This window comes from Streptomyces sp. NPDC096310, from assembly GCF_044763125.1.
Classification (GTDB): Bacteria; Actinomycetota; Actinomycetes; order Streptomycetales; family Streptomycetaceae; genus Streptomyces.
Genome location: NZ_JBIWFO010000021.1, coordinates 1 through 56167, shown reverse-complemented (window position 1 = coordinate 56167; position 56167 = coordinate 1). Strand labels below are relative to the sequence as shown.

The 56167-nt window shown below is 71.5% G+C and carries 48 protein-coding genes, 6 tRNA genes, 1 pseudogene and 1 riboswitch (1 of these 56 cut by a window edge); of the genes and pseudogenes, 27 read left to right on the top strand and 28 right to left on the bottom strand.

Features of this window, described 5'->3' with window-relative positions:
• A protein-coding gene (gene purM / locus ACIQ7D_RS29355) for a phosphoribosylformylglycinamidine cyclo-ligase (RefSeq protein ID WP_403942610.1) crosses the window boundary here: on the top strand, window positions 1-125 show its 3' portion. 946 nt of this gene lie to the left of the window's left edge; only the last 125 of its 1071 coding nucleotides appear in the window; its start codon lies off the left edge, out of view; its stop codon occupies window positions 123-125.
• Window positions 126-310: 185 nt separating this feature from the next.
• Here the strand turns inward: purM and ACIQ7D_RS29350 are convergent, their stop codons facing one another.
• Complete coding sequence (locus tag ACIQ7D_RS29350; RefSeq protein WP_403942607.1) at window positions 311-577, bottom strand: DUF3073 domain-containing protein; 267 nt, start codon at window positions 575-577, stop codon at window positions 311-313.
• A 155-nt stretch (window positions 578-732) separates the two neighbouring features.
• Here ACIQ7D_RS29350 and ACIQ7D_RS29345 point away from each other — a divergent pair, with 155 nt between their 5' ends.
• Complete coding sequence (locus ACIQ7D_RS29345; protein WP_403942605.1) at window positions 733-873, top strand: hypothetical protein; 141 nt, start codon at window positions 733-735, stop codon at window positions 871-873.
• A 25-nt stretch (window positions 874-898) separates the two neighbouring features.
• Here the strand turns inward: ACIQ7D_RS29345 and ACIQ7D_RS29340 are convergent, their stop codons facing one another.
• Window positions 899-1990, bottom strand: coding sequence for a Leu/Phe/Val dehydrogenase (locus ACIQ7D_RS29340; protein WP_403942602.1), 1092 nt, complete (start codon window positions 1988-1990; stop codon window positions 899-901).
• Window positions 1991-2151: 161 nt separating this feature from the next.
• Between ACIQ7D_RS29340 and ACIQ7D_RS29335 the strand changes: the two genes are divergently transcribed.
• Together ACIQ7D_RS29335 and bldC are read left to right on the top strand one after the other, a co-directional pair.
• Window positions 2152-3012: a hypothetical protein gene (locus tag ACIQ7D_RS29335; RefSeq protein ID WP_403942600.1), complete on the top strand. Its 861-nt coding sequence runs from the start codon at window positions 2152-2154 to the stop codon at window positions 3010-3012.
• Window positions 3013-3530: 518 nt separating this feature from the next.
• Window positions 3531-3737, top strand: coding sequence for a developmental transcriptional regulator BldC (bldC, locus tag ACIQ7D_RS29330; RefSeq protein ID WP_003949541.1), 207 nt, complete (start codon window positions 3531-3533; stop codon window positions 3735-3737).
• Between the two features lie 488 nt (window positions 3738-4225).
• Here bldC and ACIQ7D_RS29325 read toward each other — a convergent pair whose 3' ends face one another.
• The 8 genes from ACIQ7D_RS29325 to ACIQ7D_RS29290 all read right to left on the bottom strand — a co-directional run bounded on the left by ACIQ7D_RS29325 (window position 4226) and on the right by ACIQ7D_RS29290 (window position 11717).
• Complete coding sequence (locus tag ACIQ7D_RS29325; protein WP_403942597.1) at window positions 4226-4477, bottom strand: DUF6274 family protein; 252 nt, start codon at window positions 4475-4477, stop codon at window positions 4226-4228.
• A 294-nt stretch (window positions 4478-4771) separates the two neighbouring features.
• Window positions 4772-4846 (bottom strand) — tRNA-Asp (locus tag ACIQ7D_RS29320).
• A gap of 90 nt (window positions 4847-4936) precedes the next feature.
• A complete protein-coding gene (hrpA, locus tag ACIQ7D_RS29315) occupies window positions 4937-8926 on the bottom strand; it encodes an ATP-dependent RNA helicase HrpA (RefSeq protein ID WP_403942595.1) in 3990 nt (1329 codons plus the stop codon).
• Between the two features lie 178 nt (window positions 8927-9104).
• Window positions 9105-9181 (bottom strand) — tRNA-Phe (locus ACIQ7D_RS29310).
• A 21-nt stretch (window positions 9182-9202) separates the two neighbouring features.
• A tRNA-Asp gene (locus tag ACIQ7D_RS29305) sits at window positions 9203-9277 on the bottom strand.
• A 39-nt stretch (window positions 9278-9316) separates the two neighbouring features.
• Window positions 9317-9389: transfer RNA gene (locus tag ACIQ7D_RS29300), tRNA-Glu, on the bottom strand.
• Between the two features lie 125 nt (window positions 9390-9514).
• The gene (locus ACIQ7D_RS29295) at window positions 9515-11173 is read right to left on the bottom strand and encodes a metallophosphoesterase (protein ID WP_403942593.1); all 1659 of its coding nucleotides are present in this window, start codon (window positions 11171-11173) and stop codon (window positions 9515-9517) included.
• A 193-nt stretch (window positions 11174-11366) separates the two neighbouring features.
• Window positions 11367-11717 carry a metallopeptidase family protein gene (locus ACIQ7D_RS29290; RefSeq protein WP_329827578.1) on the bottom strand — a complete coding sequence of 117 codons (351 nt, stop codon included), beginning with the start codon at window positions 11715-11717 and terminating at the stop codon, window positions 11367-11369.
• A 153-nt stretch (window positions 11718-11870) separates the two neighbouring features.
• Between ACIQ7D_RS29290 and ACIQ7D_RS29285 the strand changes: the two genes are divergently transcribed.
• From ACIQ7D_RS29285 to ACIQ7D_RS29275, 3 genes are all read left to right on the top strand, one after another.
• A complete protein-coding gene (locus ACIQ7D_RS29285; RefSeq protein WP_403942591.1) occupies window positions 11871-12518 on the top strand; it encodes a hypothetical protein in 648 nt (215 codons plus the stop codon).
• Between the two features lie 231 nt (window positions 12519-12749).
• A complete protein-coding gene (locus ACIQ7D_RS29280; RefSeq protein ID WP_403942589.1) occupies window positions 12750-14972 on the top strand; it encodes a DEAD/DEAH box helicase in 2223 nt (740 codons plus the stop codon).
• Window positions 14973-15155: 183 nt separating this feature from the next.
• Window positions 15156-15231, top strand: a tRNA-Lys gene (locus ACIQ7D_RS29275).
• A 260-nt stretch (window positions 15232-15491) separates the two neighbouring features.
• Here ACIQ7D_RS29275 and ACIQ7D_RS29270 read toward each other — a convergent pair.
• Both ACIQ7D_RS29270 and ACIQ7D_RS29265 read right to left on the bottom strand, forming a co-directional pair.
• Window positions 15492-15665, bottom strand: coding sequence for a hypothetical protein (locus tag ACIQ7D_RS29270; protein ID WP_403942587.1), 174 nt, complete (start codon window positions 15663-15665; stop codon window positions 15492-15494).
• Window positions 15666-16366: 701 nt separating this feature from the next.
• The gene (locus tag ACIQ7D_RS29265) at window positions 16367-17119 is read right to left on the bottom strand and encodes an SDR family NAD(P)-dependent oxidoreductase (protein ID WP_403942584.1); all 753 of its coding nucleotides are present in this window, start codon (window positions 17117-17119) and stop codon (window positions 16367-16369) included.
• Window positions 17120-17239: 120 nt separating this feature from the next.
• On the opposite strand from ACIQ7D_RS29265, the gene ACIQ7D_RS29260 reads away from it, so the two are divergent.
• The 3 genes from ACIQ7D_RS29260 (at window position 17240) to ACIQ7D_RS29250 (ending at window position 19591) form a co-directional block, all read left to right on the top strand.
• Window positions 17240-18196, top strand: coding sequence for an AraC family transcriptional regulator (locus ACIQ7D_RS29260; protein WP_403942582.1), 957 nt, complete (start codon window positions 17240-17242; stop codon window positions 18194-18196).
• A gap of 135 nt (window positions 18197-18331) precedes the next feature.
• Entirely contained in the window at window positions 18332-18853 is a 522-nt protein-coding gene (locus tag ACIQ7D_RS29255) for a recombinase family protein (RefSeq protein ID WP_403942759.1), read from the top strand.
• A gap of 210 nt (window positions 18854-19063) precedes the next feature.
• Entirely contained in the window at window positions 19064-19591 is a 528-nt protein-coding gene (locus ACIQ7D_RS29250) for a GNAT family N-acetyltransferase (RefSeq protein WP_403942580.1), read from the top strand.
• Between the two features lie 115 nt (window positions 19592-19706).
• Here ACIQ7D_RS29250 and ACIQ7D_RS29245 read toward each other — a convergent pair.
• The 4 genes and pseudogenes from ACIQ7D_RS29245 to ACIQ7D_RS29230 form a co-directional block, all read right to left on the bottom strand.
• Window positions 19707-20135, bottom strand: a pseudogene (locus tag ACIQ7D_RS29245) (response regulator); the annotation flags it as partial.
• Complete coding sequence (locus ACIQ7D_RS29240) at window positions 20132-21343, bottom strand: sensor histidine kinase (RefSeq protein ID WP_403942578.1); 1212 nt, start codon at window positions 21341-21343, stop codon at window positions 20132-20134. The pseudogene ACIQ7D_RS29245 and the gene ACIQ7D_RS29240, both read right to left, overlap by 4 nt.
• 71 nt (window positions 21344-21414) lie before the next feature.
• Window positions 21415-22227 (bottom strand): ABC transporter permease, encoded by an 813-nt coding sequence (locus ACIQ7D_RS29235; RefSeq protein ID WP_403942575.1) that lies wholly within the window; start codon window positions 22225-22227, stop codon window positions 21415-21417.
• Window positions 22224-23150, bottom strand: a complete 927-nt coding sequence (locus ACIQ7D_RS29230) for an ABC transporter ATP-binding protein (RefSeq protein WP_403942573.1) — start codon at window positions 23148-23150, stop codon at window positions 22224-22226. Before ACIQ7D_RS29230 ends, ACIQ7D_RS29235 begins: the two co-directional genes overlap by 4 nt.
• A gap of 168 nt (window positions 23151-23318) precedes the next feature.
• Here ACIQ7D_RS29230 and ACIQ7D_RS29225 point away from each other — a divergent pair, with 168 nt between their 5' ends.
• Window positions 23319-23633 carry a hypothetical protein gene (locus ACIQ7D_RS29225; RefSeq protein WP_403942571.1) on the top strand — a complete coding sequence of 105 codons (315 nt, stop codon included), beginning with the start codon at window positions 23319-23321 and terminating at the stop codon, window positions 23631-23633.
• A gap of 16 nt (window positions 23634-23649) precedes the next feature.
• Here the strand turns inward: ACIQ7D_RS29225 and ACIQ7D_RS29220 are convergent, their stop codons facing one another.
• Complete coding sequence (locus ACIQ7D_RS29220) at window positions 23650-24552, bottom strand: serine hydrolase (protein ID WP_403942568.1); 903 nt, start codon at window positions 24550-24552, stop codon at window positions 23650-23652.
• Window positions 24542-25522 carry a LysR family transcriptional regulator gene (locus ACIQ7D_RS29215; protein WP_403942566.1) on the bottom strand — a complete coding sequence of 327 codons (981 nt, stop codon included), beginning with the start codon at window positions 25520-25522 and terminating at the stop codon, window positions 24542-24544. The genes ACIQ7D_RS29220 and ACIQ7D_RS29215 overlap by 11 nt, the downstream gene beginning before the upstream one ends.
• Window positions 25523-25666: 144 nt before the next feature.
• On the opposite strand from ACIQ7D_RS29215, the gene bla reads away from it, so the two are divergent.
• The 3 genes from bla to ACIQ7D_RS29200 all read left to right on the top strand — a co-directional run bounded on the left by bla (window position 25667) and on the right by ACIQ7D_RS29200 (window position 29096).
• Window positions 25667-26641, top strand: coding sequence for a class A beta-lactamase (bla, locus tag ACIQ7D_RS29210; protein ID WP_403942564.1), 975 nt, complete (start codon window positions 25667-25669; stop codon window positions 26639-26641).
• A gap of 661 nt (window positions 26642-27302) precedes the next feature.
• Complete coding sequence (locus ACIQ7D_RS29205; RefSeq protein WP_403942562.1) at window positions 27303-28802, top strand: aspartate aminotransferase family protein; 1500 nt, start codon at window positions 27303-27305, stop codon at window positions 28800-28802.
• A gap of 78 nt (window positions 28803-28880) precedes the next feature.
• The gene (locus tag ACIQ7D_RS29200) at window positions 28881-29096 is read left to right on the top strand and encodes a hypothetical protein (RefSeq protein ID WP_385001784.1); all 216 of its coding nucleotides are present in this window, start codon (window positions 28881-28883) and stop codon (window positions 29094-29096) included.
• A gap of 54 nt (window positions 29097-29150) precedes the next feature.
• Here ACIQ7D_RS29200 and ACIQ7D_RS29195 read toward each other — a convergent pair whose 3' ends face one another.
• Window positions 29151-29792 (bottom strand): HAD family hydrolase, encoded by a 642-nt coding sequence (locus ACIQ7D_RS29195; protein ID WP_403942559.1) that lies wholly within the window; start codon window positions 29790-29792, stop codon window positions 29151-29153.
• Window positions 29793-29854: 62 nt separating this feature from the next.
• Between ACIQ7D_RS29195 and ACIQ7D_RS29190 the strand changes: the two genes are divergently transcribed.
• The 6 genes from ACIQ7D_RS29190 (at window position 29855) to ACIQ7D_RS29165 (ending at window position 35090) form a co-directional block, all read left to right on the top strand.
• Window positions 29855-30055 carry a hypothetical protein gene (locus tag ACIQ7D_RS29190; RefSeq protein ID WP_403942557.1) on the top strand — a complete coding sequence of 67 codons (201 nt, stop codon included), beginning with the start codon at window positions 29855-29857 and terminating at the stop codon, window positions 30053-30055.
• A gap of 96 nt (window positions 30056-30151) precedes the next feature.
• Window positions 30152-30225: transfer RNA gene (locus tag ACIQ7D_RS29185), tRNA-Met, on the top strand.
• Window positions 30226-30384: 159 nt separating this feature from the next.
• On the top strand, window positions 30385-31131 hold the full coding sequence (locus ACIQ7D_RS29180; protein WP_403942555.1) for a MerR family transcriptional regulator: 747 nt from the start codon (window positions 30385-30387) through the stop codon (window positions 31129-31131).
• A 269-nt stretch (window positions 31132-31400) separates the two neighbouring features.
• On the top strand, window positions 31401-32597 hold the full coding sequence (locus ACIQ7D_RS29175) for a PP2C family protein-serine/threonine phosphatase (protein ID WP_403942757.1): 1197 nt from the start codon (window positions 31401-31403) through the stop codon (window positions 32595-32597).
• Window positions 32598-32857: 260 nt separating this feature from the next.
• A riboswitch (cyclic di-AMP (ydaO/yuaA leader) is annotated at window positions 32858-33012 on the top strand.
• A gap of 11 nt (window positions 33013-33023) precedes the next feature.
• A complete protein-coding gene (locus ACIQ7D_RS29170) occupies window positions 33024-34073 on the top strand; it encodes a M23 family metallopeptidase (protein ID WP_403942553.1) in 1050 nt (349 codons plus the stop codon).
• A gap of 72 nt (window positions 34074-34145) precedes the next feature.
• Window positions 34146-35090, top strand: coding sequence for an aldo/keto reductase (locus ACIQ7D_RS29165; RefSeq protein WP_403942550.1), 945 nt, complete (start codon window positions 34146-34148; stop codon window positions 35088-35090).
• A gap of 24 nt (window positions 35091-35114) precedes the next feature.
• On the opposite strand, the gene ACIQ7D_RS29160 is transcribed toward ACIQ7D_RS29165, so the two are convergent.
• From ACIQ7D_RS29160 to ACIQ7D_RS29145, 4 genes are all read right to left on the bottom strand, one after another.
• Window positions 35115-36458: a PrsW family intramembrane metalloprotease gene (locus tag ACIQ7D_RS29160; protein ID WP_403942547.1), complete on the bottom strand. Its 1344-nt coding sequence runs from the start codon at window positions 36456-36458 to the stop codon at window positions 35115-35117.
• Between the two features lie 58 nt (window positions 36459-36516).
• Window positions 36517-37287, bottom strand: coding sequence for a tRNA (guanosine(46)-N7)-methyltransferase TrmB (gene trmB, locus ACIQ7D_RS29155; protein WP_403942755.1), 771 nt, complete (start codon window positions 37285-37287; stop codon window positions 36517-36519).
• 180 nt (window positions 37288-37467) lie between these two features.
• On the bottom strand, window positions 37468-38685 hold the full coding sequence (lhgO, locus tag ACIQ7D_RS29150) for an L-2-hydroxyglutarate oxidase (RefSeq protein WP_403942545.1): 1218 nt from the start codon (window positions 38683-38685) through the stop codon (window positions 37468-37470).
• A gap of 119 nt (window positions 38686-38804) precedes the next feature.
• Window positions 38805-40307, bottom strand: coding sequence for a sporulation protein (locus ACIQ7D_RS29145; RefSeq protein ID WP_403942542.1), 1503 nt, complete (start codon window positions 40305-40307; stop codon window positions 38805-38807).
• Between the two features lie 696 nt (window positions 40308-41003).
• Between ACIQ7D_RS29145 and ACIQ7D_RS29140 the strand changes: the two genes are divergently transcribed.
• The 4 genes from ACIQ7D_RS29140 to ACIQ7D_RS29125 all read left to right on the top strand — a co-directional run bounded on the left by ACIQ7D_RS29140 (window position 41004) and on the right by ACIQ7D_RS29125 (window position 44785).
• Window positions 41004-43115, top strand: coding sequence for an asparagine synthase-related protein (locus ACIQ7D_RS29140; RefSeq protein ID WP_403942540.1), 2112 nt, complete (start codon window positions 41004-41006; stop codon window positions 43113-43115).
• Between the two features lie 97 nt (window positions 43116-43212).
• Window positions 43213-43575, top strand: a complete 363-nt coding sequence (locus tag ACIQ7D_RS29135; protein ID WP_403942538.1) for a Scr1 family TA system antitoxin-like transcriptional regulator — start codon at window positions 43213-43215, stop codon at window positions 43573-43575.
• On the top strand, window positions 43488-44195 hold the full coding sequence (locus ACIQ7D_RS29130) for a hypothetical protein (protein ID WP_403942773.1): 708 nt from the start codon (window positions 43488-43490) through the stop codon (window positions 44193-44195). The genes ACIQ7D_RS29135 and ACIQ7D_RS29130 overlap by 88 nt, the downstream gene beginning before the upstream one ends.
• A 164-nt stretch (window positions 44196-44359) precedes the next feature.
• Window positions 44360-44785: a DUF6086 family protein gene (locus tag ACIQ7D_RS29125; protein ID WP_403942535.1), complete on the top strand. Its 426-nt coding sequence runs from the start codon at window positions 44360-44362 to the stop codon at window positions 44783-44785.
• 157 nt (window positions 44786-44942) lie between these two features.
• On the opposite strand, the gene ACIQ7D_RS29120 is transcribed toward ACIQ7D_RS29125, so the two are convergent.
• The 4 genes from ACIQ7D_RS29120 to ACIQ7D_RS29105 all read right to left on the bottom strand — a co-directional run bounded on the left by ACIQ7D_RS29120 (window position 44943) and on the right by ACIQ7D_RS29105 (window position 49904).
• Window positions 44943-45746: a hypothetical protein gene (locus ACIQ7D_RS29120; RefSeq protein WP_403942533.1), complete on the bottom strand. Its 804-nt coding sequence runs from the start codon at window positions 45744-45746 to the stop codon at window positions 44943-44945.
• Between the two features lie 12 nt (window positions 45747-45758).
• The gene (locus tag ACIQ7D_RS29115) at window positions 45759-46292 is read right to left on the bottom strand and encodes an RNA polymerase sigma factor (RefSeq protein WP_403942530.1); all 534 of its coding nucleotides are present in this window, start codon (window positions 46290-46292) and stop codon (window positions 45759-45761) included.
• A 307-nt stretch (window positions 46293-46599) separates the two neighbouring features.
• A complete protein-coding gene (locus tag ACIQ7D_RS29110; RefSeq protein ID WP_403942528.1) occupies window positions 46600-48819 on the bottom strand; it encodes a sigma-70 family RNA polymerase sigma factor in 2220 nt (739 codons plus the stop codon).
• Window positions 48820-49076: 257 nt separating this feature from the next.
• The gene (locus ACIQ7D_RS29105) at window positions 49077-49904 is read right to left on the bottom strand and encodes a TetR/AcrR family transcriptional regulator (protein WP_403942526.1); all 828 of its coding nucleotides are present in this window, start codon (window positions 49902-49904) and stop codon (window positions 49077-49079) included.
• A gap of 460 nt (window positions 49905-50364) precedes the next feature.
• Here ACIQ7D_RS29105 and ACIQ7D_RS29100 point away from each other — a divergent pair, with 460 nt between their 5' ends.
• Complete coding sequence (locus tag ACIQ7D_RS29100) at window positions 50365-51759, top strand: NAD(P)/FAD-dependent oxidoreductase (RefSeq protein WP_403942753.1); 1395 nt, start codon at window positions 50365-50367, stop codon at window positions 51757-51759.
• 268 nt (window positions 51760-52027) lie between these two features.
• Window positions 52028-53713 (top strand): SpoIIE family protein phosphatase, encoded by a 1686-nt coding sequence (locus tag ACIQ7D_RS29095; RefSeq protein ID WP_403942523.1) that lies wholly within the window; start codon window positions 52028-52030, stop codon window positions 53711-53713.
• On the opposite strand, the gene ACIQ7D_RS29090 is transcribed toward ACIQ7D_RS29095, so the two are convergent.
• On the bottom strand, window positions 53654-55000 hold the full coding sequence (locus tag ACIQ7D_RS29090; RefSeq protein ID WP_403942520.1) for an MFS transporter: 1347 nt from the start codon (window positions 54998-55000) through the stop codon (window positions 53654-53656). The two genes, ACIQ7D_RS29095 and ACIQ7D_RS29090, sit on opposite strands and share 60 nt — an antisense overlap.
• 147 nt (window positions 55001-55147) lie before the next feature.
• On the opposite strand from ACIQ7D_RS29090, the gene ACIQ7D_RS29085 reads away from it, so the two are divergent.
• A complete protein-coding gene (locus ACIQ7D_RS29085; protein ID WP_403942518.1) occupies window positions 55148-55714 on the top strand; it encodes a MarR family winged helix-turn-helix transcriptional regulator in 567 nt (188 codons plus the stop codon).
• The last annotated feature ends 453 nt before the right edge of the window (window positions 55715-56167 follow it).

Below are 56167 nucleotides of genomic sequence, written 5' to 3'. Positions count from 1 at the left end.
AGTCGGCCGACGCCGCGCTCACCACGCTCGCGGACCGCGGGGTGGACGCCTGGATCGCCGGAGAGATCACCGAGCGGGCGGACCACTCCACCGGAGCGGCGCTGACCGGCGACTACGCGGGCTGACGCGCCGGCCCGTGCCGGATCCGGGGGTCACCCGGCCGGCACGGGAGGGACGCGGACAGCACGGACCCGGTGACCGTACTCACTCGGTGACAGTCCCGGGTGACAGCACAGAACCCGGTCCAGGGCCGCGGGCCCCGGACCGGGCCGGATGCTGATGACGAGCTGACGCTCGGGATGTACGGACGTCAAGCGCCGCGGCGCCGCGCCGAGGGCCCGGACTCGTCGTCCTCGTCCTTGTCGTCCTTGTACGGGTCCGCGTTGTAGCGGTCCGCGTACTGTGCGTACGGGTCATCTTCCTCTTCGTCGTCCTCGAACGGCTCGCCGTTCGGCGGTTGACTTGAAGGCGATGCGCCCAGCTCGTTGGCCAGACGCGACAGGTCTGTCCCGCCGCTGTTGTACTTCAGCTGGCGGGCGACCTTCGTCTGCTTGGCCTTGGCCCGGCCGCGCCCCATGGCTCGACCCCCTCGGTGACGGGGCTCGACGGCCCCAGAGTCTTGACACGCGTTCATGAATCCGAACGAGCTCTCCGCGGAGAGGCCCGTCCGTAGGGCTTCAACGGTACCTGCTTCCGGGGCCATACGGTACGCCGCCCGCATGACGCGCCCCGGTGCGGGGTCGGCGAGACGCCCCGTCCTCGCTGGTCAGCAGCGATTTCAACCTCTTCTGGAGTGGCGACCCGCCGACCCGCGTGAGTCTGGTCTCCCCGTCCGCCGCCGCCCGCTCCCCGGACCGGATCGATCACCCCTGAACATTCAGGGGTGATCGGGCGACCCTCACCAACGACGTGCTTCGGCCATCCTGTGCTCGGCGATCCGGTCGGCCGCCGCAGCCGGCGGAACCCCGTCCTCCTTCGCACGTGCGAAGATCGAAAGAGTCGTGTCGAAGATCTTCGCTGCCTTCGCGCGGCACCGCTCGAAGTCGAATCCGTGCAGCTCGTCCGCGACCTGGATGACCCCGCCCGAGTTCACCACGTAGTCGGGCGCGTACAGGATTCTCCGGTCGGCGAGGTCCTTCTCGACGCCCGGGTGGGCGAGCTGGTTGTTGGCCGCCCCGCAGACCACCGTCGCGGTGAGCGCGGCCACGGAGGCGTCGTCCAGCGCGCCACCGAGCGCGCACGGGGCGTAGATGTCCAGGCCCTCGGTGCGGATCAGGGCCTCCGTGTCGGCCACGGCGGTGACCTGCGGGTGTGTGTCCGTCACCCGCCGTACGGATGCCTCCCGTACATCCGTGATCACGACCTCGGCGCCGTCCTGGAGCAGATGTTCCACCAGGTGGTGCCCCACCTTCCCGACGCCCGCGATCCCGACCGTGCGCCCGCGCAGCGAGGGGTCGCCCCACCGGTGCTGGGCGCTCGCCCGCATGCCCTGGAAGACCCCGAAGGCGGTGAGCACGGACGAGTCGCCGGCGCCGCCGTTCTCGGGGGAGCGCCCGGTGGTCCAGGCACAGGTGCGGGCCACGACGTCCATGTCCGCCACGTACGTACCGACGTCGCAGGCGGTGACGTACCGGCCGCCGAGCGAGGCCACGAACCGGCCGTAGGCCAGCAGCAGCGCCTCCGTCTTGATCTGCTCGGGGTCCCCGATGATCACGGCCTTGCCGCCGCCGTGGTCGAGTCCGGCGAGGGCGTTCTTGTAGGACATGCCCCGGGAGAGGTTCAGCGCGTCGGCGACGGCCTCCTCCTCGGACGCGTACGGATGGAAGCGGGTGCCGCCGAGGGCCGGGCCCAGGGCGGTCGAGTGGATCGCGATGACGGCCTTGAGGCCGCTGGCGCGGTCCTGGCAGAGCACGACCTGCTCATGGCCGCCCTGCTCCGAGCGGAAGAGGGTGTGCAGTACGTCGGTGTGCGCGCCGGAAACATCGGTCACGGTGGTGACTCCCCAGTAAGAAACGGCGTTGGCCGGCCCCTCCGATGGGTGGTGGAGCGACCGGTCGGGCAAGCAAGAGGGTAAGTCCTCGACAGGCGTGGATCAGCCGCAGTGCTGAGGATCACCCCCTCGGGGGTGACGGGCATGGGACGATGCGGCCCATGCCGGCGGTGTCTTCTGTCCCTGTCCCTTACGCGTCCTACCTGCGGGTGTACGAGCCGCTGGGGGCCTTTCCCGAACCGGAGAGGAGCCACTGGGCGCGTTACGCCAAGCGGGACCGTGTCCCCTGCGCCCAGGACGAGTTGCGGCGCTCCCTCGCGGACCTCCTGCCCACCCCTCCGGTGCCGGTTCCGGTGCACGAGAGCGGGGACGCGTTCGTCACCGAGGTCGACGGTGTGGTGTGCGTCTGTCCCTGGCGGACGCGGCTGCGCGGCTGGTTGGCGCTGGAGGAGCTGACGGAGACGCTGCCCGCGCCCCTGCTGGACGCGGTGCTGCCCCCGGTGGTGCGATTTCAGGCCACCTCGGACTACGAGCACTGGCGGGAGCGGAATCCGGACGCGCGGCCGTGGATCAGGACGGCGCTCTGGCAGGTCCCGCCGGGCTGGTTCGCGCTCTTCTCCGACGAGGAGCGGCTGTACGAGAAGGAGGGCCCCGCGGGCGAGGAGGGCGGCGAGGGGGCGCCCGTACTGCGCTACCGGACCCCGATGGTGCAGGCGAGGCGGCGGCTGGCGCGCGCGTTGAAGACGCTGCGGGAGACGCTGGACGACGGTCCGATGGTCGAGGGCCTGATCGAGGTGGGGCGGTGGCTGGAGGAGTTCCACCCGCGTTCACTGGTCGAACTGGACTACGGCGGCCTCGTCCATGTGATCTCCCGGGAGCAGTTGGCCGACGACCGCTCGGCCGCCGACGTGGCGGCGGCGGTCGCGGCGCTCAGGGACGGCGACGGCGAGGCGGCGGGAACGGCGTACGGCCGGCTCATGGAGCGCTGGCGCGCGGTACGGGAACGGCGGCACGCGAGCTGAGCCGCCCGAACGGTCGCCACGGTCATGGGAAGACCGTTGAACGGACTTGACCGGACCTTGAAACGGGCATCGGGGCAGAGGTCCCGATCCGGGCCTTTGCCCTCAAGGGTGACGGACCGCACTAACGGGGCTCTTGCGCCCATCACCCCTCCTCGTGCCAAAATAGGACAAGGAGTCCGGGGAGGGCTCCATCCGTCCAAGTGTGGGCGGAATGCTCGGCATTGCACTCTATGTAGGGGGGCCAGTGACTCCTGATCATTCTGTGACTGATCGTATCTGTGACGTGACTGTCCGCTATGGCATGGTCCATCGGCTTCCGCCGCTGATGAACACCTCAGAGGGCAATTCCATCGGTTTGGCCTACGTGGCTGGACGGATGGTGTAGTTGTAGTGCCGAGGACAAGCCGTTCGTCCTATAACCGACTCGGCCCGCGTCCGCCATTTCGGGCAACGCGGGTCAAGGTGCAGAATTTAGAGGAAAGAACCGAGATGGTTCGGTTCTCCCGAGGAGGCCGCTCATGACCGCTCGCACCCCTGATGCCGAGCCGCTGCTGACCCCGGCTGAGGTTGCCACGATGTTCCGTGTGGACCCGAAGACGGTCACACGCTGGGCAAAGGCCGGCAAGCTCACGTCCATCCGCACGCTCGGTGGGCATCGCCGGTATCGCGAGGCAGAGGTCCGCGCACTGCTTGCGGGTATTCCGCAGCAGCGCAGCGAGGCCTGAACACCCCAGTAAGGCTCATTTAGGGCTCAAACCGACCAGGGCACAGCCGGGTCCCCCATATCCGGTCGTCCCGACTCATGGCTCCACACGACGGGCACCTGCCCCAACAGGTCCCATGCCCACGCAAGACGGGTAAGTCGTCGATCGCGCCGGACTCCGCCGAGTCCGGCGCGATTTTTCTGTGCGCGGACCGTGTGGAACGAGTGGTTCCGGGGAGGGCGGGGAACGGGTGGGTGAGGGCTCCGAGGAGGAGTGCAATTGCACATATTAAATTGGTGTCCTGTAGGAAGGGTGTAAGTCCTGCTCTGTGCAGGAAGTTCTCACGTGACTCCCGTCACACCTCTCTGCTCGGCCGACGGGGTGTGAGCCGCTCGCCGGGTACGTGTCAGATCATGGTCGGCGCCTCCGGGATACGCACACCGCCACGCGGGGCGACGCGGAACGAGGCGGGACGGGCCGTCGGCCGGTGGCTGAACGGCAGTCAAACGTCAGCTCGCGCGAGGGGGTTGGTCCGCCGGTAACTTCTCCACGAGAAACCCGGCGCCCCGGAGGGCCGGGTCGAGCGCCGCCGCGGACTCGTTCACGAGCCGCTGGAGACGGTGGCAGACCGGGCAGTACCCGGTGGCGTGCGGGCGCCCCGAAGCGGCTGCCAGATGGGCGCGCAGCAGCGCACCCGTCTCGTGTTTCGTCTGCCTGGTGGGCCTGGCCCGGTCGGCCGGCCTCGCTGTCGATGCGGTCACGCACACCACCCCCGGTGCGGCCCCGGGATGCGACGGACAAGGGGCCTCCTGTTTAGGTACCCCCGGGCCGCGAACCCCGTCAAGGCGCATCGCCCCGGGCCCGGCGGATTTGGGCACGCCATTACTGCGGCGTTACCGCCGCGTCGACGGGCCTTGCCGTATGCAATGGAGTCGGACGTCCGGGCACCGGGGGGCCATGTACAGCGAGAAGGCCCGCGTCCGGGGGCGAGGCGGCCTCGCGTACGTACGCGAGAAGGCCCGCGTCCGTTTCCGGATGCGGGCCTTCTTCAACTGCGGTCCTGACGGGATTTGAACCCGCGGCCTCCACCTTGACAGGGTGGCGAGCACTCCAAACTGCTCCACAGGACCAGGTTTCGCGGCCCCGTAGTGGCGGCTGCGAAACGAGACTCTACAGCAGCTCGGAGGGTGCGGTCGAACTGGATGAGCGAGGCCCCCGCGTCACGGGGCCGCCGCGTCGATCGCCTTCACGATCCGCTTGTCCGAGACCGGCTGTGCCGTGCCCAGCGCGTGCGCGAAGTAGCTCACCCGCAGCTCCTCGATCATCCAGCGGATGTCCAGGACCTCGCGCGGCACCGGCCGCCCCCGCGGAAGCTGTTCGAGCAGCCACGCGTACTCGTCCTGCATCTCGTGGACCTTCTCCATGCGCGTCGTGTCGCGCTGGACGGCCGTGGGCATCTGCTGGAGCCTGCGGTCCACCGCCACCAGGTAGCGCATCAGGTCCGCCAGCCTGCGCAGCCCGGTGCGGGTGACGAAGCCGGCCGGTACGAGGGCCGCGAGCTGGTCCCTGACGTCCTGGACGTTCTTGACCAGCACCAGACTGTTCGTGGCCTTCAGGCGGCGCTCACAGGCCTGCCAGGCGGCCAGGATCTGCTGGACCTGGCCGACCGTCCGTACCGTCGCGTCGACGAGGTCGGCGCGCACCGTGTCGAACAGCTTGCGGAACGACTCCTCGTCCCACGCCGGGCCCCCGTGGTCCGCGATCAGCTTGTCCGCGGCGGCCGTCGCGCAGTCCTCGAAGAGCGCCTGCACCGATCCGTGCGGATTGCGGGACAGCGCCAGCTTCTGCTGGTTGGTGAGCTTGTCGGAGGCGAACTTCGCCGGGCTGACCGGGATGTTCAGCATGATCAGCCGCCGGGTGCCGGCCCACATCGCCCGCTGCTGCTCGGCCTCCGTGTCGAAGAGCCGTACGGCCACGGTCGCGCCCTCGTCGACCAGGGCCGGGTACGCCTTCACCGGCTGGCCCGCCCGCCGCGTCTCGAAGATCCGTACCAGCGTGCCGATCGTCCACTCCGTCAGACCGGTGCGCTCGATCGTCCCGCCGCCCGCCCGCTCCGCGGTGGCCGCGGCGGCCTGGGAGAGGGCCTGGCGGGCCTTGGGGCGGAGCTGGAGCCGCAGCGTCTCCAGGTCCTTCGCCTCGGCGACCTTGCGGCGCCGCTCGTCGACGATCCGGAACGTGATCTTCAGATGGTCCGGGATCCGGCTCAGGTCGAAGTCCTCGGCCGTGACCGGCACCCCGACCATCCGCTGGAGTTCGCGCGCCAGCGTGACCGGCAGCGGCTCCTGGAGCGGCACGGCGCGGTCCAGGAAGGCCGCGGCGTAGTTCGGTGCGGGCACGTAGTGACGGCGTACGGGCTTGGGCAGTGACCGGATCAGCTCCACGACCACCTCCTCGCGCAGCCCGGGGATCTGCCAGTCGAAGCCCTCGGCGGTGACCTGGTTGAGGACCTGGAGGGGGACGTGGACGGTGACGCCGTCCGCGTCCGTGCCCGGCTCGAACTGGTACGTCACCCGGAACTTGAGCGGCCCCTGGCGCCAGGAGTCCGGGTAGTCGTCCTTGGTGACCGAGCCGGCCTTCTCGTTGATGAGCATCGAGCGCTCGAAGTCGAGCAGCTCCGGCTCCTCGCGCCGCTTCGCCTTCCACCAGGAGTCGAAGTGCGCCCCGGAGACCACGTCCTCCGGCACCCGCCGGTCGTAGAAGTCGTACAGCGTCTCGTCGTCCACGAGGATGTCGCGGCGCCGGGCACGGTGCTCCAACTCCTCGACCTCGCCGAGCAGTTTGCGATTGTCATGGAAGAACTGGTGGTGCGTACGCCAGTCGCCCTCGACCAGCGCGTGGCGGATGAACAGCTCCCGCGACGCCTCGGTGTCGATCCGGCCGAAATTCACCTTGCGCCGGGCGACGATCGGAACCCCGTACAGCGTGACCTTCTCGTACGCCATGACGGCCGCCGCGTCCTTCTCCCAGTGCGGCTCGCTGTACGTCCGCTTGAGGAGATGGCCGGCCAGCGGTTCGATCCACTCGGGCTCGATCCGCGCGTTGACGCGGGCCCAGAGCCGGGAGGTCTCCACCAGCTCGGCGGACATGATGAAGCGCGGCGGCTTCTTGAAGAGGGCCGAGCCGGGGAAGACCGCGAACTTCGCGCTGCGGGCTCCTAGATACTCGTTCCTGCCGCCGTCCTTCCGCGCGCCGTCCTTGCCGTCCCTCCCGCCGTCCTTCTTCGGGGTGTCCTTCTCCTTCACGTCCTTCATACCGATGTGCGACAGCAGGCCCGCGAGGAGGGAGACATGGACGGACTGCTCCGCCGCGTCCTCCTCGTTGAGGTGGATGCCCATCTGCCGGGCGACCGTACGGAGCTGGGAGTAGATGTCCTGCCACTCACGGATCCGCAGGAAGTTCAGGTACTCCGACTTGCACATCCGGCGGAACGCGGAGGAGGAGAGCGCCTTCTGCTGCTCCCGTACGTACCGCCAGAGGTTCAGGAAGGCGAGGAAGTCGGAGGTCTCGTCCTTGAAGCGGGCGTGCTGCTGGTCGGCCTGCGCCTGCTTCTCCGAGGGGCGCTCGCGCGGGTCCTGGATGGAGAGCGCGGCGGCGATCACCATCACCTCCCGTACGCAGCCGTTGCGGTCCGCCTCGATGACCATCCGGGCGAGCCGCGGGTCCACGGGGAGCTGCGAGAGCTTGCGGCCGAGCGGGGTGAGCCGCTTGGCGGGCCCCTTCTCGCCCATGTCGAAGGCGCCCAGCTCCTGGAGGAGTTGCACACCGTCGCGGATGTTGCGGTGGTCCGGCGGATCGATGAAGGGGAACTTCTCGATGTCACCGAGGCCGGCCGCGGTCATCTGGAGGATGACGGACGCCAGGTTCGTCCGCAGGATCTCCGCGTCCGTGAACTCCGGGCGGGACTCGAAGTCCTCCTCGGAGTAGAGCCGGATACAGACCCCGTCCGAGGTACGGCCGCAGCGGCCCTTGCGCTGGTTGGCGCTGGCCTGGGAGATCTTCTCGATCGGCAGCCGCTGGACCTTGGTGCGGTGGCTGTAGCGGGAGATCCGGGCGTTGCCCGGGTCGATCACGTACTTGATCCCGGGGACGGTCAGCGAGGTCTCGGCGACATTCGTCGCGAGGACGATCCGGCGGCCGCTGTGGCGCTGGAACACCCGGTTCTGCTCGGCGTGCGAGAGCCGGGCGTAGAGGGGGAGGACCTCGGTGTCGCGGTGCGGGAGCTTCTGGAGCGCCTCGGCGGTGTCGCGGATCTCCCGCTCGCCGGAGAGGAAGACCAGGACGTCGCCGGGCTCCTCGTGCTGAAGCTCCTCCACGGCGTCGGCGATCGCGGTGATCTGGTCGCGGTCGCGCTCCGAGCTGTCGTCCTCCAGGAGCGGGCGGTAGCGGACCTCGACCGGGTACGTACGGCCCGAGACCTCGACGATGGGCGCGTCCCCGAAGTGCCGGGAGAAACGTTCCGGGTCGATGGTCGCGGAGGTGATGACGACCTTGAGGTCGGGGCGTCTGGGCAGGAGCTGGGCGAGATAGCCGAGCAGGAAGTCGATGTTGAGGCTGCGCTCGTGGGCCTCGTCGATGATGAGCGTGTCGTACGCGAGCAGTTCGCGGTCCGTCTGGATCTCCGCGAGCAGGATGCCGTCCGTCATCAGTTTGACGAAGGTCGCGTCCTGGTTGACCTGGTCGGTGAAGCGGACCTTCCAGCCGACCGCCTCGCCCAGCGGGGTGTCCAGTTCCTCGGCGACGCGCTCCGCGACCGTACGGGCGGCGATCCGGCGCGGCTGGGTGTGCCCGATCATGCCGCGGACGCCACGGCCCAGCTCCAGACAGATCTTGGGGATCTGGGTCGTCTTGCCCGACCCGGTCTCCCCGGCGACGATCACGACCTGGTGGTCGCGTATCGCCTCCAGGATCGTGTCCTTCTTCTGGCTGACGGGCAACTGCTCGGGGTACGAGACGCCGGGCACCCGCCCCGCGCGCAGCCGGGTCCGCTCGGCGGCCTTCCCGGCCTGACCTGCGATGTCGTCGAGCACGGCCTGTCGCGCTTCGGGCTTATGGATGCGCCGTGCGCCTTCGAGACGGCGGCCGAGCCGCTGCGCGTCGCGCAGCGGGACGTCGGCCAGCAGGGTCTGGAGGTCGGCGAAGGAAGTAGACATACCGAAACCAGGATCTCACCCGGGCCGACGGGGAGGCGAACGAATTCGTCGCGGGCGCGCGGGGGCCGCAGTGGCGGCACCGTACGACAGTACGAGACGACCGTATGAGACAACCGTACGAGAGACGCGAGAACCCCCGCCGGATCTCCCGGGCGGGGGTTCGTGCCCTTGCGGGCGGTGGTGGCTGGGGCCGGGATCGAACCGGCGACCTATCGCTTTTCAGGCGATCGCTCGTACCAACTGAGCTACCCAGCCACGCAGCCTCGCGGCTGCAAGCGGTCCTGACGGGATTTGAACCCGCGGCCTCCACCTTGACAGGGTGGCGAGCACTCCAAACTGCTCCACAGGACCAAGCAATGTGCGAGCACTAGTCTCGCACACAGTGTTGCGTGCCCCCAACGGGATTCGAACCCGTGCTACCGCCTTGAAAGGGCGGCGTCCTGGGCCACTAGACGATGAGGGCTAAGGGCCCGCCTGGGCGCTTTGCAGCGCGTCGGGGACGTCCGCAGCATATGCGATGCGAGGAGCTATCGCCAAAACGGTTTACGGGCCCCGGGAAGCGGTCCCGCCAGGTCCTCCCCCGGCCGGTCAGGGCTCGGGTTCGGGAAGCGCCGGCGACGGCCCCGAGGAGGAGCCGGAGGCCGGGGCCGAGGGGGAGGCGGTGGACGCGGTGCCGGAAGGATCCGTACCGGGTGCCGAGCCGGGTTCCGTACCCGGCTCGGCACCGGGTCTGCCCGCCTCCTCCGGGAGATGACGGCTGACCTCCGCCGTCGTCAGCCCGAGACCGCCCAGCGTGATCTCGTCCCACGCCTGGAGCCGCTTGGTCGTCCGGTCCAGGTAGAGCACGGAGGCGCGGACCTTCTCCGGCTTCTGGTTCTGGAGCGCGCGCAGCCCGCCGCCGCCCGTCGACCCCTCGATCTTCAGCCGGGTGCCGTACGGCATCACCTCGGTCTTGCGCTGGTGCACATGGCCCGCCAGGACGAGCGGTACCACCCCGTCCGTCTGCCGGGCGGCCAGCGGGTCGTGCGTGACCGCGACGTCCACCGGCGTGCCGGCCCGCTCCTGGTCGCGCAGGGCCGACGCGAGCTGGATGCCCGCCATGCGTTCGGCCGGGTCGCCGGCGGCCTTCCTGGAGCGGTCCGGGGTGAACTGCGGGTCGCCCGTGCCCGCGATCCGGATCCCGCCGACGCTCACGGCCCGGCCGTCGTCCAGGACGTGCACGTTCCGCATGCGCTCCAGATACTCCTGGGTGACGTCCGAGTCATGGTTGCCGCGAACCCAGACATAGGGGACGCCGAGGTCGGCGATCGGGTCGAGGAAGGTGTTCTCGGCGGAGGCGCCGTGGTCCATCGTGTCGCCCGAGTCGACGATGACGTCGATCCCGTACTGCTCCACGAGCGAGCCGATGATGTGCCAGGCCGCCGGGTTGAGATGGATGTCCGAGACGTGCAGGACGCGGAGGGTGGCCGGGTCGGGCTGGAAGGTGGGGAGCGTGGAGGTGGCGTCGTACAGCTTGGTCACATTGGTGACCAGCCGCGCCAGCTCCTTCTGGTAGACGTCGAAGTCGCTGACGATCGAGCGGGCGTTGCCGACGACCTGGGGCGCGGACGAGAGCAGCCCGGAGAACTTCGGCTCCAGCACCGACTGGGGGTTCCAGGTGGCGTACGCGCCGACGGCGGAGGCGCCCAGCAGCGAGAACGCGAGGCCACCGGCGGCGAGAGCGCGGCGCGGGCGGCGGTAGACGGCCAGCCCGAGGGCGGTCGCCCCGGACACGACGGCGACGACGGAGCGTACGGCCAGCTCCGTGGTGCCGGACTTGACGTCGCGGCTGATCTCGCTCTGGAGCCCGGAGAGCCGTTCCGGGTGCTCCACGAGGGCGGTGGAGCGGACCGGGTCGAGCTGGTCGACGTCCACGTCCAGCCGTACGGGACCGGTGTGCGTGCCCAGCTCCAGCGCGCCCAGCGGCGAGACATTGATCTTCGTGCCGCCGGCGAGGGAGGGGCGCAGCGTCATCCGGGTGTCCATCGGGCCGACCGGCGTCCGTACGCTCCCGACGATCAGCAGCCCGAGCCAGGCGCCGAGCAGGACGACGGCGGTCAGACCGAGCGCGCGGGTGACCGGGTGCGGGGGGTGGACCTGGACGAGGGCGCTGGTGGGGGCGGTGCGGCGGGCGCGGAGATGACCCATGACGGCGGTGAGCCGGGTGCGGAGGGCACGGAAGGGGAAGCGCGGGACATCACGGGCCATTGGGCGCGTATGCCCGGAGCGGTCGTCCGCCATGCCTGGCCGCCGCCAAGAGGAGTAGTCGGCGTACGGGGCGGGGGCGGGCCCGTACGGGTGAGGAGGCCGGGGCGGTGGGGGCGGTCGGGGGCGTACGCGGGCGGGTGCCGGGGGTGTTGTCGGGCTGTCGTCGGGGCGCCGCCCGGCCGCTGGTGTGTCGTCAGCCCCAGCCGAGTTCGTGCAGCCGGTCGTCGTCGATGCCGAAATGGTGGGCGATCTCGTGGACGACGGTCACGGACACCTCGTGGACGACGTCCTCCGGGCTCTCGCAGTACCGCAGGGTCGGGCCCATGTAGATGGAGATGCGGTCGGGCAGGACACCGGCGTACCACTCGCCCCGGTCGGTGAGCGGCGTCCCCTCGTACAGCCCGAGGAGTTCGGGGTCGGAGGGGTCCGGCTCGTCCTCGACGAAGACGGCGACGTTGTCCATGACCCTGGTCAGCTCCGGGGGGATCTGATCGAGGGCCTGGCTCACCAGTTCTTCGAAGGTCTCGCGTGTCATCTCCAGCACAGGGCCATTGTCCGGCAGATCCGGCCCCCGGCAAGATCGTCGGCGCCTCGGTACGCCCCGGGCGTGTCCCCGGCGGCGAAAAGGGAGTTGGGCAGGACGATCCGTCCCCGCCGGCGGCGGGAGCCCCGTCGCCACGCCCCGGAGGTGCCGCTCGTGCGCCAGTTGTCCGCCCCAGGCCGTCTCGCCGTCTGGATCGTCACATCCGTGGCGGCCCTGACCTCCGCGGGCTGTATGAGCGTCGGCGACGACGCGGGGAGCCCGGCCCCCTCGCGCCCGGCGGACCGTACCGGCGCCGCCGCGGAACCCGACGGCGGTACGGGGGCCGCGGCCGGGGTCGGCGGTTCCGACGCCTGGCCGGGCCATACGGAGAAGAGCGCCGGCGGCACGGCGCACGCCGGGGTGGACGGCGACGCGGGGCCCGACGGCAAGGGCGGCGCCGGGGACGGGGGCGCGGCGGCGGAGCCGGGCAAGGGGGCCTCGCCGGCGGCCGGTTCCTCGGACGCGCCGTCGCCCAGGCCGTCCACGGGCGCCCGGCCGCAGCCGGGGAACGGGAAGCCGACCGGGCCGGGCAGCGAGCCCGTACCGACCAGGGAGCCCACCCGCTCGGCTCCGCCGCCGGTCCAGCAGCCCCCGCAGACGCCCCCGCCGGTGGACCCGGACCCCGAGCCGGAGCCGACGAAGCCGCAGGAGCCGCCGTCCGCGTCGCCCGCGGCGGAGATGCGGATGGGCGCGATGGCGCTGGCGGACGGGGCGGGGATGATGAAGGAGCCGTCGGCGTCCGCGCGGCCGGGACCGGCGTGACGCGCGTCTCTTTCCGCGCCTTCCCGCCGTAGGAGCGGGGGGCCGGTTTGCCTCAGCGGGGGGTAGGTGCGTATGGTAGTAGATCGTTTGATCATTGCCCGGCGCCGACACAGAAGAGCGCCGCGTGGCGCGTACTCTCCCTTGCCGTGGCTGACCGCATTGAGGCGGTCGATTTGCGAATCTCACGGAGTTTGGGCGCGTGCCGAGACTCCGGAAGGTTTCGCATTTCGCATGTCCATTTCCAGTACTGACCACACCGTCATGCCCGAGAACGCCGAGGCCGTAGAGGCCATGGTGACCGCCGATGTGGCGGAGATCACCGAGGCGCCCGAGGCCGCTGAGACGGTGGAGGCAACCAAGGCCCCCGAGGCCGCTGAATCCCCCGAGACGCCCGAGGCGTCCGAGGCCGGCGTGACCGACACGGTCACCACGACCGACACGGCCGACGAGACCGACGAGACGTCAAAGGCCGCCCCCGGCCTCACCTTCGGCGACCTGGGCCTGCCCGACGGCATCGTCCGCAAGCTCACGCAGAACGGCGTCACCGCCCCCTTCCCGATCCAGGCCGCGACCATCCCGGACGCCCTGGCCGGCAAGGACATCCTGGGCCGCGGCCGTACCGGCTCCGGCAAGACGCTCTCCTTCGGTCTGCCGCTGCTCGCCACGCTGGCGGGCGGCCACACCGAGAAGAAGAAGCCCCGCGGCGTCATCCTCACCCCGACCCGCGAGCTGGCGATGCAGGTCGCGGACGCGCTCCAGCCGTACGGCGACGTGCTCGGCCTGAAGATGAAGGTCGTCTGCGGCGGTACGTCGATGAGCAACCAGATCTACGCCCTGGAGCGCGGCGTCGACATCCTCGTCGCCACCCCGGGCCGGCTGCGCGACCTGATCAACCGCCGCGCGTGCTCGCTCGACCAGATCCAGATCGCGATCCTCGACGAGGCCGACCAGATGTCGGACCTGGGCTTCATGCCCGAGGTCACCGAACTGCTCGACCTGGTGCCGGCCGGCGGCCAGCGCATGCTCTTCTCCGCCACGATGGAGAACGAGATCAGCTCGCTGGTCAAGCGCTACCTGACCGACCCGGTCAGCCACGAGGTCGACAGCGCCCAGGGCAACGTCACGACGATGACGCACCACGTGCTCGTCGTGAAGCCCAAGGACAAGGCCCCCGTCACCGCGGCGATCGCCGCCCGCAAGGGCCGCACGATCATCTTCGTACGGACGCAGCTCGGCGCGGACCGGATCGCCGAACAGCTCCGCGACTCGGGCGTGAAGGCCGACGCGCTGCACGGCGGTATGACGCAGGGCGCGCGGACGCGGACGCTGGCCGACTTCAAGGACGGTCACGTCAACGCGCTCGTCGCCACCGACGTCGCCGCCCGCGGTATCCACGTGGACGGCATCGACCTGGTGCTCAACGTGGACCCGGCCGGGGACCACAAGGACTACCTGCACCGCTCGGGCCGTACGGCGCGCGCCGGCAAGTCCGGTGTCGTCGTCTCGCTGGCGCTGCCGCACCAGCGCCGGCAGATCTTCCGGCTGATGGAGGACGCGGGCGTCGACGCCTCGCGCCACATGGTCGGCGGCGCCGGCGCGTTCGACCCGGAGGTCGCCGAGATCACCGGCGCCCGTTCGCTCACCGAGGTCCAGGCGGACTCCGCGAACAACGCGGCCAAGCAGGCCGAGCGCGAGGCCGCCGACCTGACCAAGCAGTTGGAGCGCGCCCAGCGCCGCGCCACCGAGCTGCGCGAGGAGGCCGGCCGGCTGGTCGCCCGCGCCGCGCGCGAGCGGGGCGAGGACCCTGAGGCCGCGGTCGCCGCGGTGACGGCCGAGGCCGAGCGCGCGGTCGAGGAGGCCGCCAAGGCAGCCTCCGTACCGCAGCAGGCGGCGCCGCGCGACGACCGCGGCAACTTCGGCCGCCGGGACGACCGGGGCGAGCGCAGCGGCCGGGGCGGCGCGCGGGGCTACACGCCGCGCGACGACCGCGGCGGCGACCGTGGTGACCGCGGTGGCTTCCAGCGCCGTGACGACCGCCCGGCGGGCGGCGGCTTCCGCCGCGACGACCGCAGGGACGACCGGGGCGGCGACCGTGGTGGCTTCCAGCGCCGCGACGACCGTCGTGACGACCGCGGCGGCTTCAACCGCGAGCGCGGCGGCGAGCAGCGGGGCGGCTTCAACCGTGACCGTGGCGCGGACCGCCGTGACGACCGCGGCGGCGACCGCCGTGACGACCGTGGCGCCCGTCCCTTCGAGCGCCGGGACCACCGGGGCGGCAGCGACCGCCCGTTCAACCGCGACCGCCGCGACGACCGCCCCTCCGGCGGCTTCCGCTCCGGCGGCCACGACCGCCCGGCCACCCGTCGCGACGACCACCGGGGCGGCACGACGGGCACCGGCACCGGCTCCTTCGGCCGCCGCGACGACAAGCCCCGCTGGAAGCGCAACGGCTGACCGCCCCCGCACCTGACAGCCCACCAGGGCCCGCGCCCCACCCTCAGGGTGGCCGGCACGGGCCCTGGTGCGTTGCCGGCCTTCTCCCCCGAGGCCACCCTCCGGGCGCCACGCGACATCCCCAGGGGGATACCCGATCGGCGCACGCCCCCGGGCGGGCTATGCTCGTGTGTGTTGCGTCGAGGGCCGTTAGCTCAATTGGCAGAGCAGCGGACTTTTAATCCGTTGGTTGTGGGTTCGAGTCCCACACGGCCTACCACCTCAGCCCCAGGTCAGGAGGATTCTCCGATCTGGGGCTGACTTTTGTTCGGGTTCATTTCGGACGCCCGCTCCACCGATGCTCAATCGAAGTGCTAACGATCACGCCTCGGCCGCCCTCCTCGCGCCCGGAAGCTTCCCGCTGCCGGGAGGCTTCGCCCCGGAACGCGAGGAAGCCCCGACCGGCGTCTCCGGGGGAGGACGGCCGGCCGGGGCTATAGGGCCCGGCCACGCACGGCCGGGCCCCCGTTCGGTGTGGCGCTACGAGCCGGCGCCGCAGCGCATGCACGGGATGGTGACGGGTCCGGTGTTGGTGACCATCACCGTGGGCCCGGGGCCGAGGCACTTCCGCCGTCCCGCCCGCTGGCTTCTGATGGTGCGCCAGACGAGCTGGCACTTACGGACCGCGGCCATACGGCTCTCAGATGGACTCATACCGGCACCATAGGGGTCAGGCCGGTCAGTTCGGGCCGGATTGGCCGTCCACGTCACAGTCCGCGTCTCCGCAGTTCGGGACGTGCTGGCAGTTCGCCCCCGCCTTCGGGCCGGGCTGCCACAGTTCCGTGTCGACCTGGAAGCCGGCCGCTGCGATGGCAGCCTGGGTGAACTCCAGGATGCCGGGGACGGCCTGGTGCGTGGGGTTCGGTGGATATGGCCACCCGCCTCAACCTCACCGCGGTCACGGTGCCCAGCCCTCGTACAGCGGGCGATGAGGAGCCGGCCGAGGAAGGTGCGGACGCGTAAGGGCGGTCCAGTCCCGCCACCGACGCGGTGCCGGTGACACGGGCCACCAGCTCGGCGTCTACGAACGGGCGCCGTTTGCACTGTTCGACCAGCTCAGCCAGGTGCTCGCGCGAAAATGCGGTCAGCCACGGCTTCCCGTCGAACTGCGGATCAGACGCGTGGACGACCGACTGATCCGGCACCAGCGCATCATCTCGGAGCCATTGGCGACCACCGTTCCTCACAGATCACCTCGGGCAGGCCCCCGCCACCGCCCCGCCCGACTCCGTCCGTCCCCCCTTCCTTCCTGCCTCCCAGCACCCGCCGCCGCGCGTCAAGAGCGTGAAGAACGAAGAAGAAGCAGCTCAGAGGCTTGGCGTTTCTCACCGATCAGCAAGGATCGAATCAAGTTCTCAGATCTGGTTCTGCCCGCCGTCGACGTAGATGTTCGCGCCGACGATGTAGCTGCTCTGTCCGGAAGCGAGGAACGCCACGACGGCGGCGACCTCCTCAGGACGCCCTATGCGGCCCTTGGCCACGGTCGCGGCGACATTCTCCTTAACAGCGGACAGTGTCTCCTCGCCGCCGAAAATGTTGGCGAGTCCGGGAGTTTCCACCCCGCCCGGCGACACCGCGTTGACCCTGATGCCCCGGCCTTTGAGTTCGTTGGACCATGTCCGCGCGAATGACCGGACGGCGGCCTTGGACGCCGCGTACGCACCGAACGCCTCCATGCCGTTGTCGGCGGCTGTGGAGGAGGTCAGGATGACCGAGGCGCCGTCATTGAGCAGCGGGAGCGCCTTCTGCACGGTGAACACAGTGCCCCGGACGTTGACTCCGAAGGTCTGGTCGAAGTGGTCTTCGGTGGTCTGCTCCAGCGTGACGAACGCACCGACCGCCGCGTTCGCGACGAGCACGTCCAGTCCCTGTCCCCGGGCCCGGACCGCGTCGTAGAGCCGGTCCAGGTCGGCTGCCTCGGAGATGTCGCCGGCCACCGCGGTGGCCCTCGATGCTCCGATGGTCTCGATGGCGGCGTCCAACTCGGTCTTGCGCCGGCCTGTGATGAACACGTGCGCGCCCTCGTCTGCCAGACGTGCGGCGGTGGCCAGACCGATTCCGGTGCTGCCGCCGGTGACCACTGCTGTCCTGCCCTCAAGCTGTCCCATGCGAGTGTCTCCATAGCTCTCTGTGTTGACCTGCTTCGAGCCATACTTCAGGAACACCCCGGTACGGTGCATCATGTGTAGTCCTTATTTCTTTACGTATCGTCCAGAAAGGAGGCGGGAGTGCTCGGCTCCAGCGATCCGATCGCCGACGTCATCGGTCTTCTGCGCCCTCGCACCGTGATCGACCCCGGTCTTCATGCGGCAGGACCGTGGGCGCTGCGCTTCGATCAGTCCTCGCATGTCAAGCTTGGTGTCGTCGCGCGCGGCGCATGCTGGCTGACCCTTGACGGGCACAAGCCCGTACTGCTGGAAGAGGGCGACTTCTACCTGCTGGGCAACCCCCCGCCTTACGTCCTGGCCAGCACACTCACCGCACCATCGCGCCCCGCGAAGCCGGTGTGGGGGAGCGCCAAGGACGGTGTCGTACGCATCGGCCCGGAGGCCGAGGAAGACACATACCTCTGCGGCGGGCACTTCTCGTTCGAGGACACGAACACCCCAGTCCTGACCCAAGTCCTGCCGCTGCTCGTGCTTGTCCGTGCCGCAGATCCCCGAGGCAAGCTCCTGGCACATCTCAGCGAGCTCCTGGTCTCCGAGACCAGGACCGCCGCCGCCGGCAGCTCTCTCGTCCTGAACCACCTCGCACAGGTCCTGTTCGTCCACATGCTGCGCGCCCACGCCGAACAGGCCGATCAGCCCACCGGCTGGCTGGGAGCGCTCAACGACGACGGTATCGGTGCAGCCCTTCGCGCCATGCACACCGACGCAGCACACCCCTGGACACTCAAAGAGCTTGCCGGTATCAGCCACATGTCACGTTCCGCGTTCGCCTCATCCTTCAAGGGCCGGGTCGGAACCACCCCGCTGGACTATCTGATCCAGTGGAGAATGAGCCTCGCCCGCGACGCCCTGAGCCACGGCACGCGAACGATCTCCGAACTCGCGTTCATGATCGGCTACAAATCCGAGAGCGCGTTCAGCACCGCATTCCGTCGCGTGGTCGGCTCCTCACCCAAACAATTCCGGATCAGTAGCACTGGGGCCGACAACCCGAAGGTCGCACAAGCGCACGGGTGACCGAAAGGCGCCGCGCATGTTCGCGAACACACGGCTCGTTTGCGTGGCGCTCACCTATCGACCGATTGATGACAAGATCGGTAAGTGGCGGCGCGCGACCGGATCGGCGCCGGATCATGCCCATGAAACGGCGTCATCCACGCACTCAACACAGCGGGCTGCATCCGGATCTTCTCCGACAAGAAGTCCGGCAAGAACGCCGAACGCGAGGAACTGTGGAAGGCCCTCGACTACCTGCGCGAGGGCGACACCCTCGTCGTCCCGTCGCTGGACCGGCTCGGCCGTTCCATCCAGGACCTCATCGCGATCGTGTCCGGCCTGCGCAAGCGTGGGATCGGCTTCACCTCGCTGCACGAGGCCCTCGACACGACCACGCCCGGCGGGCGCCTGGTCTTCCACGTGTTCGCGGCCCTGGCGGAGTTCATCCGCGAACTCATCGTGCAGGGCACCAACGAAGGCCTGGACGCCGCCCGCGCCCGCGGCGCCCGACTCGGCCGCCCGCCGGCGATGACCGAGGAGCAGGTACGTCACGCCCGCGACCTACTCGCCCGCCCGGAGAACACCGTCACCTCGATCGCCAAGCTCCTCGGCGTCTCCCGCAACACCATCTACAACTACCGTGCCCGAACTCAAGGGTGGTCGCCTCGCACTCGCTGAGGCGACGAGAATTCGGCTGTACCGCCGATGAGCTGGGCTTCAGCCCATCAGCGGGAGGACGCCCCCTCTCGATAGCTCCGGAGGCCCCGTGAGGCCCGGGGCCCCAGAACTTCGGTGTCCACTACCGGGGCTTGACCACCCTTGCGCCGGACGCGAGCGTCGCCCAAGAGTGGGGAGACCGCTGCCGAACCGAACTGAACGGAGGCGACTGTGAACGCCGCTGAGCTGGACGTCCGCCACTACGGCCATGAAGACCTGCCCGAGATCCGGCAGACCATCATCGATGTGCACGCCGAGGCCCAGGGCGACGACCAGGATGACGAGTTCAAGGAGAAGTTCCCCTGGTTCGTGGACCACTGGGGCGGTAACCCGGCCTATTCCTGTGTCATCGCGTACGACGGTGACGAGGCCGTGGGCTTCGCGTACGGGGCGCCGTCGGCTTCCCGGCGGGAGTGGTGGCGTGAGTACCTCGACCCGGCTCCGGTGCGGTCCAGGACCTACTCCTACTCGGAGTTGGCCGTCGTTGCGAAGTGGCGGAAGAAGGGCGTGGCGGAACTGCTCTCCCGCGCGCTTCTGAGCGGCCGGGAGGAGGACCTCGCCGTTCTCCTCGTCGACATCGGGCACCCTCGGGTGCAGGCGCTGTACGAGTCCTGGGGCTTCCGGAAGATCGGAGAACGCCGGCCCTTTCCGGACTCTCCGCTGTACGCGGTGATGCTGGCCGAACTCCCCCTGGAGTGACGCCGGAAGCGGGGATGTCGGCCTTGCTCTCCCGGAGGCCGGAGAGGAGCAGGGGCGCGGTGGGTCAGCGTCGGTCCTGTTCGCGGGTGATGTGCGCCGCGGTGTGGCGGTTCTCCGCGCCGAGGGGGGATTCGCCCGCCGCGATGGCGTCGGCCGCGAGTTCCTGGTCGATGTAGCGGCTGCCCGTGTGGACCGTACGGATGATCCGCGCCAGGTGGTGCGCGGAGACCGTTTTGGTGACGAAGCCGCGTACCCCGATGCGCAGCGCCCGTTCCAGGGAGCCGGCGTGGGCATGGCTGGTGACGATCATCGAGGCGCATGCCGGGACCGTGTCGCGCAGGCGCTCCGCGACCGTCACGCCGTCGAGGCCGGGCATCTGGAGGTCCAGGACGGCGACGTCGGGGCGGTGTGTCCTGGCCAGGGCCAGGGCCTCGTCGCCGGTTCCGGCCTGGGCGACGACGGTGATGTCGTCCTCCAGGGTGAGGAGGGAGGCGAGGGCGCCCCGGATGAGGTGTTCGTCGTCCGCCAGCAGCACCGTGATCATGCGGCTTCCTCCCAGGGGACGCGCGCGGTGAGGCGGAAGATCCCGCCGGGGCGCTGTTCGGTGGTCAGCGTGCCGTTCAGGGCCGCCAGGCGTTCCTTCAGCCCGTTCAGGCCGGTGCCCGTGCCGGACGGGGGGTCGGAGGCGCTGTCGTTCTCCATCACCAGCAGGGCCTCCGCCGGGCCCGCCGTACGCAGGGACATGTTGCAGCGGGACGCGCCCTGCGCGTGGCGGAGCACGTTCGTCGTCCCCTCGCGGACCACCCAGCCGAGTGCCGCCTGCACCTGGTCGGGCAGGCGGGCCGCCGGCCCGTACTCGATGCGGCAGGTGATGCCCGCCGCCTCCAGGACGGAGCGGGCTCCGGCGAGTTCGGTGTGCAGGTCGGCGGTGCGGTAGCCGCGTACGACCGACCGGATCTCCCGCTGGGAGTCCTGCGCGATGCGCTGCACCTCCAGCATCTGCTCCCTCGCCTCGGGGCGGCCGCGCTGTGCCAACTGCGCGGCGAGTTCGCTCTTGAGCGCCACGACGGCGAGGTTGCGGCCCAGTACGTCGTGCAGGTCGCGGCCGAAGCGCAGCCGTTCCTCGGCGACGGCGAGCCGGGCCTGCGTCTGCCGTGCGGCGGCCAGTTCCTCGATCAGCCGGACGCCCCAGCCGGAGGCCCGGAACGCCACGGCCATGATCGGCGCCATGAACACGGTGCCCCCGATCACGAGCGCCAGCTCCGTTCCGGAGAGCCCCACCACCACGCTGCCCGCCCCGACGGCCACCGAGACCACCGCGACCAGCGTCGCCGCCGCCCGGCGCGACAGTGCCAGCGTGGGTGGGCCGGCGTAGAGCATCGACAGCCAGAACAGGTACGGCGCCAGGCTCTGGTCGTCGATACGACCGGTGGCCAGCAGCGCGAACCCCCACCCGGCCATGGCCACCGTGACGGCCGTGTACACCGCGACCAGCGGGTAGGGCCGCCGGCCCGCGCCGATGTAGTGGCGCAGGGCGGCGCGGGAGAGCGCCATCTGGACGGCGGCGTGCGCCACGCCCAGGACGGCGACGGACGTCAGCGTGAGCGTGCCGCTGTCCGTCTGCATCAACCACAGCACCCACAGGCCGACTTCGAAGAGAGCGAAGTAGGCGAGGCTGACGTGGGTGTACCGGCGGTAGCGGTCGAGGCCGTCCGGCTCACTGAGCCGTTCCACCCAGTCGTTCACGGTCATGGTGCCGCTCCGCTCCCTCGTCCTGGTTCCGCCGTACGCACTCATGCCGTACGTACGCGTGCCGTACGTGCTCACTGGCGCGGGCTCCAGCGGAACCACCGCCGCACGCCGAACGCCACGACGCAGGTCCAGGCCAGTGCGGCGAGCACCGGGCGGCCCTGGTCCAGGACGCCGAGGTCGCCGGTCCAGCCGCCCTGGAGGAGATCCATGACGGGCGAGAACGGCAGCCAGGCGGCGATGTCGGCGGCCATGCCGGGCAGCACCTGGCGCGGCATGAAGACCCCGGAGCCGGCCATGCTCACCATCATGAACGGCAGGAACGTCAACTGAGCGCTCTCCGCAGTCCGGGTGAAAGCGGCCGTCAGCGCGGCACCGGCCACGAGCAGCACGATACCGAGCAGCAGACCGAGGACCACCAGGTGCGGGGCCTCGGGCAGGGGCGCGTCCAGGACCACCGTCAGACCGATCGCCAGCAGGACGCTCTGCACCAGCGCCAGCACCACCGCGGGCAGCGCGCTCCCGGCCAGGATCTCCCCGTCGCGTACCTCCCCCGTACGCAGCCGCTTGAGCACCAGGCTCTCGCGGCGCGTGACGTACACGCCGACCAGGTTGGTGTAGATGGTGAAGAAGAGGCCCATGGCCAGGGTGCCGGGCACGAGGACGGTCGCGATCGACAGTCCGGTGCCGGCCAGATCGAGGTCCTTGACCAGGCCGCGCGCCGACAGCGGCATGATGACGGGCAGGACGAGTGCGGTGAACAGGGCCGCCCGGCTGCGCAGCAGCAGGGACAGCTCCGCGCGGGCGAGGGCGGTCATACGGGCCGCGGGACCGGGCGGTACGGGCGCCGCGGCGGCCATCGGCCGGGCGGGGGTGGTCGTCGTCATCGGGTCTTCTCCTTGCCCAGGTCCTTCGCGATCTCCATGAACGCCTCTTCCAGCGACGCCGACCGGGCGTCCAGGGCGCGCAGCGCGACCCCGGTCCGCTGGGCCCAGACGAGCAGTTCGGTGGCGGTGCGCTGGAGGTCCCGGGTCTCCAGGTGGACGGTCCTGCCCGCGGTCTCGTGCCGGACCACGCCCAGCGGCGCGAGCGGCGGCAGCTCACCGAGGAAGCGGTCCTGGGGCAGCTGGAAGCTGATCCGGGACGGCCGTTCGGCGACCACGTCGGCCACCCGTCCGGTGGTCGCGATCAGCCCCTGGTGCATGATCGCCAGCCGGTCGGCCAGGTGTTCCGCCTCCTCCAGGTAGTGCGTGGTGAGCAGTACGGTCGTGCCCTGGCTCTTCAGCTCACGGATCAGGTCCCAGGTGTCGTGGCGGGACTGCGCGTCGAGGCCGGTCGTCGGCTCGTCGAGGAACAGCACCTCGGGGCGGCCGAGCAGGGCGAGCGCGAGGTCGAGGCGGCGGCGTTCACCGCCGGAGAGCTGTTTGACCCGTACCGAGCGCCGGGCGCTCAGGTTGGTCAGCTCCAGGGCCTCCTCGGCGGGGCGGGCGCCGGTGGTGCATCCCGCCCACATCCGTACGGTCTCCAGGGCCGTCAGCTCCGACGGGAAGCCGCCTTCCTGGAGCATCACCCCGATACGGGGCCTTGTCGCGGCCCGGTCGCGGTACGGGTCCCGGCCGAGCACCCGGACCGTCCCGCCGGTCGGGGCGGCCTGGCCCTCCAGGATTTCGAGTGTCGAGGTCTTGCCCGCTCCGTTGGTGCCCAGCAGGGCGAACAGTTCTCCGCGGGCGACCGTGAAGTCGATGCCGCGTACGGCGTCGAACCCCTGGTAGCTCCGCCTCAGTCCGACGGTTTCGATGACTGCGTCCATGGACTCCACACTCCCGGCGGTACGGGCGCCGCGGCAGTGCGGTCTGTCATGGGATCCGCTGACAGACGTCAGGAGATGGCATGACAGACCGCACAGCGGACCGGCGTGGACCCCGCTCCACGCCGGGGGCGTCGCTCCCCGGACCGCGTGCCGTGGAACACTCCACGCGTGTCCGCCTGGATAACCTCGCGCCGCTTGGGCGCCACCGCAGCCCTGTACGCCGTCTTCGTCGGCGGCTGGTATCTCGGCCAGCCCCTGGAGGGCGTGGGCTGCCGGCCCTACGAGGCGACGGTCGAGCCCGGGCCCGTGCCCGCGGACACGATCAGCGAGCCCGGCGACCTCTCCGGAGACTTCACCGGGTCGTACCAGGCCCTGGAACGGGTCTTCACCACCAAGGTCGTCGACACCGCCGTGGTCGTCCCGTGCGACTTCGGGACGCCCCGGCCCCGTCTGGTGGCCTGGGTGACCGGCGACTGGCGCTGAGGGAGGGGCGGGGCGTCTAGCGCTGGCGGAGGTGGTCGCGGAGTCTGCGGGCGACCTGTGCCATGAGGGCGTCCGCGCCGGGCTGGGTGCTGGCGGGGACGCGGGACTCGGTGAGTACGGCGATGGCGAAGCTCTCGCCGTCCGCGTGCTCCACGACGCCGATCTCGTGGCGGAGGTTCATGAAGGTGCCCGTCTTGGACGACCAGGCGGAGGCGTCCGAGCTGAAGTCCGGGGCGAGCCGCTGCCGCATCAGGTTCTCGCTCATCAGGGTGCGCAGACGCGCGGCGACCTCCGGGTGGACGGCCGACGGTGTCCACAGGAGCTGGAGCAGTTCGACGAAGGCGCGGGCCGTGCCGGAGTTCGCGCGGGTGACGTCGAGTTGCGGCACGCGGTGCCCGCGGCCGCCCGTACCGGACTCGATCGCCAGCGCGTGGGCCAGGTGGACGTCGGCGGCGGTGAAGCGCTTGACGGGGGTGTCGGTGAGCGCGTTCATCGTGTGCCGGACGAAGATGCCGCGCAGCCCGAGGCCGCCGAGCATCTCCGCCACGTCGGACGGCGGGGTGAGCGCGAACAGCGCGTCGGCCGCCACGTTGTCGCTCACCGCCATGCAGAGGTAGAGCAGGTCGTCGAGGGCGATGCGGGCGGGGTGACGGAACCGGCTCAGCCCGGTGGGTCCTGGATCGGTCATCCGCCCCGGGACCACCTCGACCGGGGACGCCCCGTCCAGCTCGCCGCGGCGGATACGGTCGAGGGTGGCGAGCGCGAGCGGGACCTTGATCAGGGAGGCGGCGGGGAGCTCCAGGTCCGGGTCGATGCCCAGCTCCTCGCCCGTGTGCAGGTTCCGTACGAGCAGCGAGGCGGTGAGACCTCCGTCGTGCAGCTCCCGCCGCAGTGCGCCGATCAGTCGTTCAGGCTTCACGTGGGGCGCCGTCCTCCGTTCCCGTTCCTGTTCCGGTGCTGGTGACGGTTTCCGGTCCCGATCCGGTTCCGGCTCGCGTTCCGGATTCGGTTCCGGTCCCGGTCCGTGCGTCGAGGCAGCGGCCGATGTGTTCGCCGAGCCGCTGCCGGATCCGGTCGGACTCCCCGCCCGTACCCGCGACGACGGTGAAGCCCCGGACGAGTTCGACCTCCCCGAGGGGCCGCCAGATGAGGCGGAGATCGGCGGCCTCGGCGCGGGAACAGAGCAGAAGGTCGTCCGAGCACAGCGCCTCCGCCGCGCCGGCGGCGAGCCCGCTCGCCATGACGTGCTGCGAGGGCCGCAGCCCGACCGCGTCGCAGAGCCGCTTCAGGGGGTCGCGGATGTGCGGGACATCGTCCTCGGGCTGGATCCAGATACGGCGGTACGGGGCGGTGTCCGTCCGTCCGGGCCGCAGCGTCTCCACGTAGACGCGCTCCACCCCCGGGTCGCGCGCACCGGCGAGTCCGAGGGGCACCTGCCAGGTCGCCTCGGCGGGCGGCAGGGCGATCAGGGCCGCCCGTACCTCCTGGGAGTGGAGGAGTTCGGCGCGGTGTGACGGGGTGGCGAGGCAGAGTTCGAGGGGGATGCCGTCACGGCGGCCCCCGGCGACGAGGCGGGCGAGGCGCCCCGTCGAGCAGGTGTCGGGGACGGCGAGCCGCAGCCGCCTGCCCTTGGCCGTCTCCGCCTCGTCCTCCAGCGTGTCGGCCGCCCGCAGCAGGCGCCGCGCCGCCGGGAGCACGTCCTGGCCGAACGGCGTGAGCGCGACCCGGCGCCCGTTCCTCTCCAGCAGGACCTCACCGAGGTGCTTCTCCAGCGCGGCGACCCGGCGGCTGGCGACCGACTGGGACATCCGTGCCGCCGCCGCGCCGATCGTGAAGCTGCCGCGCTCGCTCACATGGACGAACGCGAGACAGGCCCTGACAAGATCCATGGCGAGCCATCCTATGCGGAAACAGCATCGCACCGCTCATTTCTGGCTTGGACCGCATAGCCGCACCGCCCTCAGGATGCATCCAGATCACCGGCCCGCACTCCGGCGGGCCGGTGTGCCATGCGCCAACGGAGGTTCGAACCCATGCGTGACGTTCCTGCTCGCCGTATCGCCCTGGGCACCCTCGTGCTCACGCTTCTGCCGCTCACCGCGTGCGGCGGGGCGGAGACCACATCGGCAGCCCGGGAGGAGAGGACCCGTACGGTCGCGTCCGTGTCCGACGTGGGCGACGGCCGCGCGTCCGGCTCCAGCGCCTCCGGCTCTTCCGCGTCCGGTCTGTACGACGGCCGGTTCAAGAAGCTGGAGAGCAAGTTCGACGCACGTCTGGGCGTCTACGCCCTGGACACCGGCACCAACCGCGAACTGGCCTTCCGGGCCGACGAACGGTTCGCCTACTGCTCCACGTTCAAGGCGCTCCAGGCGGGCGCCGTCCTGAAGAAGCACAAGTCGGCCGGCATGGACCGGAGGATCAACTACACGGCGGACGACCTCATCCCCCACTCGCCGGTGACCGAGAAGCACGTCGACACCGGGATGACCGTGGGCGAACTCGCCGACGCGTCCGTCCGTTACAGCGACAACGCGGCGGCCAACCTGCTGTTCGACACGATCGGCGGTCCCGCGGGGCTCGGCGCCTTCCTGAAGAGCATCGGCGACGACGTCACCCAGGTCGACCGCTACGAGCCGGACCTGAACGAGGCCGCTCCCGGGGACACGCGCGACACCAGCACGCCCCGGGCGTTCGCGAAGAACCTTCGCTCCCTCGTCCTGGGCGATGTCCTCGGCAAGGGGGAGAAGGAGCTGCTGACGAAGTGGCTGAAGACGAACACGACGGGCGCGAACCTCATCGCCGCCGGGATGCCCGAGGGCTGGACCGTGGGCGACAAGAGCGGTGGCGGCGAGTACGGCACCCGTAACGACATCGCCGTCGTCTGGCCCGACCGGGGCGCCCCCATCGTCGTCGCGGTGATGTCGACGCGCGACGAGCCGGACGCCGCGTACGACGACGCGCTCGTCGCCGAAGCCGCCTCCGTGGTCGCGGACGCGATGGACCGCTGACCCGGCTCGCGCCGGTCCGGTTCGGGGAATTCCGTCCGGGCCGGTGTGACGTGGCGACGTGGCGACGTGGCGACGTGGCGAACTCTTCTTTGTCCCGAGGAATCCCAGGTGACCGCGGAGCTCGGGAATTCCCCGGAACGGTGACGGCAGAACGTGACGCGATCCGACGGAAAATGACGGAGCCAGACGGAAGTCGAAGGAACGCCACGTCACCCGGCCCGGCCCGAGGCGGCGCGGCGGGAGTTCGCGGGCGGGTGAGCGATCGAATCCGGTCGCGGAACGTGTACGGAGAAAGGCGCCGGCGGCGCGGGAGCCCATGACGCGGTGACCGTCCCCGGCGGGGAGGCGTCCCTCGTCGGGGGTACGGCAGAGGGCCGGCCGTGTGGTCGAAGGCCAGGTCCCGGCCCTCCGCCCGCTCCGAACCGCCGTCCGTCCGGGCGCCGTCACGGGCGGGCGCACCGCCCCGGGTGATACCGCCGCCGGGGCCGGACGCGACGGGCGATCGCGATCTTTTCGGCCAATTCAGAGGATTCGGTCATGCCCGACTTCCTTTCGCCGCATTCTGGATCTCCGTGAAGACGGAGCCGCGTGAAACGTGAATTCCGTCGAGTCCGTCCACCTTTTTCGAACACATTCCCGGGCAGGAGTGACCATGATCCCGATGAATCCATCCGGCTTGCCTGTTTCCGGCGTTCCTGGTGATCGCGGAGTTCCCGGTGATCCCGGCGCTTTCGGTGATCCCGGAACCTTCGGCGATCCCGGCTCTTTCGGCGGTCCCGGATTTCCCGGCGCTCCCGCCTCCGCCTCCGCCGGAACCTGGAACAGCGGCGCCCTGTTCGAACGCGCCAAGAAATCCCTCGCCGGCGGAATCAGTTCCTCCTCCCGGCTCGCCTCCACCGGCCCGTATCCGTATCCCCACCCCCTCTACGTCACCAGCGGCTCCGGCGCCCGCGTCCGGGACGCCGACGGCGACGAGTACATCGACTTCCTCGCCGCCCACGGCAGCGCCGTACTCGGCCACGCGCACCCCGCGCTCACCCAGGCCCTCACCGGTGCCCTGGCCGGCGGGACCATGTTCGGCACCTGCAACGTGCCCGAGGTCGAACTCGCCGAACTCGTCCGGGCGATGGTCCCCTGCGCCGATCTCGTCCGCTTCGCCAACTCCGGCTCGGAGGCCGTCCAGGGGGCGATACGGGCCGCGCGCGGCCACAGCGGGCTGTCGAAGATCCTCAAGTTCGAGGGCCACCAGCACGGTTGGACGGACACCCTCGCGGTCTCCCACCGCCCCCCGGAAGCGGCGGCGGGCCCCTACGGCGCCCCGCACTCCGTGCCGCACTCCCCTGGCATCCCGTCCGGTGTCAGCGCCGATGTGGTCGTCTGCCCCTGGAACGACCCGGACGCCCTCGTCGCCGTACTCGACGCCCACCGGGGCGAACTCGCCGCCGTCATCTGCGAACCCATCGTCGCCCACAACGCCTGCACGATGCCCGCCCCCGGCTATCTGCGCTTCCTGCGCGACGAGTGCACGGCGCGCGGCGTCCTCCTCGTCTTCGACGAGGTCTGCACCGGTTTCCGTACCGGACCGGGGGGCGCGCAGGCCCTGTACGACGTCGTGCCCGACCTGGCCGTCTACTCCAAGGCCCTCGGCGGCGGGCTGCCCATCGCCGCCTTCGCTGGCCGCCGCGAGGTGATGGCCGCGCTCGCCAACGGCCGGGTCGACCACGGCGGTACGTACAACGCCTCGCCGCTCTGCGCGACCGCCGCCCTCGTCACGCTCACCGCGCTCGCCGATCCCGCCGTCGTCAAGAGGATCGACGACACCGGCCAGCGGATCATGGAGACCATCCGCAGGGCCGCCACCGACCACCGGGTGGAGTGCGCGGTGCAGGGCGTCGGGGCGATGTTCCAGGTCGTGTTCTCGCCGGGCGGCGCCCCCACCCGCGACTACCGCGACACGCTCCGTCTGGACCAGCGGCGGTACGCCGTCCTCCGCCGGGAACTGCTGCGCCGCGGTGTGCTCGTCGACGCGGACGGACTGGCCTGCTGGTACGTGTCGGCCGCCGTGACGGAGGACGACACGGACCGGACCTGCGCCGCGATCGACGAGGTCTTCGCCGCTCTGGGAAGAGGGGGAACACCGGGCGCGGAGGGGCGGATGTGACGCACGCTACTGTCCGGACCTGAAGATGGCGTGCCCGAGATGCTGCGGACGGGACGAGATCGTCGCACTCTTGGCCGTATGAGTGATGCACCGATCGTCGTCCACCGGGCGTCCGGGACCGGCGGGCGGCGGGTCACGGTCCGCGGGCGGATCATGGGACTCGCCCATTCCGACGACCACCTGGTCGAATTCCTGCGGCTCGCCGGACTGCCCGACGCCTGGGAACTGCTCGACGACCCGACCTGGGTGGAGTGGCAGGGCGGCCCCGCGCACGAGTACAGCGTGGTGGTGTGAGGGCCGCTCGACCCCCGCGCCCGGCCTGGGCCGCCGCCCGGCCCCCGGCGGTGATCAGTCCGCCACGATCGCGGCGAGCTGCGTCAGGCTGTCGATCCGCCAGTCCGCCGCCTTGACCACGGCCGGGTCGTCCGCCCACAGATACCCCCACGGCCCGCGCCGCAGATGCGCCGTGCGCAGGCCCGCCTCCTTCGCGGGGAACAGGTCGTACGCCGGGTGGTCGCCCACGTACACCGTCCGGTCGGGCGCCGCCTCCGCCGCCTCGGTCACCCGCGCGAAGAACTCCGGGGACGGCTTCGCGACGCCCCACTCGCCCGAGGTGGCGACGAGATCGGCCGGCAGGTCCAGGCCGCGCAGCAGTTCGCCGGCCCGGGCGGTCTGGTTGCCCGCGAGGACGACCCGGACGCCGAGCTTCCGCAGGCCCGCGAGGGCCGGCCGTACATCGGGGTAGAGGTCGGACTCGTCGAGATGCTGGCCGCGCCCCGATGCCTCCCTGGCCCGGTACGCCTCGGCGATGTCCATGCCGGGCCGGATGAGGCGCAGCGCGTCCGTGTCGTCCCTGTCCTGGACGGTGGCGGCGCCGACCAGTGCGGAGACGGTGTGGCGCGGAATGCCGAGCCAGTCGGCCCAGGAGGCCCAGTGGCGGTCGTCACGCACCAGGGTCTCGCCTACGTCGAACACGATGGTTTCGATCATCGGCCCCAGCGTAGGGGGATACGCTCCGCCGATTGTCAGTGGCTGGCCGTAGCCTTGCTCCTATGTTCGCTTCTTCTTCCACCTCGAAGTCCGCGTCCCCGTCCGCGTCCCCCGTCAGATCCGCCGCCGTGGTGAACGCGGAGATCCGCGCGCTGTGGGCGCGTGCGGGCAGCGCGCTGTCCTCGGCCGAGCAGGAGCGCTACCAGCGGCTGCTGGTGGAGTGGGCCGCGGCCGTACGGGCGGACGTCGTGGAAGCCGCGTAGCGGGGCCCGTTTCCCGGCGGTCCCGGGGGAGACGGGCGGCTCCACGGGAAAGTGGTCATGACCGTGCTCCGGATGGCGTAGAGTTGCATTCAACGGCGCGGGGTGGAGCAGCTCGGTAGCTCGCTGGGCTCATAACCCAGAGGTCGCAGGTTCAAATCCTGTCCCCGCTACTGGAAGAGAACGAAGGCCCGGATTCCTGGTGAATCCGGGCCTTCGTCGTGTCTGGAGCCGCGTCGTGCCCGGAGTCGCGTCGTGCCCGGAGCCAATCCGGGAGCCCGGGAGAATCAGGGCTTGACCTTTACGTAACGTCAACTTCTACCGTGAACGTCATGGAGTGGTCGATCCAGGACATCGCGAAGAAGGCCGGCACGACGAGCCGTACGCTCCGGCACTACGGCGAGCTGGGGCTGTTGGAGCCCAGCAGGACCGGCGCCAACGGGTACCGGTACTACGGCCAGGAGGCCCTGGTCCGGCTCCAGCGGATCCTGCTGCTGCGGGAGCTGGGGCTCGGGCTGCCGGACATCGCCCGGATACTCGACGGCCAGCAGGACACGGCCGCCGCTCTGCGCGGTCATCTGGCCCTGCTGGAACAGGAACGCGAGCGCATCGGACGGCTGATCTCGTCCGTGCGGACCACTCTCCACAAGACCGGGAACGGAGAGGATCTCATGGCGGAAGAAGTGTTCGACGGCTTCGCGCACACACGGTACGAGCAGGAGGTCACCGAGAGGTGGGGCCGCCCCGCCTACGAGAAGAGCGACCGCTGGTGGCGCTCGCTGAGCGAGGAGGAGCGCCGGGCGTTCGGGGAGCGGCACGAGTCGATCGCCCGCGACTGGGGGCGTACGGCGGCGGCCGGCCACGGCCCTTCGAGCGACGAGGCGCAGGCGGTCGCCCGGCGTCACTGCGACTGGCTGTCGGTGACCATGGAGCCCACCAGGTCCTATGTCATCGGCGTGACGGCCATGTACGTCGATGATCGACGTTTCACCGCGACGTATGACCAGTACGGTGAAGGTACGGCTGTGCTCGTGCGGGACGCCATGAAGGTGTACGCCGAGCGCCACCTGACCGACTGAGCCGTCTTCCCACCGGTGCTCCGTGGTCCGCGTACCGGCCCCCTACCGGTCCCCGTAGCCCAGTCGGCCGAGGGCGGGTCGCTGCCCGGTACGGCAGCGGCCAGCCTGGGTGGAGCGCGGTACCGTCCGCAGCCGTCGGCGGACCGGGCAGGAGACGACTGGTGGGGAAGCTCAGGAAGATCGGAGAACGCCTCGGCGGCAGGGGCAGGCAGGACGCCGACGGCGCCGGCTTCTGGGGTGCCGACGGTGCGGGCTTCTGGGCGACCGCCATGAACGGGCGCGACCACCGGCGGGACCCCGCCCGGAACCTGGCCCAGGTGGGCGAAGGGGCGTACGGGCCGCACGGATACGGGGGGCGGCGCCTCGCCGGACGCCGGTTCGTCCGGTTCCTGCCCGCGCTGGTGATCCTCGGCGGGGTGGTTCTGGACCTGGCGACCCCGACCCGCGTCACCTCGGCGCCGCTCTTCGCCGCGGCCCCGCTGGTCGCGGCGCCGTTCTACCCGCTGCTCGGCACCCTGCTGGTGGCTGTGACCTCGCTCGCCGCCGAGGTGGCTCTGCGCGTCCACACGGGCACGCTCTTCACCGTGGTGTCGGTCAGCGAGCTGCTGACGGTGCTGGTCGTCTCCGCCCTGGCGCTCTACATCAACGGGGTCGTCAGACGCAGCGGCGAACGGCTGGCCTCGGCCCGCATCATCGCCGAGACCGCCCAGCGCGCCGTGCTGCCCAGACCGGCGGAGCGGATCGGCGGGCTGCGGATCGCGGCGCGGTACGAGGCGGCGCAGGAGGGCGCGTTCATCGGCGGGGACCTGTTCGCCGTGCAGGACACGCCGTACGGGGTACGGCTGGTGGTGGGCGACGTACGGGGGAAGGGGCTGGAGGCGGTCGAGGCGGTCGCCGTGATCATCGGGTCGTTCCGGGAGGCGGCGGAGCAGGAGAGTTCGCTGGAGGGGGTCGCGCAGCGGCTGGAGCGCTCGCTGCTGCGCGAGGGGACGCGGCGGGACGGGCTGGATGTCTTCGAGGGGTTCACCACGGCCGTACTGGCGGAGATCCCGCACGGCGAGGGCGTCGTACGGCTCGTCAACCGGGGCCATCCCGAGCCGCTGCTGTGCCACGACGGGGCCGTACGGATGCTGGCGGCGCACGATCCGGCGCTGCCGCTGGGCATGAGCGAGCTGGGCGCGTGGCCGGACCGGGCGGAGGAGTCCGCGTACCCCGACGGCGCGACGCTGCTCTTCTACACCGACGGGCTCACCGAGGCGCGGGACGCCCACGGGGTCTTCTACGCCCCGCGTGAACGGCTCGACGGGCGGATCTTCCAGGGGCCGGACGAGATGCTCCAGGCGCTGATCGACGACGTACGGCTGCACACGGGCGGCGGCAGCCAGGACGACATGGCGCTGCTGGCGGTCAGCCGGCCCTCGGAGGGGGAGCCGGAGCGGCGCAGGACGATGCGGATCGTGCCCTGACGCACGGCTTCGGGGCTGTCGGTCACGAAGGGTGATCGAGGCGTCTCCCTCCGCATAACATATGACGTACCGTCAGGTATGTGGGGCGGATCGATATGCCGGGGGCACTGCTCAACTCGCCCTGATGTGCTCTCTTGTGTCCCGGTACATCCGATGCGAAGTCGTTAACGATCACCGGGAACAGCTTGGAATAACGCCCTGGTCTCTATTAACGTTCGATAACGCAGCGCGGTCGTCCCAGCCGTCGCCAGAGATGGCACCGCGCGCGTGCGCCGAATCCCGCGAGGGAACCGGGGAACCACCAATTGGGGTGAATCGGGAGCTACTTGCCGTCCTGGACGGCAGGGGGCCTCCGTAGGAGACCTTCCTGCTCCGAACCCGTCAGCTAACCCGGTAGGCGAGAAGGAAGGAAAGGAGCACGCCTCAGTGGCGTCCAACCAGCCTGCCCCCACGGCAACGGCGACCTTCGCACCCCACTCCTTCGGCAGCGGCGGTGAGAACGAGGCGCCCGGCACCTGGGGGGAGTGGAACCCCACCGAGGAGTCCGTCCGCCCCGTCCGCGGCAAGCACCGCGTCGCCAAGCAGCGCAACGGACTCGCCCGCAGCTCCACCGTCCTCGGCGTCGGTGTCATCGCCGCCGTCGGCGCGGGCGGCATCGCCACCGCCCAGGACAAGCCCGCCGTCTCCATATCCCTTCCCGATGCCATCGCGGACAACCTTCCCGACGCCAAGTCCCTGCCGGGGATGGGCTACCTCGGCTCGGACGACTCCGACTCCGAGGTGCTGGCCGGCGAGCCGCTGACCACCGCCGGGCTGACGGCCTCCGACGCCGAACAGGGCGCGACCGACGCCGGCGAGGCGCTGCGCGCCCGCATCCTCCAGCAGGCCGAGCGGCAGCAGACCGAGGCCGACGCGACCCAGAAGGCGGCGGCGCAGGACGCGGCGGCCGAGAAGGCCGCCGCCCAGGCCAAGGCGCGCCAGACCGACGCCGAGAAGAAGATCGAGGCGGCCAAGAAGAAGGCCGAGGCGGAGGCCAAGGCCAAGGCCGAGAAGGAACGCCTCGCCAAGCTGGCGGCCAGCTACTCGCTCCCCACCTCCTCGTACACCCTCACCTCCTCCTTCGGCCAGTCAGGCTCCCTCTGGTCCTCCGGGTACCACACCGGCCTGGACTTCGCGGCGCCGACGGGCACGCCGATCAAGGCCGTGCACAGCGGCACCGTCAAGTCGGCCGGCTGGTCAGGCTCGTACGGCTACCGCACGGTCCTGGAGCTGGATGACGGTACGGAGATCTGGTACGCGCACCAGTCGTCCCTCTCCGTCAGCGCCGGCCAGAAGGTCTCCACCGGCGAGGTCATCGGCCGGGTCGGCGCGACCGGCAACGTGACCGGGCCGCACCTCCACCTGGAGGTCCACACGGCGAGCGGCACGGGCATCGACCCGATGGCCTGGCTGAACGGCAAGGGCATCAATCCCTGAGGTCAAGCCCTGGGGTCGACTTCCGAGTCCGGAAACGGAATAGGGCGTTCTTCGATGGGGTTGGGAGTAGGCATGACCACCATGCGTACTCTCGGCTCCTCCGACCTCAAGGTCTTCCCCCTCGCACTCGGCGGCAACGTCTTCGGCTGGACCGCGGACCGCACCGAGTCCTTCGCCGTCCTCGACGCGTACGCCGCCGCGGGCGGCAACTTCGTCGACACCGCCGACGCGTACTCGGCCTGGGTGCCGGGTCACGTCGGCGGTGAGTCCGAGACCGTACTCGGCGACTGGATCGCCGCGCGCGGCAACCGCGCCGACGTGCTCGTCGCGACGAAGGTGAGCCAGCACCCGCAGTACAAGGGGCTGAAGGCGGCGAACATCAAGGCCGCGGCCGAGGAGTCGCTGCGCCGGCTCCGTACGGACCACATCGACCTGTACTACTCGCACTTCGACGACCTGGACGTCCCGGTCGAGGAGATCGTCACCGCCCTCGACCAGCTCGTCAAGGAGGGCAAGGTCCGCGCCGTCGCGGCCTCCAACATCAGCGCGGAGCGGCTGGACGCCTCGCTCACCTTCGCGGAGCGCGAGGGGCTGGCCCGGTACGTCGCGCTCCAGCCGCACTACAACCTGGTCTCGCGCGACACCTACGAGGGCCCCCTGCGGGACACCGTGGCCCGCCACGGCCTCTCCGTCGTGCCGTACTTCGCCCTCGCCTCCGGCTTCCTCACCGGCAAGTACCGCCCCGGCACCCAGGTGGAGAGCGCGCGCGCCGAGGGCGCGGGCAAGTACCTGGAGTCCGATCGCGGCGTCAAGGTCCTCGCCGCGCTGGACCGGATCGCCGGGGCGCACGGCGCCGAGGTCGCCACCGTCGCGCTCGCCTGGCTGGCGGCGCAGCCGACCGTCGTCGCGCCCCTGGCCTCCGCGCGCACGGCCGAGCAGCTTCCGGCGCTGCTCGCGGTCGCGGAGCTGGAGCTGACGGAGGAGGAGCTGGCGGAGCTGACCGCCGCCTCCGCCTGACGTTCTCACCAGGACAGCAGAGGATCAGTACTGGCGGTACGGGTTGTAGCCGTCGTAGTCGATGTACGGCGGCGGCACCCGCACCCGTCCCGTGGCCCGCGCCGCATAGGTCAGCGCGGGCCCGGCTATCTCCTTGCGCTCCCACAGGTGGTGCAGCAGCTCCTGCTCGCGCTCCACGAAGTCCGGGCCGACCGGGTCCCGCCCGGCCCGGTGGCGCAGGAACGCCAGGGACGTCGCGAACGCCTCGTACTCCCCGACCGCCCGGGCGGCCGCGCGGCCGTGGCCGCGGTTCGCGAAACCCCGCGCCATCGTGCGCGCCCGCATCGAGGAGAGCGCGAGGGGCGCGGCCTGGGGCAGCCACCCCGCCGCGGCGTACGCGGGCAGCTCGGCGGCGAGCGTCCGCAGCTCGCGCTGGCGGCTCCAGATCACCAGCCAGGTCAGCAGCCCGAAGACCGGCACCATGAACGCCCCGTACACGGCGTAGAAGCCGAAGGGCCCGAAGAGCGACCCCGAGCCGTTCCACAGCGCGTGCATGCCCATCGCGAGGACCAGCCCGAGCAGCGGCAGGACCACACGGCGCACCTTCTGGCGCCGGGCCGCCACGGCCGCCAGACCGAAGCCGATCCCCGTCGCCGCCGTGAAGAGCGGGTGCGCGAACGGCGACATCACCACGCGTACGAAGAAGGTCGCGGCCGTGACCGAGTTCAGCCCGGAGTGCCCCTGGGTCTGGTCCTCGCCGAAGGCGTTGCCCAGATAGAGGATGTTCTCCGTGAAGGCGAAGCCGGTGGCGCTGAAGCCCGCGATCACCACGCCGTCGACCAGCCCCGTGAAGCTCCTGCGGCGGAAGAGGAAGATCAGCAGGATCGCCGTCGCCTTCGCGCTCTCCTCGACGACCGGCGCTATCACCGTGGCGCCCAGGGACTCGGCGCCGGCCGGGTCGGCGGTGGCGGTGGCGATCCACTCCGTCGCGAAGGAGTTCGCGATGATCGCGACGAGCGCCGCCGCGAAGGCGCCCCAGGCGAACGCGAACAGCAGATTCGTCCACGGACCCGGCTCGACCCGGTCCAGCCAGCGGAAGGCGGCGGCCAGCAGCGGTACGGGCAGCACGGCGAGCCCGAGCCCCACCAGGAAGCCCTCGGGCCCGGTCTGCTCCCGGACGAGCGCGAGGATCACCAGCGCGCAGAGCGCGAGCACCGTGATCAACGCCCCGGCCCTGACCCCCCTGTTGCGCCAGAGCGCACGCGTCGGCCGGTAGCGCCTGCGGGCGGGCGGAGGCACGGCGCTCCACAGATCGCCCCGCAGCTCCTGCTGCTCGTAGACGGGGATGGCCGGATGCGGGTCGAGGCGGTGCGGGGACGGTTCTGACACCTGATGACCCTAGCGAGGGGCACTGACACCTGGCGATCACCCCGGGTGATCCCAGGGCCTAACTTCCGGCCCGGGAGCCTTCCGTACGGGAATCTTCCGTACAGGAATCCTCGGTGCGGCGGAACAGCAGGTCGTGCACCACATGCCCCTTGTCGAGCCCCTGGCCCTCGAACCGGGTCAGCGGCCGGAAGGCGGGCCGCGGCGCGTAGCCGCCGTCCGGCGCCGTGTTCCCGAACCCCGGATGGGCCGTCAGCTCGGCGAGCATCTGCTCGGCGTACGGCTCCCAGTCGGTCGCGCAGTGCAGTACGGCACCGGGCTTCAGCCGGGCCGCTGCCAGGTCCAGGAACTCCGGCTGGATCAGCCGGCGCTTGTGGTGGCGCTTCTTGGGCCAGGGGTCGGGGAAGTAGACGCGTACCCCGTCGAGCGACGCGGCCGGCAGCATCTCCCGGAGCAGGATGATCGCGTCGCCGTTGGCCACCCGTATGTTGGACAGCCCGTTCTCCTCGGCGAGCCGGAGCAGATTGCCCTGGCCCGGGGTGTGCACATCGACGGCGAGGATGCCGGTGCCGGGGTCGGCGGCGGCCATCCGCGCGGTCGCCTCGCCCATCCCGAAGCCGATCTCCAGGACGACCGGCAGCCCGTCGAAGAGCGCGGCCGGGTCGAGCACCCGTTGGCCGTCGATGTCCAGGCCCCAGACCGGCCACAGCCGCCGCAGCGCCTCGGCCTGCCCGGTGGTCACCCGGCTGCGGCGCGGCTGGAAGCTGCGGATGCGCCGCTCGAAGTGCGACCCGGCGGGGTCGGCCGCGGGGCCCGTGCCCTCGGGGAACATCCGGCTCGCGGGACGGCTCACGGCACGGTCCGCACCGCGGTCCGTGGGGCGGTCCGTGGGGCGGCTCGCTGTGGGGTTCTCGGTCATCTCGGCAATCCGGGCTGGTGGCGGGGGCGGGGGCGGCCGGGACCCGGTCGCGATGCCCCAATTCTACGGACCCCGGCGGACCGCCCCCGGTCCCTACTCCTCCGCCAGCGCCGCGAGCGCCCGGCGTGCCACCTCCCGGCCGATGGGCAGCGACGCGGTCGCCGCCGGTGACGGCGCGTTCAGGACATGGACCGTGCGGCCCGCCCGCCGGATCAGGAAGTCGTCCGCCAGGGTGCCGTCCCGCAGGATCGCCTGGGCCCGTACGCCCGCCGCCGCCGGGCGCAGGTCGGCGTCCCTCATCGCGGGGAGCAGCCTCCGTACGGCCGCCGCGAAGGCCCGCTTCGAGAGCGAGCGGCGCAGCTCGCCCGCGCCGTAGCGCCAGTGGGCGCGCGCCGTGCGCCACGCCCCGGGCCAGGCCAGCGTCGCGGCCAGCTCCGCCGGGCGTACGGCGCTCCAGGTGTATCCCTCGCGGGCCAGCGCCGGGACCGCGTTCGGGCCGACATGGACGCTGCCGTCGACGGACCGGGTCAGATGCACCCCGAGGAACGGGAACGCCGGGTCCGGCACCGGATAGACCAGCCCCCGGACCAGCTCCGGCCTGGCCAGCTCGTAGTACTCGCCCCGGAACGGCACGATCCGCATCCCCGGCTCGTCGCCCGCGAGCCGGGCCACCCGGTCGCACTGGAGCCCCGCGCAGTTGACCAGGGCGCGCGCCCTGACCACCACCCCGGACGCGGTGCGGACCGCGACGCCCCAGGGCCGCCGGTCGACGGCGGTGACCTCGGATCCGTACCGTACGGACGCGCCCGCGGCCTCCGCCGACGCGGCGAGCTGCCGGGCGACCGCCGCGAAGTCGCAGACGCCCGTCGTGCCGACCTGGATCGCCGCGACGCCGCGCACCTGCGGCTCGTACTCCAGGATCTGCGCCGGACCCAGCTCCCGTACCGGCAGGCCGTTCTCCCGGCCGCGCTGGACCAGGGCGTGCAGCCGGGGCAGCTCGTCGCGGCGGGTGGCGACGATCAGCTTGCCCGTGACCCGGTGCGCGATGCCGTACTCCGCGCAGAACTTGACCATCTCGGCGGAGCCGCGCACCGCGTACCGCGCCTTGAGCGACCCCGGGCGGTAGTAGACCCCGCTGTGGATCACCCCGCTGTTGTGGCCCGTCTGATGGCGCGCGGGGCCCGGCTCTTTCTCCAGGACGACGACACGGGTGCCGGGGGCCGCGCGCGTGATCGCGTACGCCGTCGACAGGCCGACGATCCCGCCGCCGATCACCAGTACCTCGCAGTCGAACCCCACGCGTGTGCCCATCGCGCGCGTCACCTCCCACCCCGATAGTGCACTGGCCCGGGGACGGCGTGCTCAAACCCCCGCGCGGGCACCAACGCGACCGGGGCCTCCCCGCACCGCCGAGGTGTGCCCGACGGGGCCTACGCGGGCGCCACCAGCAGCGGCCTGGCCCGCTCCCGCAGCTCGACCACCCGGGGCTCGTCGCCGTACGGCTCCAGCCGGTGCAGCAGATCCCGTACGTACTCCGTCGTACGGGCCGACGAGATCCGCCCGGCGACCTCCACCGCCCGGGTACCGGCCGCGCAGGCCGCGTCCAGATTGCCCGACTCCAGCTCGGCGACCGCGCTCACCACCAGCCGCAGACCGTGCGAGCGTACGAACTCCTCCGTCGGCCGGGAGAGCGCCTGCTCCGTGAACTGCCGTACCTGGCGCGGTGCCTTCAGATCGCGGTAGCACTCGGCGGCGTCGGCCGCGAACCTGTCGTACGAGTAGAAACCCAGCCACCCCGGATCCGCGTCCCCGTCCCGGGAGCGCTCCAGCCATCCCTCGGCCGCCTTCAGCGACGCCCCGGCCGCGACCGCGTCGCCCGCCTTCGCGTGCGCCCGCGCCTCCACCAGCCGGAAGAAGCTCATCGTGCGGGCCGTGGCCAGCCCCCGGTTGCGCTCCAGCGCCGCCTGCGCCAGGTCGACGCCCTCGTCGGCGAAGCCCCGGTACGTCGCCTGGAGCGACATCGACGCCAGCACGTACCCGCCCAGCGGCACGTCGGCCGCCGCCCGCGCCAGCCGCAACGCCTGGATGTAGTAGCGCTGCGCCGCCTCCTGCTGACCGGTGTCGAAGGCCATCCACCCGGCCAGCCTCGTCAGTTCGGCCGTGGCGCCGAAGAGCCCCCGGCCCACCTCGTCGCTGTACGCCCCGAGGAGCAGCGGCGCCGCGTCGACCCGCAGGCACTCGGGGACCATCGACGAACGCCAGTCCCCGCCCCCGTACTTGGAGTCCCAGCGGCGGGCGTCGGACGCCGCCTCACGCAGCTTGGCGACATCACTGTGGCCCACACGCAGGGGCGACAGCTCGCCGGGGGCCCCGGCAGGACCGGTCGCGTCGGAGGCTCCCTGCACGGCGTGTCCGCCCCCGCCGTGCGCTCCCTGCGCCGCCTCCGCGACCGCCGGATCACGGGCGACCGAGGAGTCGGCGGGTGTTATCAGCCACCGGGACGCGGGCGTCGCGTAAGCGCTCACTGCGAAGGATCCGGCCAGCGACTGCCAGATGCCCCCGCTGCCCGCACGCCGGCCCGCGAGGTCCAGCCGGTACAGCTCCGTAGCCGTGCGCACCGCCTCCCCGACGTCGCGCGGGAAGGCGAGCCCGACCTCGGGGGCCGGGTCCGCGTCCGCGAGCCCTATCTCGTGGAGTGGGACAGGACGTCCCAGTTTCGCTCCGATGGCTGCCGCGATGAGATGGGGCGCCGCACCCTGCGGAACCATCCCCTTCGAGACCCATCGCGCCACGGAGGTCTTGTCGTAGCGAAGTGTCAGACCGCGCTGCGCCCCGAGGTCGTTGACCCGCCGGGCGAGGCCGGCGTTGCTGATTCCCGCGAGGGCGAGAACGGTGCCGAGCTTCTCGTTCGGCCCGCGTAGCTCCCTGGACATGCGCCACCCCTCGACACACAGACGGCCGCCGCTTTGCGGCATAGGCGCGCGGCATTCGTAAACCCAGCGTAGTTCGCCACATCCCGACCGTTAAGGGGCGGACTTCCGGATGGCGGGATTGTTGTCCGTCCCGGAGGCCGTCGGAGGGGCCCGGGGAGACGCCGCGTGCTCCGGGTGTGTAGCGTGCGCCCGGCCGTGCGCTCTTGGCCCCCGGGGAGCGGGGGCGCTTCGATGAGACCTGCGTGGGTCGGCCCACTGCGTACTGGAACGAGTGGGCTGGGGGATACCGCCGCCCCAATCCCCGCGGGCGGTGGACCGGTCCGGGAGGCGAATCCCGCCTCCCGGACCGAACGTTCGCCGGCGCCGGAGCCCGCCCGGAGCCCGCCCGGGGGTCGCGCGCCGCGCCGCGCCGCGTTCGGAGATTGGCTGAATGCTGCCCATGAGTTGCCGGTCGGGAGAGCGCCGTTTCTCCGCCACATGGCCCATGCCAGGGGCGCATTCCCCTTCGCGCGCACGCTTCCGTAGGCCCTCCCGTGCGCTGTTGTCATGGCAGCATGGTCCTGAACGGCTTCGGTTCGAGCTTCTCAGCTTGAGCTTCGACGCGGGATCATGGACCCGGGACCGCACGATCCCGGTTCCAAGGGGCCCCGGTCCGGGCCCGATTGATCCACAGGCTGTGGAAGCGTGGAGGCGGCGATGCGGTGGTTGGTGGGATGGAGCAGTATCGCCGCCCGCTTCGGTACGGCCGGGGCGGTCGGCCCCGTCGGCGACTCCGAGAGCGGCAGCGTCCACCCGGTCGGCTCCCAACTCCTGTGGGGTGACCCGGATCCGCTGTGGGCCGTCGGCGACTGGCGCCCCGACGAAGTGCGAGTCGTCACCGTCGACCCCTTCACCCGGCTCGCCGTGCTCGGCTGCTGCGGGGCCACCGACGAGGAACTGCGCGTCGGCCTGTTCGCCGCGCGCGGCGGCGCTCTGCGCCATCTCACCGCCTGGTCCGGGAGTTACACCGCAGTCGCCCAGATCGGTCGCCGCATCACCATCGCCGGCGACCTGGCCGGGGCGCGCCCCGTCTTCTACACACCCTGGGCGAGCGGTACGGCGTACGCCACCGCCGCCCTGCCGCTCGCCGACCTCATCGAGGCCCAGCTCGACATCGGACACCTCGCCGCGCTCCTCGCCTGCCCCGAGACCCCGGAGGCGCTGCGCGACTCCACCCCGTACGAAGGCGTCAAACGCATCCCGCCGGGGCACGCGCTCGTCCTGCGCGAGGGGTCGCGCGAGATCACCGGGTACGAACCCGTCGCCTCCCTCGCCGTCGCGGGCCCCCAGCGCGATCCGGACCTGGCCGTCGAAGGCGTACGGGACGCCCTCGTCGACTCCGTACGCGCCCGGCTCCTGGCGCCGCGCCATGCCCCCGAGACCCTGCCGCAGGACCCCGGGCCCGTCCCCGGCATGGGCCCCGCCGACCGGCGCGCCGCGCGCGGGGGCGCCGGGCCCGTCCCCGGCATCGGCGCCGACCTGTCCGGCGGGAGCGCCTCCGGCACCCTCGCGCTGCTCGCCGCCGGGCTGCCCGGCGCGCCCGGCACGATCCTCGGGCACGGCACCGGCGCGGGGGAACGGCTGCTCGCCGTCACCTTCAACGACCTGTCCACGGCGGGCCGGGACGAGGCCGAACTGGAGCGGGCCAGGGCCATCGCCGCCAACCCCCGGCTGCACCACGTGGTCGTCGCGGCGGGCGAGGAGGCCCTGCCCTACGCCGAGCTGGAAGGCCCGCTCACCGACGAGCCCGGCCCCTCCCTGGTCGCGGCGGAACGCCACCGGCGGCGCCTCGCCGCGGGCAGCGCCGACCACTTCACCGGCGCGGGCGCCCGCGAGGTCCTCGACGCGCACCCGGCGCGCCTGGCCGACCTGCTCCTGGACCGGCGCAGACGCCACCTCCTGCACCCGGTCACCGCACTGGCCAGAGCCGAAGGCCCGTCGCCCGCCTCGCTGTTCATCCCGGTGACCGTCTACCGGGCGGCGCGCAGACTGGCCCGTACGCCCTACCGCACCGGCCTCGAAGAGGCGGCCGCCCGGCTCCCCGAGGCGAACCGGGCGCTCCTGTCCGCCGCGTCGAACGGCCCGCTGGGCGCCTCGCTGGCCGCGCTCACCTGGTCACGGCCGGGGCCCGCCGCCCGCTGGCTGACGGGGGAGGCGCTGGCCGAAGTATCGGTACGCCTGCTCTCCGGCGCGACCCGCCCCACCTCCGTCCAGCGCCCCGGCGAGGCCCGCGCCCGCGCCGCCCTCGCCCGCTTCGCCGCCGACCACCGGGTCTTCGAGCAGGCGGGCGAGATCCGCAGCCAGCGGCTGCACGCGCCCTTCCTCGACAACCAGGTCGTACGGGCCTGCCGCGAACTCCCCGAAGCGCTACGGGTCCAGCCGGGCGCCCGCGCCGAGATCCTCCGCACGGTCCTGGCAGGCACAGGCATCCACGACCTCCCCCCGGGCTGGGGCGCCACCTCCCGCGCGGGCTCGGCGGCGGCCACCCGGGTCGGCCTGCGCGCCTCCATCGGCGACCTGATCACCCTCTTCGACGCCCCCCTCCTCGCCGACGCGGGCCTGGTGGAGGCCCGCGTCGTCCGCAAGGCCCTGCGCGCGGCGGCCGAGGGCGAACCGGTCCCGCTGGACGGCATAGCGGACCTGGTCTCCACGGAACTCTGGCTGCGCCGGCTCCTCTCCCGCCGGGGCACCTGCTGGACAGGCACGGCGGCCCCGCGCCAACGCGCGGTCGCGGGCGGCGTGGTCCCCCGCCCGACGCTGCGGTCGTAGGCGCGTCGCGGAACCGCGACCATCGGATCAGGGAGGGGGCGGGCCCGCGGCGCCCCGTTCGGCCCGGAGCCCGGTCCAGCTCGGCTCGAATATCCAGGTGATCCCCTTTGCCAAGGGGGCACATGCGGGCAGGGCCGACAGCTTCGTACCCATGGATTTTCCGGATCCGGCGGACCCGGAGCTGATTTACGTGGACACTCCTGCCGGGGACCTGTTCCTGGAACCCGAGGCGAAGGTGGGTCGCGACAAGTCGGTGTTCGAGCTGCGGGGGAGGCGGCGATGTCCGCGAGCACAGGTACGCCGGGGCCACAGGGTGACGGATCAGGGCAGCCGTCGGCCCGTAACACCCCAGGGACGCCCGCCGTACCCCCGATGCCGCCGAATCCGCCGCGCGTACCGTCGCCGCTGCGGAACAGGGCCCAGTGGACAGCCGTTGTCTTCGCGGTCATCGCAGCCCTGATTCCCGCCATGGTGCTCGGCGGCTGGGACTGGATTTGGACCAAGATCAACGGACCGTCTGGAATAACGGTCTACGCGGACCGTCCTTACAGTTGCCCCCGATATATCGATATGCCGAAAGCCGATGTTCGAAAGGACGTGGACGCCGCATACGCTCAGGGGGTCCGGGTCAGTGACAAGAGCGGTTTTCCCGCTGAGCTGTCTTTGACGTTGCAGGCAAAGACCTCACAGGCCGTCGTCGTCACCGGCGTGAAGGTCAAGGTTCTGTCCAACAGAGCGGTCCCGAGTTCAGGATTCGTCGTCTACGGGGAGTGCGGAGGCGGGATGACGCCGCGCCGCTTCGACGTGAGCCTCGCCAAGACGCCGGTGCCGGTCCGTCCGGCGGCCCCTGCCAAGGGGGATGAAGTGGTCGACTTCCCGTTCAAGGTCGCTGACAGCGACCCGGAACAGCTCACCCTCCAACTGCGTCCCGGTGAGCGGGACATCCGGTTCACGGTCGAGGTGGAGTGGGTGGCCGACGGGGAACACGGCAGTAAGATCCTGGACAATGCCGGCCAGGGATTTCGGGTGATGGGAACCGGCGACCTTCCCACGTACGGATATGGCGAAATGTTCCAGTAGGTCTCTGTGGGCTTCGGCAGGGATTCGGCAGGGGTTGCGGACGGCACCGGTCTTGTGTCGGGCGCCTGGACCGGGTGCAGGTTCGGGGAATGAGGAAGGTCGCGGAATACCGGGGCCCGAAAATACGTCGAGGGCGACGCGGACGCCCGCATAAGGTGGCAATGATGAGCTACATATTCACCGTCACCGAAACCGACGAAGATGTCTGGGAACCCGCGCTGGCCGTCGGCCAGTTGTTCATGGGCGGAGTCGATGCCCTGGGCCGGCGGATCCTCCGGGTGGAGACGGGCCTGGACGATGTCTCCGGCGACTGGGTCAAGATCGACCCGCAGGCGTACGGGGAGTTCGTCACCCTGGCCCTCCAGCGGCGGGGCAGGTCGACCCACGTGGGCATGATGCAGCTCATGGACGGGTTGCTCCCGCTCATGGTCGCGCTCGCCGACAGGCTCCGCGTCGAGATCCCGGCGGGTTCGCTCGCGGAGCGGGCCTACCTCGAATGGGCCCGTGACGAGGAGCGCGTCCTGCTGGGCCACGTCGTGCAGAACTTCGACGGCACGCTTTCCATCTGGGGGACCGGCGTGGTGGGCTGATCGTGCCCCGCCGGGGCGGGCCGTGTGAGTCGTTCCGAGTCCGAGACGGAGCGACAGGCAACCCGCTACGGCCGGATCGCCCCGGCGGCGACGCGGTGGCCCGGCATTCGCCGAAAGCGACCGCGCCGCGCGCCGGCGGTGGAGTCAACCGCTCCGATCATTCAGGACGCTGGTCCATCAGCTCGTCGCCCGTGACCGTCCGGTTCGTACCGTCCGTGAGGGTGAGCGTGAGGGTGCCGGTGATCAGGCCGTCCGGGTTGCCGTCCGGCCACCAGGCGGTCCACCGGCCGTCCTGCACCGTGGCGTGGACGGTCTTTCCGGAGTCGCGCACGGTGACGTCCTTGACGTCGGAGCCCACCGAGCCGAGCGCGTAGTTGAACTCGCCGGCGTCGCTGCCGCGGGCGCCCAGCGTGTCCAGGGTGATGGCACCGGCGCCGACCTCGGCGGTCGGGTCGATGGCCATCGAGATGCCGGTGCCGTCCGAGGCGGCCAGGCAGTACGACGCCTCCTCGTCGCCCCACATGACGATCATGGAGGCGACCTTGCCGCGTACATCGGCATTGACGATCGAGGGGGACCCCTTGCCGGGGTGCTGCCCCACCGTGTCCAGGCACGCCTTCTCGGCGGCGGAGCCCTTGCCGGCGGAGATGTCCAGGGCGTTCGGGGTGGGTGTCCAGCTCGCCAGTTCCGACGACGGCAGCGGTCCGGCGCCGCCGACGCCGGGCAGGCCGCCCGTCACCGCAACGAAGGCCACGCCCGCGGCGAGTCCGCCGGCCAGCGTGAACACCGCGCGCCGAATGAGCGGGCGGCGGAATGTGGTGCCGACCGACCGGGTGGGGCGCTCGGCGTCGCTCAGCACGGAGCGCAGCAGAGTCTCCTCGCGGTCGATCTCGGCGGCGGACGGTTCGGTACGGGGGGCGGCGTCCAGCTTGGCCAGACGGGAGAGAAGGTCGTTGGTCATGGTCGGCTCCAGTCAGCGGGTCAGGGCGAGGGCGGGCGAAACGGCGGTGCCGGCGGTGAGGCGCGCGGCCAGACGGCGCTTGGCCCGGGTGAGCCGCATGGCGTAGGCGGCGCGGGTGCAGCCGAGGACCTTCGCCGCGTCCCGGGCGGAGAGCTCCTCCCAGACATGCAGGGCGAGCACTTCCTGGTCCCCCGGGGCGAGTTCCTGCCAGGCGGCGCCGAGTTCGAGCCGGCTGTCCACCTGGTCTGACACGTCGGACGTGACCCGCTCGGCGGCGGAGTCGGACGACTGCTGGATGTGCACCACGAGCGCGGACCGGCGGCGCATGCCGCGCTGCGCGTTCAGCATGGCGTTGCGTGCCGTACGGAACAGCCACGGGCGAGGATCCTCGGGCAGCTCGCTCCGGCGGCGCCACGCGGCGAGGAACGTCTCCCCGACGATGTCGTCGACATTCATCGGGTGGGCGCGGCGGCGTACGAAGCGCAACAGGTCCTCGTAGTGGGCCCGGTACACCTCGGTGAACTGGGCTTCGGTATGGATGGGCATGGCGTCCTTTCCTCGCGTCTGCCCTTACGTGTCCATCACCCATGAAAGTGCAACAGGGTTCGATCAAACCCGGTCGGTATCGCTCGCCATCGTTCGCTCGCCACGGTTCGCTCGACGCTCGTCGCTCGTCCCGGCGACCGCCGGCGGGTGCGTCCGGCTGGGAGACTGGGCCGGTGAGCCCTGTCGATCCCGTCATCCGCATCCCTTCGGCCTGACCCCGCTAGGTTGCGGCGGGCGCGCGACCGCGAGCCGGGTACCGACTGGGACACCGTACGGACCGGCGTACGCCTGCTTCTCGCCCCGGGGCTCAGCGGCAACTGATGCGGGACCGTGCCCAGTCCGCGACGGCGACGGCGCCGAAGGGGGTGTGCGGTTCCACGACCAGGCGGATGGTGCGCTGTCCGGAGATGCCCACCTGTACGGGGACGGCCGCGTCGCCGCCGTTCAGTACGGGGGAGCGCCAGAGACGGGTGCCGTCCCCGTACAGGGAGAAGCGCACGGAGCCCTGGCCGAGCGTCAGGTCGTCCACGCCGACCAGCGCCGCGTACGTGGAACAGCTCCGGTTGAGGTCGATGGTCACCGTGGACGCGGCGTGCATGCTGACGCCGTGGGCGTAGCGCGTGCCGCCGATGGACACGCTCGACCGCTGCCAGAGCCAGCCGCTCTCCGCGAGCCGCACCTCGGGCTTCTCGCCGTCGCCGAGGAGGCTGTACGACAACTCGTTCACCTGATAGTCGGCGGGCGCGGGCGGCGGCGGTTCCGGCCGGGAGGTCGGCTCCGGTGGGGGCGTGGGCGTGGGTTCGGGGGTGGTACGGCCCGGGGTCGGCGCGGGCTTCGTGGGCGCCGGGGTGGGCTTGGGCGCCGGGGTGGTTTTTCTCGGGGTCGGGGACGGCGTCGGCGTCGTGGGCGGAGCCGGAGCCGGGGTCGGGGGCGGCTCCGGGGGCGTGGCCGGTGCGGACGACGGGACCGGCACCTGCGGTACGAGCGGCTGCGCGACCGGCGGTTTCTCCCGGGGTTTGGCGTCGGGCTGGGGGTTGCTGCCCGTCAGCGCGTACACCAGGCCGGCGGCGGCGACCACCAGCAGCCCGGCGATCCCTGCCTTCGCCGGGGCGCCCAGCCCCTCGGACGCGGCTCCCGCACCGCCGGCTCCCGCACCCGCCGATCCGCCGGAAGCCCCGCCCGCGGCTCCGCCCGCCGCCGCGGCGGCGCCCGCACCCGCCGCTCCCGCGGCTCCGCCCGCCACGACCCCGGCCGCCTTGAGCGAGTACCCCGCCGCGAACCAGCCGATCACCGCGACCGGCAGCACCGCCGCCGGGATCACCGCGTTGACCTGCGCCAGCTCACCCGCCACGAGGCGGCACTTCGCGCACTCCTCCAGGTGCTTGCGCAGCCCGCGCTCGGCGCGCATGCGCAGCCCGCCCCGGGCATACGCGCCGAGCCGGTCGGCGTACCGCGCGCAGTCGCCCTCCGCCGTCAGCGCCGAGCTGACATGCGCCTGGAGATACGCCTGCTTGAGGCCCTCGCGCGCCCGACTGGCCAGTACGGCCGTGGCGTTGGCGGTCAGCCCGAAGAGCGGCGCGATCTCGCTCGGCGACTCCTCCTCGACCGTGGTGTGCCACAGGACGGCCTGCCAGCGCTCCGGCAGACTGCGGAACGCCTGCATGGCCATGGACTGCTCGGCCTCGTGCATCGCCCGGACGTCCGCCCCCAGATCGAGGGTGTCCTCCGCCGAGACCTCGGAGACACGGGTGGCCTGCGCGGCGAACACCGCGAAGTCGTCCACCAGTTGCTCGCGCTTCGCGGACTTCGTCCAGGACGCGGCGACCCTCCGTACGGTCGTCAGCAGATAGGCGCGGACCGCCTGCTCGGGTCCGGCGCCGCCCCGTACCGCCTGGAGCGTACGGGCGAACACCTCGGCCGTCAGGTCGTCCGCGGTGTACGCGTCGCGGCAGCAGGTACGGGCGTACCGGCGCACCGGCTCCGAGTGGCGGCGGAACAGCTCCTCGTACGCGCTGTCGTCGCCTTCGCGCATCCGCTGGATCAGATCGGCGTCCGAGGGCGGCAGCTCGCCCCGGCCCGGCTCGCCTGTCCCGCCCGGCCGCCCCGGTGCCGCCGGCCGCCCGGGTGCCCCGGGGGCCGACGCCCCGTCGGTGCGCTCGCGCTGGGTGGGCACACCGCCGTCCGGCTCGCCGAACCGGCCCTGGGCGACCCGCCCGGCCGCGCCGGCCGAGGGATGCGGTACGACCGGCCCGGGGAACCCCGAGGGCCCCAGCGGCCCCAATGGACCGCCCTGACCGGGAACACCTGCCGCGCCCGGACCACCCGGACCACCCGCGCCACCCGGAACGCCTGGACCACCCGCACCACCGGGCCCGGCGGAAGGCTCCTTGGGCCCGCCCTGGTTCGGTACCTGGCGAGAAGACGCCAAATCGTCGGATCCCGTGCCGTCACCGGCACCACCGGCGGTACGGTCGGCATCGTCGGCGGCACTGCCGTCCAGCGGCTCGTCCCGTCCGTCCCCGCTCATCGCGGAAGCCCCCGTACGCACCCCGTACGCACCGCTTCTGACCCAAACACCGGGCCAGCGTGCCACAGCGCGCCACGCCGGACCCAGGGCTTCGCGCCCCGCACCACTCGTCCGAGGGGCTTTCCCCGATGGCTGCTTTAACCTTCACCCGTTCGGGGAAAGATCAATGCCCTTCAACGGCATGCCAGTTCGAAAGGGCCGGTACGCCGAGGCGCACCGGCCCCGCCGCGCGAGCAGCACGCGGCCACGGCACCGCGCTACACGGGCCGGGACCGCAGACCCTCCAGCAGGATGTCCAGCAGCCGCGCCGAAGCCGCCGCCTGCTGCACCGCGTCCGGCAGCGTGGGCGCCGCCGTCGCGATCACCAACAGGACGTCCCCCACGGTCACATCACCGCGCAGCTCACCCGCCGCCCGCGCCCGCTCGACCAACTGCCCCACGACATCGAGCAGTGCGACGACGCCCGGGTCGTCCAGACCATCGACCGAGGCGGCGGCCGAAGCCGACGCCGGGACCGAGGCCGACGAGTGCCGCGAACCCACGACCCGCAGATCGGGCTGGCCCGCCTGCCGCTGCTGCGGCACCCGCACCTCGTCCGACCCTTCGACCCGCCCGGCCGCCACGTGGACCGCGCCGTCCACGTCTGTCCCGACCCGCAGCACCTGCGGGGGCAGCAGCCGGCCCGCGCCCGACGCCACCGAGGTGCGCAGGAAGCGGGAGAGCGCGGACCACGGCTCGTCCTCCTGGCCCAGCGCCGTACGCGCCTGGTCGGTCAGCCGGGAGGTCTCCTCCTCGGCTATTCGCCTGACCAGCACGTCCTTGCTCGGGAACCGCCGGTAGACCGTACCGACCCCGACCCGGGCGCGCCGCGCCACGTCCTCCATCGGAGCCCCGTACCCCAGCTCGCCGAACACCTCACGAGCCGCGCGCAGTACGTGCTCCAGATTGCGCTGTGCGTCCACGCGGAGAGGCGCGGCACGACCTGCGCCACCGACCCCCACCGCTCCCAGTCGTCCCTCGTCGGCCACCCGTCCGTCACCCTCCGTGACGACGGCAGCCTGCCAATGAGAATCCTGAATGTGCATAAGCGTTCCCCCGGTAATGATGTCTCCCCCCGGAGACTCCCCGCCTGGCTGCCGGGTTCCCGGTCCGGTCACCGGCCGGACACCCCGACGAGGTACGAACATAGTTGAGCCCGGGGCAATTCAGAAGAGGGTAGTTCCGCACGGAGCGCCCCCCGATCGGCGCAAGGACCGGAACATGCCTGATTCGTCCCCCGCCCCTCACCCGCCGCGCCCCCGCTGACCTGCGCGCCTCCGCCCGTCACCGCGCCGACGTCCGCCTGCGGCCGGCGGGACCCGCAGATGTTCTCCGGTCATACAATGCGTCGCGCCTGTGGACAAACAACGAAGCCGGGTGCGTCATGGGAAGGTGACGGCTGAGATCTCCCGGGGAACGACCCCCGCACCCGCGTCCGAGGCACCGCCGCCCGAGGCACGTCCGCCCAAGGTCCGCGTGCTGGTGATCGGCGGCGGCTACGTCGGCATGTACACCGCCCTGCGGCTCCAGCGGAAGCTGAAGCAGCGGCTGAAGAGCGGTGAGGCCGAGATCGTCGTGGTGTCGCCCGACCCCTACATGACCTATCAGCCGTTCCTCCCCGAGGCCGCCGCCGGCAACATCTCGCCCCGCCACGTCGTGGTCCCGCTCCGCCGCGTGCTCGACCAGTGCAGGATCCTCATCGGCCAGGCCACCGCCATCAACCACGCCAAGCGCACCGCGACCCTGCGCACCCTCGCCACCGAGGAGGAGCACACCGGCACCGTCGACCTCACGTACGACGAACTCGTCCTCGCCCCCGGCTCCATCTCCCGCACCCTCCCCGTCCCCGGACTCGCCGAGCACGGCATCGGTTTCAAGACCGTCGAGGAGTCCATCGGCCTGCGCAACCACGTCATCGAACAGATGGACATCGCCTCCTCCACCCGCGACCCCGCGATCCGCGACGCCGCCCTCACCTTCGTCTTCGTCGGCGGTGGTTACGCGGGCGTCGAGGCACTCGCCGAGCTGGAGGACATGGCCCGCTACGCCTCGCGGTACTACCACAACATCAAGGCCGACGACATGAAGTGGATCCTCGTCGAGGCCACCGGCCGGATCCTCCCCGAGGTCGGCGACGTGATGGGCAAGTACGCCGTACGGGAGCTGCGCGCCCGCAACATCGACGTACGGCTCGACACCCGTCTGGACTCCTGCGAAGGCCGCGTCGCCGTCCTCAGCGACGGCGCCCGCTTCCCCACCCGTACGGTCGTGTGGACCGCGGGCGTCAAACCGCACCCCGTCCTCGCCGCCACCGACCTGCCGCTCGACGGGCGCGGCAGGCTCCGCTGCACCGCGCAACTCGCCGTCGACGGCACCGAACACGCCTGGGCGGCCGGTGACGCCGCCGCCGTACCCGATCTGACCTCGGACGAACCGGGGAAGGAGTGCGCGCCCAACGCGCAGCACGCCGTACGGCAGGCCAGAGTTCTCGCGGAGAACATCCTCGCTTCCCTGCGCGGCGCACCTCTCCGGGACTACCGTCACGCCTACGCGGGATCGGTCGCCTCGCTCGGTCTCCACAAGGGCGTGGCGCACGTCTACGGCCGGAAGCTCAAGGGCTATCCGGCCTGGCTGATGCACCGCGTGTACCACCTCAGCCGCGTTCCCACCTTCAACAGGAAGGCCCGCGTCCTCGCGGAATGGACCCTGTCCGGGCTCTTCAAACGGGAGATCGTCTCCCTCGGCTCGCTGGAACACCCGCGCGCCGAATTCGAACTGGCCGCAGGCGGCGAACGAGCCCACGGCGCCGGCCGTTCCAAAGGAACCGACCGTTCCGGAGGAACTGGAGGAAGCGACCGTTCGGAGGGGACCGAGGGCCCGCGGGGACCCGGGAAGGCGTGAGGCCGGAGACCCCGGCGGACTGCGGAGGACCCCGGCGACCCCGGAGATCCCGGCCGCCCCCGTCACCGTGCGTACCTCTCCGTGCGGTCGGTCACACTGGACGTGTGACCATAGGTGGGCTCACATCTGCACAGAGTGAACCGGCCCGACCGCCCGCCGTCCTACCGCCCTGCCCCGCCGACCGCAGACCGCCCGCCCGCCGCCGACAGCCCTGCCGCCCGGCCCCGACCAACAGCACGACACACGACACCATGAGGCCAGAGAATCCGTGAACTTCACGCGTTGGAGCGCCCGGCTCCCCGGTACACAGCGCCGCGCCGCCGCGCGGACGGACCGCGGTTCCGTGCCGGCGGCCCGTGGTGAGTACGAACAGAAGTCCGAGTCCGCGGCAGACCTCCCTCCGCTCCCGTCCATCCCCTCCCTCGAAGAGCTGTCCGTACGGGAGATCCTCGGCGAACTGCCCGCCCTGGTCGCCCTGGTGTACGGCCCCGACCACCGCGTGGCGTACGTGAACGGCGCCTACACGGCGACGTTCGGCCCGCGCACCCCGGGCGCCACGGCGGCCGAGAGCTGCCCCGAGCTGGCGGAGCTGGGCCTGCTCCCGCTCCTCGACCAGGTCCGGCGCAGCGGCACGTCACGCACCGTCAAGTCCCGCAAGGCGCAGAGCCACCGGCCTGGCGGCGACCGCACGGACCGTACGGAGCGCGCCGACCGTACGGAGGGCTCCTACACGGTCACCTGCACCCCCGTCACCTGCCAGGGCACCGCGGGCATCCTTCTCCACGCCGCCGACGTCACCGACCACGCCGAGGCGGCCGAGCGGCTGCGCACCAGCGAGCAGCGCCACCGCCGTACCGTCGTCACCCTCCAGCGCTCACTGCTCCCGCAGGAGCTGGAACAACCCGACGACCTGCGCGTCGCCGCCACCTACCGGCCCGGCGGCGAGGACGCGGCGGTCGGCGGCGACTGGTACGACGTGATCACCCTCGGCGCCGGCCGCACCGCCCTGGTCATCGGTGACGTGATGGGCCGCGGGGTGCGTGCCGCCGCCGTCATGGGGCAGTTGCGTACGGCCGTGCGCGCCTACGCCCGGCTCGACCTGCCGCCGCACGAAGTGCTCCAGCTCCTCGACGGGCTCGCCGCCGAGATCGACGCCAGCCAGATCGCCACCTGCGTCTACGCCGTCCACGACCCCAACGAGGGCCGCCTCGTCTACGCCTCGGCCGGCCATCTGCCCATCCTGGTCCGCGCCGCGGACGGCTCCGTCGAGCGCGCCGAGGACCCGACGGGCCCGCCGCTCGGCACCGGCGGCTGGCTCCACACCTCCGGCTCGATCGGCCTCCCGCCCGGCTCCACCGCCGTCCTCTACACGGACGGCCTGGTCGAACGGCGCGGTGAGGACATCGACGAGGGCGTTGCCTCCCTGGAACGTGCCCTGTCCGGCGCCCAGGGCTCACCCCAGGTCGTCTGCGACCGGCTGATCCGCTCCCTCGGCGTGACCGACGACCATGACGACGACGTCGCGGTGCTCGTCCTCCAGCACCCCGCCCGTACGGGCGCGGACGCCGAGCTGTTCCACAACGCGGCGCTGGACCTGCTCGGCGGCGTCGAGGCCGCCCCGCGCGCCCGCGCCTTCGCGACAGGCGTGCTCTCCTCCTGGCGTTTCCCGGTCGAACTACGCGATCTGGGGGTGCTCGCCACCAGTGAACTGGTCGCGAACTCCCTTCAGCACGGCACCCCGCCCATGCGCCTCAGACTCCGCCGCACCGACCGCCGGCTGATCATCGAGGTGACGGACGGGGACGACCACCTGCCCCGGCGGCGCCGCGCCGAACCGGCGGACGAGGCGGGCCGCGGCATCTCCATCATCGCGACGATCGCCTCGTCCTGGGGTTCACGCCGTACCCCCGGGGGCGGCAAGGCCGTCTGGTGCGAGTTCGCCCTGCCGCACTGACCCCACACCCACCTCGCGCGGCGGGGCCGCCGTGACGGGCACACCCTGCGCCACGACCCGCGAACCCGCCGCGAGCGACGGCTGATCCTGTACGGGGGTGAGCCGCCGCCCCAGCCGCAGGGCCAGCACGGTGATACCGAGCGAGAACAGCACGAAGGTCACGATGTACGGACCGTGCAGCGCGGCGCCCATCGGCCCGCCCACCGCCGGCCCCACCGCCAGCGCAACCTGCTTGACCAGCGCGAACGCGGAGTTGTACTGACCTACGGACTCGGCGGGCGCGAGATCGGCGACCAGTGGGGCGACCGTCGGCGACAGCATCGCCTCACCGAGCCCGAACAGCGCGTACGTCGAGACGAACGCGGCCGTCGCCACGGTCTGGCCACCGTGCCCGAGCCCCGCGTACCCCGCGACGACCCACGCGAGCGCCCAGATCAGCCCGACCGCGGCGATCACCCGGCTGCGCCTGCGCCGCTCGACCAGCCGCAGGACGACGAACTGCGCGACCACGATCACCGCGGTGTTGGCGGCCAGCGCGATCCCCAGCGTCGACGGATCGATCCCGGCCGCCTCGGTGCCGTACGCCGCCAGCCCCGACTCGAACTGTCCGTAACAGGCGAAGAAGAGCACGAACCCCAGCAGGCACAGGTGCACCATGGCCCGGTGGCTCAGCAGGGCGCGCATCCCCCGCGCCGGGGCGCCGGGCAGAGCGGGCAGGGCACCGGGGCGGGGCAGCCGTACGGTGACGGCGATCGCCGCCAGGACGAGGAACATCACGGCTTCGACGGAGAAGAGCAGGGTGAAACTGCCGGGCCGGTTCTCGTCGACGAGCTGCCCGCCGATCAGCCCGCCGACGCCGAGCCCGAGATTGGCCAGGAAGAACTGGGTGGCGAAGGCCCGGGTACGGGTCGAGGGCGAGGAGGACCAGACGATCATCGTGGCCAGCGCGGGCTGCATGACGGCGGTCCCGGCGCCGAGCAGCCCGGCGGCGGCCACAGCGGCCGGCACGCTGCCGGAGAGCCCCATGGCGAGCGCCCCGACGGCGGCGACGAGAGCGCCGCCCACCAGGACGGGCAGTGGCCCGCGCCGGTCGATCACCCGCCCGATGAAGGGCAGCACCACCAGCGCGGCCAGCGCGAAGACCGCCAGCACGGCACCGGCCGTACTCGCGCCCAGATCCCGCACCTGAGCCACGTACACATAGAGATACGGAACCGTGAATCCGAGTCCGAACGCGCTCAGCGCGTTCCCCGTCTGGATCCGGCGCATCGCCGAAGATGCGCCCATCGCCCTGGTCACGCTCACCTACCTCAAGAGATCAAGGAGTCGAAGGGCTGAGGACTCAACCCTGAAGACTTCAAAGCTAAACTTAGAAGCTAAACAGTACACAGCGAAGGACTTCAACGCCAACAGAGGCCGTGGCATACTGCCCCGATGTCCGACACCCCCGAGAAACCCGGCCCGCCGGATCTCCAGGAGCCGAGCCTCGACGAGCAGATCACCGCCTATCAGCGGGAGTTCCGCGATCTCGACCCCCAGGTGGAGCAGATCGTCTCGGCGCTCGGCCGGCTGAACCGCCGTATGAACGTCGCGTACGGCAGACAGGTCGCCGACCTGGGCATCAGCAACGCCGAGTGGGAAGTCCTCAAGACCCTGGTGGTCGCGGGAGCCCCCTACCGCCTGGGCCCCGGCGAACTCGCGAAGCGCCTGGGCCTCACCCCGGCCGCGATGACGCACCGCATCGACCGCATGGCGGGCGAGGGCCTGGTGACGCGCGACCGCGACGAGACGAACCGGGTCCGCGTGATCGTGGAGCTGACCGACGAGGGCCGTACGAAGTGGCTCGCGGCGATGCGGATGGCCTCGGACTTCGAGGAGGAACTGCTCCAGGACCTCACGGGCGACGAACGCGGGGTGCTCGGAGAAATGCTGATCCGCCTCCTCCGCCGCGTGGAACACGCCCAGCCGGACGCCGGTGGACGCCTGACCGATCTGGATTGACGGAGCGTCGGCAGAGGGTTGGCGGAGGCTCGGCGGAGGGGGCGCCAGCGGTTTGACACGCCCCCGGCCGGTCCGTAAGGTTCTTCGAGTTGTCACGGGGTCGGTACGGTTCCGCGACAGCCACTCCGCCGCAGTAGCGGCACCCACAACACAGCATGATCCCCTGGCCGGGACGAATTTCGGCATGCCGAAATTCATTTCGAAGACTCGATTATGAGTCACCTGCGGAATCCGCTAAGGTTTGGGACGTCGGAACGGCCGCAGGGCCGGGAGGACAAGCCCCGCTGACTGGGAATCAGGCCCGAAAGGATCTGATAGAGTCGGAGCCGCTGGAAAGGGAAAGCGCGAAAGCGAAGATCTGGAAAGCGAACCCCGCTCCGACGGGGAATCGGACACGAAAGAGTCTGATAGAGTCGGAAACGCAGGAACGAAGTACAGAACAAAATGAAACAC

What these genes read in the sequence shown, in the direction of transcription:
- ACIQ7D_RS29115 (WP_403942530.1), bottom strand. Translation starts at nt 46,292, where the DNA reads ATGCCCATCCATACCGAAGCCCAGTTCACCGAGGTGTACCGGGCCCAC.
- ACIQ7D_RS29240 (WP_403942578.1), bottom strand. Translation starts at nt 21,343, where the DNA reads ATGACCGTGAACGACTGGGTGGAACGGCTCAGTGAGCCGGACGGCCTC.
- ACIQ7D_RS29110 (WP_403942528.1), bottom strand. Translation starts at nt 48,819, where the DNA reads ATGAGCGGGGACGGACGGGACGAGCCGCTGGACGGCAGTGCCGCCGAC.
- ACIQ7D_RS29270 (WP_403942587.1), bottom strand. Translation starts at nt 15,665, where the DNA reads ATGAGTCCATCTGAGAGCCGTATGGCCGCGGTCCGTAAGTGCCAGCTC.
- ACIQ7D_RS29105 (WP_403942526.1), bottom strand. Translation starts at nt 49,904, where the DNA reads ATGCACATTCAGGATTCTCATTGGCAGGCTGCCGTCGTCACGGAGGGT.
- ACIQ7D_RS29165 (WP_403942550.1), top strand. Translation starts at nt 34,146, where the DNA reads ATGACCACCATGCGTACTCTCGGCTCCTCCGACCTCAAGGTCTTCCCC.
- trmB (WP_403942755.1), bottom strand. Translation starts at nt 37,287, where the DNA reads ATGTTCCCCGAGGGCACGGGCCCCGCGGCCGACCCCGCCGGGTCGCAC.
- ACIQ7D_RS29090 (WP_403942520.1), bottom strand. Translation starts at nt 55,000, where the DNA reads ATGGGCGCATCTTCGGCGATGCGCCGGATCCAGACGGGGAACGCGCTG.
- ACIQ7D_RS29180 (WP_403942555.1), top strand. Translation starts at nt 30,385, where the DNA reads ATGGAGTGGTCGATCCAGGACATCGCGAAGAAGGCCGGCACGACGAGC.
- ACIQ7D_RS29195 (WP_403942559.1), bottom strand. Translation starts at nt 29,792, where the DNA reads ATGATCGAAACCATCGTGTTCGACGTAGGCGAGACCCTGGTGCGTGAC.
- hrpA (WP_403942595.1), bottom strand. Translation starts at nt 8,926, where the DNA reads ATGTCTACTTCCTTCGCCGACCTCCAGACCCTGCTGGCCGACGTCCCG.
- bla (WP_403942564.1), top strand. Translation starts at nt 25,667, where the DNA reads ATGCGTGACGTTCCTGCTCGCCGTATCGCCCTGGGCACCCTCGTGCTC.
- ACIQ7D_RS29215 (WP_403942566.1), bottom strand. Translation starts at nt 25,522, where the DNA reads ATGGATCTTGTCAGGGCCTGTCTCGCGTTCGTCCATGTGAGCGAGCGC.
- ACIQ7D_RS29190 (WP_403942557.1), top strand. Translation starts at nt 29,855, where the DNA reads ATGTTCGCTTCTTCTTCCACCTCGAAGTCCGCGTCCCCGTCCGCGTCC.
- ACIQ7D_RS29200 (WP_385001784.1), top strand. Translation starts at nt 28,881, where the DNA reads ATGAGTGATGCACCGATCGTCGTCCACCGGGCGTCCGGGACCGGCGGG.
- ACIQ7D_RS29235 (WP_403942575.1), bottom strand. Translation starts at nt 22,227, where the DNA reads ATGACGACGACCACCCCCGCCCGGCCGATGGCCGCCGCGGCGCCCGTA.
- ACIQ7D_RS29120 (WP_403942533.1), bottom strand. Translation starts at nt 45,746, where the DNA reads ATGACCAACGACCTTCTCTCCCGTCTGGCCAAGCTGGACGCCGCCCCC.
- ACIQ7D_RS29085 (WP_403942518.1), top strand. Translation starts at nt 55,148, where the DNA reads ATGTCCGACACCCCCGAGAAACCCGGCCCGCCGGATCTCCAGGAGCCG.
- ACIQ7D_RS29130 (WP_403942773.1), top strand. Translation starts at nt 43,488, where the DNA reads ATGCCGCCGAATCCGCCGCGCGTACCGTCGCCGCTGCGGAACAGGGCC.
- ACIQ7D_RS29140 (WP_403942540.1), top strand. Translation starts at nt 41,004, where the DNA reads ATGCGGTGGTTGGTGGGATGGAGCAGTATCGCCGCCCGCTTCGGTACG.
- lhgO (WP_403942545.1), bottom strand. Translation starts at nt 38,685, where the DNA reads ATGGGCACACGCGTGGGGTTCGACTGCGAGGTACTGGTGATCGGCGGC.
- ACIQ7D_RS29175 (WP_403942757.1), top strand. Translation starts at nt 31,401, where the DNA reads ATGAACGGGCGCGACCACCGGCGGGACCCCGCCCGGAACCTGGCCCAG.
- ACIQ7D_RS29145 (WP_403942542.1), bottom strand. Translation starts at nt 40,307, where the DNA reads ATGTCCAGGGAGCTACGCGGGCCGAACGAGAAGCTCGGCACCGTTCTC.
- ACIQ7D_RS29100 (WP_403942753.1), top strand. Translation starts at nt 50,365, where the DNA reads ATGTACACCGCCCTGCGGCTCCAGCGGAAGCTGAAGCAGCGGCTGAAG.
- ACIQ7D_RS29265 (WP_403942584.1), bottom strand. Translation starts at nt 17,119, where the DNA reads ATGGGACAGCTTGAGGGCAGGACAGCAGTGGTCACCGGCGGCAGCACC.
- ACIQ7D_RS29125 (WP_403942535.1), top strand. Translation starts at nt 44,360, where the DNA reads ATGAGCTACATATTCACCGTCACCGAAACCGACGAAGATGTCTGGGAA.
- ACIQ7D_RS29205 (WP_403942562.1), top strand. Translation starts at nt 27,303, where the DNA reads ATGAATCCATCCGGCTTGCCTGTTTCCGGCGTTCCTGGTGATCGCGGA.
- ACIQ7D_RS29295 (WP_403942593.1), bottom strand. Translation starts at nt 11,173, where the DNA reads ATGGCCCGTGATGTCCCGCGCTTCCCCTTCCGTGCCCTCCGCACCCGG.
- ACIQ7D_RS29280 (WP_403942589.1), top strand. Translation starts at nt 12,750, where the DNA reads ATGTCCATTTCCAGTACTGACCACACCGTCATGCCCGAGAACGCCGAG.
- ACIQ7D_RS29230 (WP_403942573.1), bottom strand. Translation starts at nt 23,150, where the DNA reads ATGGACGCAGTCATCGAAACCGTCGGACTGAGGCGGAGCTACCAGGGG.
- bldC (WP_003949541.1), top strand. Translation starts at nt 3,531, where the DNA reads ATGACCGCTCGCACCCCTGATGCCGAGCCGCTGCTGACCCCGGCTGAG.
- ACIQ7D_RS29335 (WP_403942600.1), top strand. Translation starts at nt 2,152, where the DNA reads ATGCCGGCGGTGTCTTCTGTCCCTGTCCCTTACGCGTCCTACCTGCGG.
- ACIQ7D_RS29350 (WP_403942607.1), bottom strand. Translation starts at nt 577, where the DNA reads ATGGGGCGCGGCCGGGCCAAGGCCAAGCAGACGAAGGTCGCCCGCCAG.